This window comes from Roseburia sp. TF10-5, from assembly GCF_003462365.1.
Taxonomy (GTDB): domain Bacteria; phylum Bacillota; class Clostridia; order Lachnospirales; family Lachnospiraceae; genus Roseburia; species Roseburia faecis.
Map to the genome: position 1 here is coordinate 1 of NZ_QTYW01000015.1, position 57,671 is coordinate 57,671.

Sequence of the window (57,671 nt, forward strand, 5' to 3'; positions counted from 1 at the left end):
TCAGTTATCAATGTTCGTTGTTGTTATTTCCAACAGCTTGTATATTTTATCATATCCTCAAGTCGTTGTCAACAACTTTTTTATTTTTCTTTGTTGTCGTTCTTTCGCGGCAGCTCTGATATCTTATCATGTCTGTCGCTTTTTGTCAACAACTTTTTCTCGGCAATTTATTCTGTCGGAGCTCAATATCACTTGGCTTTATCCGATCAGAACTGCTCTGCACGAGTCAGCTTTGTTATAATACCACCCAGCTCGAATTTTGTCAATCAGAAATTACAAATTAAATTATATTCAGACAATTTATGTTGTATTCTAAAATTGTTATATCATGCTTTTTATTTTTCACACAATACAAGAAATTCATATCACATAGCCTACGCCTGAATTGCATCCAGTGCCTCCCTGACATTTGCCACCCCGATCAGCTTCATTGCATACTTCTTCCCTACAGAAGGAAGGGATACTTTTGGCAGAATGCATACTTCAAAACCAAGTTTGGCTGCCTCTGCCACACGTTGTTCTGCCATGCTTACACCACGCACTTCCCCGCTTAATCCCACCTCGCCAAAACAGATGGTCTTCTCATCAATCGTCAGATCCAGTTTGCTTGACATAATGGCAAGCACAATTCCCAGATCAATTGCCGGTTCATTCATACGGATTCCGCCCGCGATATTTACATAAGCATCACAATCCGACAACTGCATTCCAATACGTTTTTCCAAAACTGCCATCAGCAGATTCACGCGGTTAAAGTCCGTTCCGGTCGCAGTTCTCCTCGGATTGTTGAAATAGCTGTGACAGATCAGCGCCTGAATCTCCAAAAGAATCGGACGGGTACCCTCGATGGAACATGCCACGACAGAACCGGAAGCATCCTTTGGTTTTCCGCTGAGCATATACTCGGACGGATTCTCCACCTCAACCAGTCCCTCTGTGCGCATCTCAAAAACACCGATCTCGTTCGTGGAGCCAAAACGGTTCTTCACGCCACGCAGAATCCGGTAGCTTTCATGACGGTCTCCTTCAAAATAAAGAACCGTATCCACCATATGTTCCAGTACACGTGGACCTGCCACGACCCCTTCCTTTGTCACATGCCCGACAATAAAGATCGAGATATCCATTCCTTTTGCGATCTGCATAAGAACACCTGTAGACTCACGCACCTGTGACACGCTGCCAGGCGCCGAGGAAACGTTTTCGTTATACATGGTCTGGATACTGTCGATCACCACAATCTGTGGCTTATTCCGTTCAATTACCGTGCGTATGGTGTCCAGACTGGTCTCACACAACAGTTCCAGATGATCACTGAACGTGCCAATCCGCTCTGCACGCAGTTTGATCTGCTGCAGGGACTCTTCCCCGGACACATACAGTACCGAAAGATTCTGCCCGGACAGATTCCGGCAGACTTGTAATAAAAGCGTTGATTTACCGATTCCCGGATCTCCTCCAACCAGAACGAGGGAGCCTTTTACAACTCCCCCGCCCAATACACGATCCAGCTCCGGCATGGATGTGGAAATCCGCTCCTCATCCGATGTCTTTATTGCAGAAAGCGGAACAGGTTTCGCTTCTGTCGCTGGTTTTATTTTTCCGGAAGTACTGAGTGCTTTCCGGTCCACCAGTTCCTCTACGAACGTGTTCCACTCTCTGCATGCCGGACACTGGCCCATCCATTTGGATGATTCATATCCGCAATTCTGGCAAAAAAACGCACTGGTTTTTGCTTTTGCCATATGTTATCTCTTTTCTACGCGGATTGCTACCGCATCTGCTCCTTCTAATTCTACGCTCAGGCTTAATTTGCCTCCAAGATTGGTCTTCATTGTTCCTGCAGACTTGCCATCGATATCAATCTCGTACTCTGTCTCTTCTGCCAGCTCCAATGTGATCTGTGCATCTTCCGGTCCCTCTACCGTAAAGCTGACAGTATTCTCATCCTCTGTAAAATTGGTGACAGCTGTACCCGGTACAGATTCATATACAAACAGTCCGTTACGCTCCAGCTTTGTAATCTCCTTGAACGTTTTTACTTTGTATTTATCTCCATGAAATTCGTAGTTATCAAGCTTTGCTTTCGCTCCCAGAGTGTAATCGCCGAAACTAAGGGTTCCGTTTCCTTCCGTACGAATTAATTCACTGATTGCAGCCATGATTTTTCCTCCTGTGTGGTTGATTATTTGGTTCTTAAATTATATCACTTTTTATCTTTTGATACAATGATTTCCTTGTTCTTCGTCGTCACGATCACACGGTCCCCGGTATGGATTTCTCCACGGATCAGTGCGTCTGCCAAACGGTCTTCCACCTCATCCTGCAGTTTTCTGCGCAGAGGTCTGGCACCGTATTTGCGGTCATAAGCTTTTTCAACAATAGATTCCTTTGCAGCTTCCCGTACCACCAGATCGATCTGCAACTGTTCCTTACAGCGTTTCTGTAAATCACGCACCATAATACCGATGATTTTTTTCATATCGTCTTTGTTCAACGCACGGAATACAATTGTCTCATCAATACGGTTTAAAAACTCCGGTTTAAAAATACGTTTGACTTCTTCCATCACGCTGGCTTTCATCCGCTCGTGATCCTGCTTTTCATCTTCTTTTGCACCAAAGCCAAGCTTCTTCGGCTCGATGATCGACTGTGCGCCCGCATTACTGGTCATGATGATAATGGTATTCTTGAAATCTACTTTGCGTCCCTGGGAATCTGTAATATGCCCGTCATCCAGCACCTGAAGTAAGATGTTAAACACATCCGGATGGGCTTTTTCAATTTCATCAAACAAAATCACAGAAAACGGATTTCTGCGGACTTTTTCAGAAAGCTGTCCTCCATCTTCATGGCCCACATATCCTGGCGGGGAACCAATCATTTTGGATACACTGTGTTTTTCCATATATTCCGACATATCTACCCGGATCATGGAGTCTTCATTTCCAAATACAGCTTCTGCCAGTGCTTTGGAAACTTCCGTCTTTCCGACACCGGTAGGTCCCAAAAACAGGAACGAACCGATCGGACGCTTCGGGTCTTTGAGTCCCACGCGTCCGCGACGGACAGCCTTGGAAACTGCGGATACCGCTTCTTCCTGTCCAATCACACGCTTGTGCAGCGTTTCTTCCAGTTTCTGCAGACGGGATGCCTCGCTTTCTGTCAAACGGCTGACCGGAATCTTTGTCCATCCAGCCACCACATCGGCAATCTCATTTTCGCCCACCACCGGAACTTTGTTTTTGGATACGCGGCGGTTCTTTTTTTCGAGTTTTTCCCTAGATGCCTGCAGGTTCTCCCGTGTCTCTTTCCATGTGCGGGCTTTCTCGATATCTCCCTCCTGCAGCGCATGTTCCATATCCAGTTCCGTCTGATGGATCTCGCGGTTTAACTGCATCATATCGTCAGAACCGTGCATCATTCCCAGCCGCGCCTTAGCAGCTGCCTCATCCATCAGATCAATCGCCTTATCCGGCAGAAAACGGTCATTGACATAACGGGCAGATAAACGCACGGATGCTTCCACTCCCTCATCCGTAATCTGCACATGATGATGCTTTTCATACAGCTTTCGCAGCCCTTTTAAAATCTCAATGGATTCTTCCTCTGTCGGTTCCTCCACCTGTACCGGCTGGAACCGCCGCTCGAGTGCTGCGTCTTTTTCAATATACTTGCGATACTCTTCGATCGTGGTTGCACCGATCACCTGCACATCTCCGCGTGCAAGTGCCGGTTTTAAAATATTGGACGCATCCAGTGCACCTTCTGCTCCACCTGCGCCAATAATCGTGTGCAGTTCATCAATAAACAGCAGCACGTTCCCAGCCGTTTCCACTTCATTTATCACTTTTTTAATACGGTCTTCAAATTCCCCGCGGTATTTGGATTTTGCAACGAGTCCGGACATGTCCAGAGATACCAGACGTTTATCTGCCACAATATCCGGTACGTTTCCGTTTACCAGACTCTGTGCAATTCCTTCAACGATCGCTGTCTTACCGACACCCGGCTCTCCGATCAGACACGGATTATTTTTGCCTCTGCGGCACAGGATCTGGATCACCCGTTCGGTTTCCTTTTCCCTACCAATTACCGGGTCTAACCGTCCGGCCCGCGCCATAGCTGTCAGATCGCGGGAATACTGATCGAGCGTAGGGGTAAGTGTTGCCTCCTCATTTCTTCCACGCTGGATTTCTTCCCGGTACTGTGCCGGGTCCTCTCCCATCGCAGCAAGAATATCCACAAAAAGTTTCTGTGGGTTGGCTCCCATTGTATTTAAAAGCCGGGAAGCTGCACAATCCCCCTCTTTTATGATGGCAAGCAGCAGGTGTTCGGTTCCGATCCGTTCACTGTCAAAACGGTCTGCCATCTCCCTGGCACGATCCAGCACCATCTGGGTACGCGGAGAATATCCGTCACGGTCTGCCACCGTCACCTCCTCACCTGCCGCAACCAGTTCATCAATCAGCTTAAGCAGCGCTTCCAGTTCCACATTATTGGCTGTCAGTACTTCTGCTGCTACACCGGTTCCTTCCTTGAGCAGCCCCGCCAGAATATGTTCGGTTCCGACATAGTTGCAGCCGGACGAACGGGAAAGGCGGTTCGCATAATTCAGAGCTTTTTTCGCCTTATCTGTATATGGAATCAAAATTTATACCTCCTGTTACAATTCTACAAATCAATAAATTCAATATCGTCATCGGTATCTTTTTTGGTTGTTTTCTTCTTTCTTCCGAGCATGGAGCTTCGAACTTCTTCTGCCAGTTCTTTCTGCAGCATGATATCTTCATCATCTGCATCCCGGTAATGGTCCTCCCGCTCTTTTTCCCTGTCATCGGTATCTTCTTCCGGATCATCCAGGTCATCCTCCAGATTATCGTCCAGATCATCCTCCATACCCTCTAACAGTTTATGCATAAATCCGCCTTTTTTGCGGAATGTTTCCTTTCCGTAACGCTTGGATATCCCGGTGTCATCCGGATCATCCGTTTCATACAGTTTTTCATCGTCCGGATCATCGTAATCCTCATCGTCATCATCATCGTCATAAAAATCATCATAAGGATCGTCATCATCTTTTTTTCTTTTGACGATCAGAACCACTATGATAATCAGAAGAATCAGTACAACCACAACGAACGCACAGAGAATCAGCCGCATCTGGCTTTCCGTACTCTGGAACAGGCCCGTTTCCCCTTCCTGGGTAGAAGCTTCTGCAGATGCTGTCTCTTCCCCTATGGTATGCTTATACTGGTTATAGTTCATACATACAAACGGATAAATTTCTTCCGGATCATCCAGATCCAGCATATACAAAGCACCGTTTTGTCCGTTTTCATCCACCAGATACAAAAGTCTCAGCGGTGTGTCTATTCCGTCTTTGCGCATGCACGGATACTGATTTTCCCACAAAGTCACTGTATCTTTGACAAAGCCATCCAAAACATAGCGATCCGGAATACTGTCTGTCAGATAGAGATTTGTTCCGTCAATCGTAAAATACTGCTGCCCGTCTGCCGGAGCCTGTGTCTCTCCTTTTTGCTGTGTATCCTGTGATTCCTGCTGCGCAGCTCCTCTGGTCACCTGAATGGTATAGGTCTTTTTCACACCATTTTCCGCCTGCACGACGATCTGTACTTTATTTACACCGGTTTTCAGTTTGTCTGCCCCACTGACCGAGATCACAGATGCCTTAGCATCATTTGGCTGTGCGCTGACTGCCAGAGATGTCACCTGATCTCCCACTTTTGCCTGATATTCGGTAACTTTCGACTGAAATTCCGGAGAAAGGGTTCCTTCGGAAATCGTCAGGGATGCCAGCGTATTGTCTTTTGATTTGTCATCTGCTGCCGCTGCCGAATTTTCAACAGCTACAGATACACTTGCACCTCCCACATCCACGCGGTCCCCTTCCTGATTGCCCGCAGATGGTGCGGATGCGGCAAAACTTGCAGTTCCCGCCGCATCTGCTTTAAATTTAACAGTTCCGCTTGCACGTTTGTTTCCGGAACCGTAACTTCCCAGAGTCATAGAAACCGTGCCTGCATTTACACTGGTTTCCGCTGTTGCTGACTGATAAGTAAAAAGATCTTTGGAATATGTCAGATTTACCGTTCCCGTCACCCCTGCCGGAAGTGTCACTGTCACTGCCAGAGTATCTCCTATTTTCACGGATCTGGCGCTTAAAGCAATGATCATGCTCTCCGCCTGTGCATGCACATCCGGTGTCATGATACAACTGATCAGAAATACCAGTGCCAGTACCACTCCCAGTATCCGTTTTCCTTTTGCTTTGCTTTTTTGTCTCATATGTTCTGCCTTTCTTTTACTGCCCAATGGTGATCTTCCCCTGAAGATGTTTGTTCAGATATACCAGATCAAGCACATTGACCCCATCTTTTTTGCGGTTTGTATCTGCGGCCTTAAGATAACATCCGGTAAGCTTTTGGGTACCATTCAGATGCCTGTTCAAACGGTTCAGATCTGTTTTGTTGATCTTTCCATCTCCGTTTACATCTCCATAAATCACAAGCGTATAGGAAGAAATTTTCTTGTTTTTGCTGTCATACACCTGCAGAACATTGCCGGTTGAAACGATTCCGGTAACACTCTTTTTGGATGCACTGAACAGTTTGACCGTTCCCGCGGTCACTTTAAGTTTTTTCAAAAATGTTGCCGCCTTTGTTCCCGGCGCAATCCCCGTAACCATTTTGTTTTTCAACTGATATGTTTTCGAAGTCACGGAAGTCTTCTCGGTCTCTGCCGCTGCACCAGCTTTCTTTACAATGGTAAGCGTATAGGTTTTGGATGCTCCGCTCTCCGATTTGCAGGTAACTTTACACGTATTGGTTCCCGTCTGAAGTTTTTTGGTGCCGGTTCCCGTCACAGAAGATTTCGCAGCTACCGGTGATGCACTTATGGTAACGGAGGAAACTTTGCTGTCCACGACGAGGGAATACGAAGTCGTGTCCCCGCGAAATACCGGTGTCAGTATCTGTCCGGTTACGCTGAGCGATTTCAGATAATTATTCGGATTTCCACTGGCTGTAAATGTCACTGCAGATGCCGGCATACCGGAATAAACCGGAATACGGAATACAAATGCCTGCTGCTTGTCCGCATACCCCTGTCCAAGTTTTCTGCCCTCATTGTAAGCAGCCGCAAGGTTTGCCATATACTGGTGGCTGTACAGATTCTTCTTGTTTACTACATTAAACTTCTGGAAATACAACGTATCCTGGCCCACACCAATGTAGTTTTTCGCCAGAATTTTCGCTCCTCCTTCGAGCGCTGCATAACGGGTATTCCATCCCGCTTTTTTTGCATATGCCAGTCCGTTTTTGATAACCAGTGTGGAGGTAATGCCTGCTGCTCCCACATTAAAATAGTTATAGTATCCCTCATATCCGCTGTAAGTTCCCGAAATCAGTGAACTGGTTCCTTTCAGTCCCTGCTCCTGACGCACTCTGGATGCAAGATGATACGGGCTGACCCCGGTTTCCTCACCGATATCCATAAATGCCTGCGCATAATCCAGCGCAGATCCGTCGCTGTCCTCAACCATATTCTCCATAAAGGTTCCTTTCAGGATAGAAGAAACTCCCTGCCTGGTCTGCACCTTGCTGAAACTTAAACTTTCAAATTGAAAAATATCGGTTTCATTGAGAAAATTCCGTGGATCTAAATAATAAGCGATATAGTCTGCATCAGCACCGACCCACGAAGATCCGTCATAGACCGTCCACACATTGGTGGTCCAGTCATATGCACCGTCTGCGGTGGATTTGGTTGCGTCATTTCCGGTCTTCGGAACAAGATTGACTCCATTTACACTCTCTTTGCTGACCACGGTATTCCAGTCAAGCCCGGTCTTAACCGCCTGAAACTGCCACTGCGGATATGCTGTGTGAAGTGCGGAAAGTGCACTGATGTAACTCTCCGGAAATCCTGCCGCACGCAGCTGCACGGCATAACTGCTGGCTGCTGCATCTGTACGCACACTGACTCCGGCAAGTGTTCCTGTTATAAGAATTGCCCCACAAAGCAGGGCACTCAAAAAGCGTTTTATCTTTCGCATATTCTTCCTCACCTGTTATGATCTGACTGCGCGGCATCCCAAATGCAGTGCAGTCTTTCTGTATCATTATATAGAAAAAGCATATCTGCGTCAATTCTGTGCGTTGTTCTTTTTGTTCCGGGTACAGTTACTCTCCTTTATGATGTAATGCGGACGTCTTTTGACTTCCATATAGGTTTTTGCAATATACTGTCCCATAATTCCCATACAAAACAGCTGGATTCCGCCAATGCATGTCACGATACATACCAGCGACGGCCAGCCGGCAACCGGATCCCCGAATACCAATGCGCGTACGATTTCCGCGATGATTGCAATAAAAGAAACCACGGTGAGCACCAGCCCCAGATACGAGGAAATCTTCAGCGGAACATCCGAAAAATTGATAATCCCATCAAACGAATAGCGCACAAGTTTCCAGAAATTCCACTTGGTTTCTCCCGCAGAACGTTTTACATTTTGAAATTCCAGCCACTTGGTATCATATCCGACCCAGGCAAAGATTCCTTTGGAAAACCGGTTATATTCACTGACAGAAAGAATGGAATCTACCATTGCACGGTTCATCAGACGGTAATCCCTTGCCCCGTCTGCAATCTCAATGTGGGAAAGTTTCCGCATAACTTTATAAAACATGCGTGCAAAAAACGAACGGATCTTTGGCTCTCCCTGCCGGTTCACCCGGCGGGTTGCCACATTGTCACAGTCTCCGGCTTCTAACATCGCAGCCATCTGTGGCAAGAGCGATGGCGGATCCTGCAGATCCGCATCCATCGTCGTCACATAATCCCCCTTTGCATAGGACAATCCTGCCAGCAGCGCCGCTTCTTTTCCAAAATTGCGGGAAAAAGAAAGATAGTGCACGCGCTCATCTTCTGCTGCAAGTTCCCGGATCTTTTGCAGTGTTGCATCCTTCGATCCGTCATTGACAAATAAATATTCAAAATCATAATCGCCCATTTCCCGTGTCACGCGGTTTAATTCCCGGTACAAAATCTGCAGAGATTCCTGCTCATTGTACATCGGTACGACGATACTGATGCATTTTTTCCCCATGTTTCCCCCTTGTCTTATATCTTATCCACATACTAAACAGGAATAACAGAAGCGCAGCTATGCTGATGGCAGCTCCGATCTGTACGCCCGGTGTGGTATAACGCAGCTCGATTTTGTGCGTTCCTTCTTTTAAGTGTACACCAATGAGTGCATCTGCGAAAGGCTTTATTTTCGTCTTTTTCCCATCTACATACAACGTCCATCCCTCATCTGCCGGTACCGACAGAATCAGTCTTCCCGCCTGTCTGACATCGATACTTCCAACGATCCTGCGATCTGTCATTTTTTCGAGTGACATGGTCTGTTCGCTGAGCGTCTCATACGCAGTGCACATGGCCTTGAAATTCAGGCGATACACATGGTATTCGATCGTTTCTGCATTGAGATTGGTAATATGGATCTTTGTTCCGGCTTTGCATTCTCCTAGATCCAGCAGATACCGGTGTGTGGTCTTTCCATACTGCTGCGTCCATCCGTCATCTCTTGATACCGTCAGGGAATCTGCATTGCAGGTCACATAATCCGCATAATAATATCCATCCTCGGATATATCAATTGTCGTATCCCCGGCTGCCTGCGACTGTGTACAGGCTGCCGGATAAAGCATGTCTCCTTTTGCGCCCAGCTGCTGTGCCAGGGAATTCAGGGAACCGATCCTATCAAGCATGGAAGATTCCCAGCCACGGATTGCCTTCTCGCTCATCATATAGCCAAGTGGCAGGCAGTAGTTATTCCGATAAAGATAATTTCCATTGCTGCTTCCCACAAATGTCCGCAATGGACTTTCATCCTCTGGATTGGAAGAAAGCATATATTTCACAGAAAACATAGCTGACGGAAGCGGAGAAGCACCATTATAACAGTAGAAATTCTTTCCTCCCTCCATATACAGGCTCTGGAAGAGATGGCTGACATCCAGATTCATCAGGGAAGAAAAGACCGTCGCAGAACGGTATCCGTACAGGCTGTCATCGTTTTTGGTTTTTCGCCCGCTGTCCTCCACCCGGTAAAATCCGTCATTTCCGTTATCCTCTTTTGCCTGTTGCAGCAGATCTTCGTAGTACCCCTGTTTATCCGTATATGCCACGCGGCTGGTAACGCCAAGCCCGGTTACCGCCATATTGACTGCCAGTTCTGCAATGGCAACACAAAAGGCAGCTTCCCGCAGGGCTATCCGCATTTTCTTCGGGGCAATCTTAAGCAAAAGAAGCAGGATTCCATAAACTAGGATAAACAGCATGGTAATCACAACTGCCATGTACTCCGTCACCAGTTCATCCCCGTAATATCCGGAGAGAACCATCAGTGTCAGTGCGGCAAGCACTGCTATAATGATATGCCAGCGCCTGGTTCCTTTCCATTTGCGGATCGTTGCAAATCCCATGACCAGAAGCATAAAAATATAAAGGAACGACTGTCTGCCCGGCAACGCCTGCGGAAAATGCATACCATGCCAGATATAATCCAGCTGATTATCCGCAAAGCTCACAAGGAAAAAGACAAGCATCAGCATACGCGGAACTTTTTCCTTCCAGGAGATTCTGCGGTTCAGCACATACAGCCATACCAGTACCAGGGTAAATGCCCCGGCATACAGATTCGGCCAGTGATCATTTCCCGTATAACTTGTAGTGACGGCTGCCGCACGCCCCAGCTCCGCAATAACAGAAAAATACCACTCCAGCGTTTTCGGAAAGCTGTCTTCAGCAGACCCGGAAGCAGAAAGCACGGCGATCTCCGGCAATAGCAGTACCATCGAGACAGACCCTGCCAGCAGGGAATACCATGCAAACCGTAAAAATGCTTTCAGTTTTCCTCCTTTCTGCGTAAAAAAGAGAAGAATAAAATAAAACACCAGAAAGATACAGATCATGATGGAAATGTAATAATTTGCAAACACTGACAATGCAAGTGTCACAAAATACAGTCCCGGTTTCTGCTCCCGTACCAGTTTTTCCAGTCCCACCATGATCAGAGGAAAAAGAAGGATGCAGTCCATCCACATGATATCCCAGCTGTAGGCTGCCACAAATCCGGACAATGCATATGCCGTAGAACATACAAGTGCCGGAATCACCTGATTTTTATGGAGTTTTGAGTCTTTTCCAATCAGATGAAAATGATATTTTAAGAATAAGAAAAAAGTCAGTCCGCACAGGGCAATCTTTGCCAGCACCAGTATCGTCATAAACTCGATCACATAATGTTTCGGGCAGAGCACGATCAGAAAATTAAGCGGACTCGCCAGATAATAGGCATACAGGGAAACAAAATCCGATCCCAGTCCCAGGTTCCAGGAATACTGCAGACTTCCGCCGGTTCTTAATTTATGAAGAAACTCTGTAAAAAACGGACAGTACTGATGATACATATCAATATGCAGAATACAGTTATCCCCGAAAGGATATACCCCGTTTCCGATACAGATGACCACACAGATTATAAATGGCATAAGAAATGCCATCACATAAGGAAATGACCGGTGCGACACCATCCGCGAAATCATTTTTTTCATGTTCTTACTCATCCTTTTCCTTGTTTTTTTCAAACAACTGATAATACTGAAGCTTCTTGTAAGTCTGAAGCTGTTTTTCATCGGCTCCGATCCCTTTTGTCTGCCCCGCTTCTGAGATCACCGGGTAAGTTTTGCTCAGACTTAAGAGGTAATTCTGGTATGCATTCGTCGGCACTCCTGCTGCGGTAAGTACCTGCGCCGCAAGATAATTCAGACTCGTATTTTTATCTTTCGCTCCCTCGATCCCATAATTACTCCACACCAGATAAGGTACGAGATAACGTTTTTGTGTCTCTACCTGTGCCCCGTTTTCCACGACAGAAGCCACTGTATCATTCGGCTGATGATCCCCGAAAAATACGATGATCGTCCTGTCATCCACTTTGGAAAAATAATCAATCAGATTTTCGAGTGCCTGATCGGTCTTGTGGATCAGTGTCAGGTACTGATTGAGCGGTTCGCTGGCATATTGTGACTGGATATCATTCGTCAGATTCATATAGGTATCGGTATATCCGCCATGATTCTGCATCGTCACATTGAAAATAAAGGCCGGTTTGCCAGAGGCTTTGTTTTTCTCATAAGTTTCTATAATGTGCTCCATATCCGATGCATCGCTGATATAATTGCGCACATAGGAGACATCCCTGTAATCTTCCATAAAATCCAGATTGTCAAATCCAAGCAGAGGATACACTTTATCCCGGTTCCATCCGCTGGCCTGATACGGATGCTGTGCATAGGTCGCATATCCTAAGGATTTCAGATAACCTGCTAAAGACGGTGTCCTGCTCTTGATGTACTGCTGATACGGAATACTTCCGTTCGGAAGGAATGCCATCGTATTGCCTGTCAGAAATTCAAATTCCGAATCCGCAGTGTTTCCCCCACACACAGATGTCTGGACATATCCCGTGACCGTGTTTTTCTCCCCCTGCTGCATCCGGTGCATAAACGGCATGTAATCCTCATTGGTTTCTAACGGTCCCAGCACTTTTAAATCCGAAAATGCCTCATCCATGATGACAATGATGTTGGGCAGATCCTGTGTGTCGGTTTCTGTTGTTTTCGTTTCGTATTTCGCCAGCGTCTCTTTTGCTTCATCCGCATCGTATCCTGCCGGACGCTCCACTGCCACATAGGCAAGATCCATGGCAAAGGTCACCGCCATGCCATTTACTTTTGTCATATATGCCGGTGTGAACAGAAACGGATACAGATAATGTTTTGTCTGAAACGATTCCTGCTGCAGGGCATTGACAAATGTACACAATACCAGTCCCACCAGTACGATACTCCCCAGCCTTATTTTCCAGGAAAAACGCGGGCCTTTTTTAAAAAGGCGGGTCAGCACAAATAATGCAATAAAAACAAGTGTAACAATCACCATGCGCCGGTCCGGTGTAAAATCATAGTTTCCAGCCACACTGGCTGCTGTTCCAGCCGAAAACAGATCCCACGGAACAAACGGTGTGGAACGGAATTTCATCACATAATGATTGGTAATTCCAAACGCCACAGCAAGTCCGTACAGCACTCTGGACGCAAAACACATTCTTCCGGTCAGAAAATATAACATCCATCCGATCAGCTCAAACAAAAAAATATTAAAAAGCTGTGCTCCCACACGCACTTCCGCAAACGGATTGTGTTCATAACACTCCATCAGGTAAAAAGCAAACACCGGAACCACGGCATACCATAACAGCCATATGCCCTTCTGTTTCCACCCTTCTGTCCGTTTCTGTGCGTTGTTTTTCTCCCTTTTTGTCTGCTTGCGTGCGACTGTCTGCTCCATGTTCCCTAACATAAAAATGAGTATGGCTCCTTCCATTCCTTCCATTTCCATCGCTTTCATACGATTTTATCTGAATAGAATTTTACCACACTCATTCTGCTTTTAAAACGCATTTCACATTTTTATCATAATTTCATTCTAGTAATTGGATAACACCAGACGCTCCCGGTATGCACGATCCATACCATCGATCACGCGGCGTGCCTGCCCGTATCTGCGTGGATTGATGGTGATCACCCAGAGGGTATCTGCCCCCTGGTAGGTTTCCCTCTTGAAAAAAGGAATCTTTTTACTGTTCTTTGTAAATGGAATGTGCTGTTCAAGCAGTGCCTCCGCCGTATGTGTACTCACTCTGGAATTGGTGGTACGGCACAGTTCCACGTCGTTATCCTTATAATTTCCAAGTTTCATCGTCATGCTTTTTGCATCTTCCTCCTCACGTGACTTTTACCTCAATCTCCCTGCCAAGTCCTCCTGCAACTTTTTCCAGAAAGTCCAGACTCGGATTATATCTCCCGCTCTCCAGACGGGAAATATTTGACTTTCTGGTACCGACTTTTTCTGCGAGCCGTTCCTGTGTCATCCCCTGCTCCTTTCGCACCTGCCGAAGCTGGGCTGCAATTTCCTGTCTGGCGTGATTATGTTCCTGCATATCCGCCCCCTTACACCTTTATAAATCGTGCTCATGTATTCTAAAGTTATCATATATGATAACTTCTGTCAATGAACCAAAAGTCCTATTCCCGAAATCATAAAAAGGCTTGCAAATGCGTCTTTCATATGTTAATATAATATTTGTTCGCGCCGGCATGTCGGAATTGGCAGACGAGGCAGACTCAAAATCTGTTGATGGCAACATCGTGTGGGTTCAAGTCCCACTGCCGGCATATAAAAGACCTCAGGTTTCCAATCGGAAATCTGAGGTCTTTCTTTTTGCGGCACATCGTTTTCTTAAACCAACAGAGGACGCATCCCGTTTTCCCCGGGATTTGCGTCCTCTGTTATTTTATCTGTACATCCTAACTCTTTTATTTTGTGATCCTGATATCATCAAAACAGTCAAATGTTGCAAAGTAATCTTCCGGTGTCTCTGCACGGCGGATCATCTTCACACTTCCGTCTTCTTTGAGCAGTAATTCTGCAGAACGAAGACGTCCATTGTAATTATATCCCATGGAAAATCCATGTGCTCCGGTATCGTGGATCACAAGATAATCTCCCATGTCGATCTCTGGCAGTTTCCGGTCAACCGCGAACTTATCGCAGTTCTCGCAAAGACTTCCTGTCACATCATACACGTGATCGCATGGTGCATTTTCTTTTCCAAGAACCGTAATGTGATGATATGCCCCATAAATTGCCGGACGCATCAGGTTTGCTGCACATGCATCCACACCAATATACTCTTTGTAGATATGTTTCTCATGGATGGCCTTCGTCACAAGGCATCCGTAAGGTCCGAGCATGAAACGTCCCATCTCGGTATAAATGGATACATCCCCAAGTCCTGCCGGAACTAAGATCTCATCGAACTTTTTGTGCACACCTTCTCCGATGACAGCGATATCATTCGGCTCCTTGTCCGGTGTATAAGGGATTCCCACACCACCGGAAAGATTTACGAATCTGATATCACATCCGGTCTTTTCCTTTAATTCCACGATCAGTTCAAACAGTTCTCCTGCAAGCTTCGGATAGTATTCGTTTGTGACGGTATTGCTGGCAAGAAATGCATGGACACCGAAATGCTTTGCTCCCTTATCCTTTAAAATCTTAAACGCTTCGATGAGCTGATCCTTTGTCATGCCGTATTTGGAATCTCCAGGGTTGTCCATGATTCCGTTGCTCAGTTCAAATACTCCGCCTGGATTGTAACGGCAGCTGATGGTCTCCGGAATATGACCGATCGTTTCTTCTAAGAAATCAATATGGGTGAAATCATCCAGATTGATGATTGCCCCAAGTTCATCCGCATAGGCAAATTCCTCTGCCGGCGTATCATTTGAAGAAAACATAATATGCTTTCCGTCAAATCCACAGGACTTTGCAAGCATCAGTTCTGTGTAAGAGGAACAGTCACATCCCATATCATATTCCTGTAAAATTTTTAAGATATATGGGTTTGGGGTTGCTTTCACTGCAAAATACTCGCGGAATCCCGGATTCCATGCAAAAGCTTCCTTTACTTTTTTTGCATTCTCACGAATGCCTTTTTCATCATATAAATGAAACGGTGTCGGGTATGTTTTGACGATCTCCTCCACCTGACTCTTTGTTACAAACGGCTTTTTCTCCATAATCTGGCTCCTTTATCTACACTTTTTCGTCTGATGTTATGCTACAACAACTCTATTACAAATTCAAGCAATTTTCGCCTTTTCCTTTTATTTTTCCACAGATTATGATATGATATGCATGATCGAATGTTAGATTAAGCGAACGAAAGATGAGGAAAATCATGGGTGTAACAGTTTTACCTTATATTGATCAGACACAGACAGCCAGGCTGCAGGAAGCAGCTTCTGCCAATATACAGACACCGAAAAATACGGATGAAGCCGTCACCACATTTAAGGAATGTCTGGCTTCCGCTGAGCGCAGCGTACAGGCCATGGCAGTGGACGCACTGCTTGCCGCCAGCAACAGTGGTGCCGTTTCCCTGGATACGGTACAGCAGATCCTTGGATTTACCCCGCAGACCGATGCACCGGTTGATACGTCTCCGGTCACGGATACCCCGGCAATTTCCAGTTCTTCTGCAACAAATAGTACCACCTCCTCCGGCAGTGTTTCTTCTCCGGAGAACCTCGAAGAATATTTCAAAGAAGCTTCTGAAACATACGGTGTGGATATCAACCTGCTCAAAGCCATTGCCAGGCAGGAATCCAATTTCAATCCATCCGCAACCAGCTCTGCCGGTGCCATGGGTGTCATGCAGCTGATGCCGTCCACCGCAAAAGGACTTGGTGTTACAAATGCATACGATGCACAGGAAAATATTATGGGTGGTGCCAAACTGATGGCGCAGAACTTAAAGAAATACAACGGAGATGTTTCCCTTGCGCTTGCCGCATACAATGCCGGTGGTGGAAATGTCGACAAGTACGGTGGGATTCCACCGTTTAAGGAAACACAAAATTATGTCAAAAAGGTGCTTGGTTATTATCAGAATTCCAACGCTTAATTTCTAAAAAGAACCCGTAAAGACGAACGCTCTGCTGTTCATCTTCACGGGTTTTTTACTGCCTAAAGAAAATCTGATTATAATTTGAATTTGGAAAGAAGATCTCCAAGACTTGTTCCGGCCGTTTCATTTGAGCTGTACTCGATTGCCTCTGCCTCTTCTTCCTCCTGCGGCTTTTCCATAATATCTTCCAGCGCTTTCATGCTCAGGCTGACTTTTCCATCGTTGGTATTTAAAATCTTCGCCTTTACTTTCTGTCCCTCTTTTAAAACTTCATGAACGGAAGAGATCCGCTTCTGGCTGATCTGTGAAATATGAACCAGACCGCTGATGCCATTCCCGATATTGATGAATGCTCCGTATGGCATAATGGATTCTACGGTTCCCTCTACCACAGATCCAGGCACAAGCATGGCAATCCGATGATTTCTTTCTTCCTCGCGCTCCTGTCTTGCCACAACTTTTCCGGACAATACCAGTTTATTCTTCTCAGGATCTACGGTAATCACAACGACACGCACATCTTTTCCGATCCATGCATCCGTGTCTTCCACATAATCTGCGGACAACTGGGATGCCGGAATGAATGCACGGATTCCTTCTAAGAATGCAACCACACCACTCGGCACACTCTCTTTGATCCGGACAGTCACAACCGTCTGCTGCTCCATCATCTCCCTGAGTTTATCCCAGGCAAGCACTTCGTTTGCTTCCTTTTTCGACAATTCGATGTTTCCGTGTCCGTCATCTGTACGCACAACCGTTGCCTCGATGATGTCTCCCGGCTGTAATTCTTCCTTCGCATGAAAATCCGGATCATTGCTCAGATTTTCAATTTTGATAATTCCCGGTGCATAATAATTCAGGTCAAGTGTCACTTCTTCATCGGTTACTGCTACCACAGCTCCACTGACAATATCTCCTTCGTTAATCGTGCGGAAAGAACGTTCCAGCTCCTTTTCATAATCCTTCATTGATTCCATCTGCAAAACCTCCTTTAAAATATCTGAAAAATTGCAAAACGGCAGAACCCCAAAGGATTCCACCGTTTTATGAAGCGAGCTGATGACGGGAATTGAACCCGTGACCCCTTCCTTACCAAGGAAGTGCTCTACCTCTGAGCCACATCAGCATCTCGTTGACCGCGTCAACTCCTACATCATACATGGTATTTTCTAAATTGTCAAGAATTTTTTAATTATTTTATCAGATTACAGTTCCCAGCGTGTTGCCGTTTTCCCCTGATGTGATCCGCAATGATTACAGCCCGGAAAACATGCCCCTATGGGTCAGGGCTGTAATCATGCAATCATTTGCACCGCAGTGCAAAGCCTGACAGTATAACGCGTGGTTATCAGACAATTTTTAAATTTCAATTACATATCTCTCATATGCATTGATCACTTTGGTATCTCCGATGAAATCCTCCCGCGGAATATCCCTTCCATAATTCATATGCATATGTCCATGTACAAAATATTTCGGATGGTATTTGTTAATCACACGATAAAATGCATCAAACCCTTTATGGCAAAGATCTTCCCCATCATGCATACCGCCTGCCGGGGCATGTGTCACCAAAATATCAATGCCCCCTTTTCGGCGTATTTTCCAGAAAAGTCTCCGGATGCGGCGTTCCATCTGCACTTCCGTATACTGGTTCACCCCTGGTTTATAACGGTAAGATCCTCCCAGTCCGAGAATCCTTATCCCATGAAACATATACACGGTATCTTCAATACAGATACATCCCTCCGGGGGCTTTCTTTTGTACTTATCATCATGGTTTCCATGCACATACAATACCGGAACTGCAATCATCGTTGCGATAAATGACAGATAATCTGCTTTCAGGTCACCACAAGAAATTACCAGGTCAATATCCGCATAGTCTTCTTTTCGAAAGAAATCCCAGATTTTCTGAGATTCTTCATCTGCTATTACTAGTATCTTCATTTTTTCATTTTTTCCTCTACACCTTTTATCTGGACAACCGGACGTGCCTCTGCACGTAATTCTCCCATTGTCGGTATCTCCCCAATGACATTATCTGTCAGCCAGTCCATCTCCATGATGGCTTCCGGTTTCATGGCTTTATCCTTCTTGTTTTTGAGTGTCCCGTCCTGTGCACGGATTTCTCCGTAAAACGGCACAATATCTCCCTTTTTAATATCACTCTTTAAGTGATCCACCAGACGCTTGACCCCGGTCGGTACATTCTTCGAACAGATCAGGTCAATCACACCCGCAGACATTCCCCACCAGTAGTTGAGTGCCCTGCCCTCAGAATTTTCTTCCGACTGGTAAGATCCCGCAAGAATACTCTGGATCATTTTTTCATAGAATACACCCCAGTTCCAGAGTGGCATCACCAGATTCAGTTTCCTTCCATCCTCCGAACACTCATACAGCCCAAACTGCCTGCCCGGATCGCGCGGTGTAATCATATCCTGATCCGATACCACCTGAATATTGTTGTCCTTTAAGAACCGTTCCCTGTCATAATTTTCACTGGTGGACCATGCAAGATAAATCCTTGCCCGTGGATTGGTAAAACTTGCTCCCAGCGCAAAGGCATTAATATTTGCGATCATTCCGTATATCGGGTAATCTGCAATATATGCAATCCTGTCATTTTCTGCCAGTGCCCCCGCAATCATTCCCGAAAGGAATTTTGCTTCATACATCCGGGCATAATACGTGCGGATATACTTATGCGAAGTATTCAGACTGCAGTTTAAAATCTTTACATCCGGATGATCCACAGCCACTTTCAGACTGTCTTTCATCATCTGCGGTGCCACCTCAAATATAATATCTGCCCCCTGACGGATCACGTCATTCAGCACCTGCTCCGTGCGTTCCTCCGTCACATCATTGACACAGATGGTCTTCATCTGATCCGGGAACGTCTCTTCCAGATAATTGCGCCCAAGGTCATGCGCATAAATCCAGTCGGATGTATCCGGTGATTTTGGATACAGGAATGCCACGGTAAATTTCTTTGCTGACGATGGCATAAAGTAACTGAAGATGCTTCTTCCCTTACGCTCTTCTGCCGCCAGCGGATCCATGACCAGACCAACGCTCTGTTTCTCTGTGAGCATGACAAACTCATTCCAGCATTTCACAATATTTAAACTCAGCTCATCATCCGACATGCCAAGAACCGTATGGTAACCGTATACATTGATAAATGCAGTCAGCGCATCCCCCACCCGGATCGGCAGTTTGCGCCCTCCGCGGAACTCATATGCCTTTGTGAAATGATTAACCAGACTGTTAAATTCCATTCGGGTATCCGCATCCCATATGGCAGTGGATCCCATCAGTGCAAGCAGTTTATCCGCCATACCGGTTTTGGAAAATTCGATATTGTTCAATCCCGAAATCTGATTAAACTTCATATATTCATAATATAATTTTACGTCCTCATCCTCGGAATACTTTGGAATCTTACGTGTCACGTTGGCGACAATGGAATCTGCCTTAAAATACTTCAGTACACTGACACGCTTGTTTCCCTCCACCACATAATAACGGTTCATATATTCATAAGCAATAATCGGATCCCGGATGCCTTCGTTTACCTGTGCATCGGACAGCGCGGTCCATTTGAATGCAAACTCTGTATCCACATCGAGGATCGGCATAAAATTGGCTGCAAAAGAATACGTTCTTCCTTTCGTCGCCGTACCAACCACAAAATCCAATGGTATCTGCATCAGCCCCATATTCTGTTCCGTCTGGATATTTTCTCTGGATAAAATATCATCCAGAACCGGCAGATAGGGAAAGCGCCCCTGCGAAACACATGCCTTATATTCTTTTTTTCCAAGTTTGAGTGCTTCCTGATATTCGATATCTCCCATTTTTTCTCCTTTCTACGATTATTCCATGTTTTTGTTATTCCAATTTTACCACATCTGTGTTATGATACCAATGAAAAGTGAAAAAAAGCAAAGATTTTCTTTCTTTATGTGCTAAAATTTGCTATAATCAAATGTAGTAATAGGTACTATGGAGGAAATTCTATGGAGAATATCACGAAAGAACAGGCTGATATCATCGGTGAAGTTGCAAATATCTGTACAGGTACTGCGGCTACCGCCCTCAGTATGATCATCAACCGTTCAACAAACATTACCACTCCGCTTGTAGAAGTACTGGACAAAGAAAACACGCTGGAAAGTGACAACCATATTCTGGTCAAAGTTCCATACACAAGCGGCTTAGACGGGACAAATCTTATGGTACTGGATGTTCAGGATGCGCTGGTCATTGCAAGTCTTATGATGGGCGGTGACGGTCGTAATCTTTCCAATCTGCAGCTCGATGATCTCACGTTATCAGCAATTGCAGAAGCCATGAACCAGATGTGTGGATCCATTGCCACATCTATGGCGTCACTGTTATCCAGGCCGACAGATATTGGATTTCCGCTTATCAATTCAAAGGATCGCAAGACTTTCGAGATTCCGGATGAACTATGTAATGGAACGGATATCGTCAAGGTCACTTTTCGACTGACCGTGGAAGACCTGATCGATAGCGAGCTGATACAGTTATACCCTATCAGCATAGTAAAACAGATTTTAAAACAGGAGGATATATAAATGGCAAAGATATTAATCGTTGATGATGCAGCATTCATGCGAATGATGCTCAAGGACATTCTGACAAAGGGCGGATTTGAGATCGCTGGTGAAGCAGCAGACGGTGTAGAGGCCGTTGCAAAGTATAACGAGCTGAAACCAGATCTGGTTACTCTTGACATCACGATGCCAAACAAAGACGGTATTCAGGCACTCAAGGAGATCAAAGCAGCTGATCCAAACGCTACATGCGTTATGTGTTCTGCAATGGGACAGCAGTCCATGGTTATTGAGGCAATCCAGTCCGGCGCAAAGGATTTCATTGTTAAGCCATTTCAGGCAGACCGTGTATTAGAGTCCATCCGAAAAGTATTAGGATAAATCTTATCATATTAAAAAAGGAGCACCATATATGGATGCTCCTTTTCTATTTCTTGTTTTTGTAATCGTCTATTCTTATTTTCTGACAAAATACAGTTCTTTTACAATTGCCGGAGTTGCTGCAGGGCATCATTTTTCAAAATACAGATGCCGTGTTCCTGTATGAACGCTTTCCGCTCCGCTCCAACAAGAATATCCTGTGCATATTCATCCGTCAGATTCGAGAGTCTCCTTAAACTGCCCTCTTCCATACCGGAAAATGTAAGGATCAGCATATAGCGATCCTCGTATTTATAAAGCTGACCCGTAGGCAGATCCGGTGGCATAATGTTTTTTGCATAACGGAGCAGCCTATCAAAATCCGCAAACACAATCGTGGCATAAACAGGAACCTGATCCGGATTTCCCTCGTTTTGCCGTGCTTCATTAATCTGTGCCCACTTCTGCTGTGGAATTGCATTCATTAGTCCATTGACAATATCTTTCAGATGCTCCATCATTTCATCCGACCCCGGATGCTCCGAAAACGTAAGTGCCAGCGTATGGTCTGACATAAAATCAGCACGCACTGTCTTGATGCCCAGTTCAAATTTTGTCTCAAAACTCTGTTCTGCCATATCAAAAATCTGGTTCATAAATTCCTGCGTCCGCTCCCCATTGCTCATAATTTCCTCAATGGTGTATCCCAGATCCTGAATTTCCTGTTCTGATATTACACAACGAATGGTATGTTTTCCAATTTTTGAAAACTTCATACGCTCACCCTCTTTCCTCCAGATGATTCATCTGCCTGATCTTTTGACGTATTCTCTGTAATGCATTGTCGACAGATTTCGGGCTTTTCTTCATCAGCCCTGCGATCTGCATATAGTTATTTCCGTCCAGATAAAATTGCAACACCTGTTTTTCCATCGAACTTAACCGGCTGTTCACCCGGTTCCACAACTCCCTGGACACTTCCTGTTCGATCACCAGCTGCTCCGGGCTGCTGGTAAACCCAATACTGCCTTCTGCCCCCTGCTCAAAAAAAGATAAATAGGAATTCAAAGGCTGATGCTTTTTTCTGTTGGATGCCTCTATTGCAGAATACAGCTGACGGTGAATACACAACCCTGCAAAATGGAAAAAACTGCTGTCTTTGTCCAGACAAAAATCCCGGATGGCCTTAAACAATCCAATCATGCCTTCCTGAATCAGATCATCGGTTTCTCCTCCGATCAGATACATGGCATTGGCATATTTGCGGACAAGCGGCTTATATTTTTCGAGAATATAGTCCGTGATCTCTGTTTCTCCCTGCCGGAGTCTTTCAATCAATTCCTCATCCGTACAAGCATCATACTTCATTCTTTTCTTATCCCTTCTTCATCCTCTGACGCACAATCTCATACGAGAGAACTCCTGCAGCCACCGATGCATTTAAGGAATCAATATCTCCCTTCATTGGAATGGAAGCCACCATATCACAGTTTTTCTTTACGAGTGGACTGACTCCATCTCCCTCATTTCCGATCACCAGACCGATCGGTCCGGTCAGATCCATATCGTACATTAAGGTTCCATCCATATCCGCACACACAAACCACATACCGCGGTCTTTGAGTTCTTTCATGGTATTGGAGATATTTGTCACTTTTGCTACCGGTACATAATTAACCGCACCTGCCGATGTACGTGCGACGGTCGGTGTCAGTCCTACGGCACGGCGTTTTGGAATGATTACACCATGTGCCCCTGCCTGATTGGCGGTACGGATAATTGCCCCCAGATTATGTGGATCTTCGATTCCGTCTAAAATCAGGATAAACGGTGGTTCTCCTTTTTTTTCTGCAAGTGCCAGAATATCTTCCACCCTGGCATAATCATATGCTGCACTGACAGCAATCACACCCTGGTGCTTTCCTGTCTCGGAAATCTGATCGAGGCGTTCTTTTGTCACATAATTGACGATTGTATCGTGCTTTCTTGCCTCTCTGGTAATGGATCTGACCGGTCCATCCTGACAGCCGTCCAGAACATATAATTTATCGATTGTCCTGCCAGAACGAAATGCCTCAAGGACAGCGTTGCGTCCTTCAATATGATTTTCTTTCATTCCGGTAAATGTTTTCTTTTCGTCTTCCATAATTTTTTACCTTATAAACGCAGATGCAAACCATCTGCTGCTTCTTTAATCAATGAAACCAGCCGGTCGAACCGGTCCGTCAGATACAGATATCCCACCAGTGCCTCCAGCCCCGTTGCCTTACGGTAATCCGCCATCGTTGCATTTTTTGCCATGGTTGCCGACTTGGCATTGCGTCCTCTGCGATAGATGTCCGCTTCTTCCTCTGTAAGCATCGGTTCAAGATATTGTATGATAACTGCCTGCGTATGTGCTTTTACAATCTGACTCGTCCGGTGATGCAGCTGGTTGGGACGGGTATTTCCCTTGCCAACAACAACCGACCGGATCACCAGATCAAAAACACCATCCCCGATATAAGCCAGTGTCAGTGGGGAATAGGTCCGGATATCGACATCCGGAACCTCAAATTTTTTCTTGATGTATGCGTCAATTCCTTCACTCATGCATTGCGCTCCCATACGACACCTTCGCGGGTATCTTTGATGGTGATGCCCCGTGCAAGAAGCTCGTCGCGGATTGCATCTGCACGGGCAAAATCTTTCGCTTTCTTTGCCCCGGCACGCTCCGCAATCTTTTCATTGATGAACTGTTCCAGTTCTGCATCCACGCTCGTTCCCGCGTCCAGTCTCTCCTGACCTGCGGTTGTCAGATTCAGTGCCAGCACCTGGTCAAAATCATTCAGCAGTGCCAGCTTTGTCTTTTCACTGATATCTGCCTTTACCACGTCGTAGACGATGGTCAGTGCCATGGAAGTATTCAGATCATCACGGATTGCATCTGCAAACTTTTTACGGAATGCTTCAAATGCTTCCTGATCCATCTCTCCCTCATCTTTGAAGGTGGCAATCTTTTTTACTAATTTTTCGTATGCACTCTCTACGTTGTCCAGATTGTCATAAGAAAATACGAGTGGCTTACGATAATGAGACTGCAGACAGAACATACGGTATGCCAGAGGATCGTACCCTTTGCTCTCCAATAGAGATACCGTCAGGAAATCGCCCTTGGACTTACTCATTTTTCCGGTCTGGTCATTCAGGTGGTTTACATGAAACCAGTACGGGCACCATTTGTGTCCCAGATAGCTTTCGGACTGTGCAATCTCGTTTGTATGGTGTGGAAAAATATTATCTACTCCGCCACAGTGAATATCCATATACTCACCCAGATGTTTGATTCCGATGCAGGAGCACTCAATATGCCATCCCGGATATCCAACACCCCACGGGCTGTCCCACTTCAATGCCTGATCCTCGAATTTGGATTTTGTAAACCAGAGAACAAAATCGTTTTTATTCCGTTTATTTTCATCTTCCTCCACATCGTCACGCACGCCGACCTGCAACTGTTCCTTTTCGACTGCGGAAGAAAATACAAAATAATCCTCCAGTCTGCTGGTATCAAAATAAACATTTCCACCGGCCTGATAAGCATATCCCTTTTTAAGAAGTACCTCGATCATGTGAATAAATTCTGGAATGCAATGGGTTGCAGGTTCTACCACATCCGCTTTTTTGATATTTAATTTCCGGCAGTCCTCAAAAAATGCATCTGCATAAAATTTTGCCACTTCCATAACGGTCTTGTGCTCACGCTTAGCACCTTTTAACATTTTGTCTTCCCCCGTATCCGCATCGGAAGAAAGGTGTCCCACGTCCGTGATATTCATGACGCGCTTTACATCATACCCCACATAGGAAAGTCCACGCACAAGAATATCCTCCATGATATAGGTACGCAGATTCCCGATATGCGCAAAATGATAAACGGTCGGTCCACAGGTATACATTTTGATTTTGCCATCTTCGTGCGGTATCACGGTCTCAATCTTTCTTGTCAGTGTATTGTAAAAGCGAAATTGATTCTCCATTGTGTCTGTCCTTCCATCTGTTTCTTCTTATATATTTTAAGTGTACAATATTTTCCGGCAAAAGTCACGTCTTATCTATGATCTGCTGCACCCGGGACATCCTGCACATTTACTCCCGCCCCCGACAACCATACTGCTCTCATAAAATCCGTTCAGCATACAGATTGCCTGTGACGAAATTCCTTCTTCTGTTCCGGTAAACCCAAGTCCTTCCTCGGTCGTTGCCTTGATATTGATCTGCTCTTTTGCAATGCCAAGGGTCTTTGCAATATTCTCCTCCATCTGCGCAATATACGGACGCAGCTTTGGCTTCTGTGCAATCACTGTCGCATCAATATTTTCTACCACATAACCATTCTTTTCCAGTAAAAGACGCACATGTTCGAGCAGTTTCATGCTGGAAATTCCCTTATACTGCGGATCGGTATCCGGAAAATGTTTTCCGATATCCCCGAGTGCTGCAGCACCAAGCAGTGCATCCATGATTGCATGCACAAGCACATCCGCATCCGAATGTCCGAGCAGTCCCAGTGTATGCGGAATCTCCACACCTCCGAGAATCAGTGGCCGTCCCTCCACCAGTTTGTGTACATCATAACCCATTCCTACACGCATTTTTCTTCTCCTGTCTTTTTATGATGTTGCTGATTCCAGTTCCCCCTGCAAACAGCTTCCTTATAAATTCTAATGATAATATGCCACCAGGCAAAGCCTGATGACCTTCACAGGCTTCAAGCCTGTTTTATTATAACACAAATTCGGGGGCTGTATCAAACAGTCCCCGAACGAAGTATCACATCAGTTTTCAACTATGCAAGTGCTGCTGTAATGATTGCCATGGAATATACTTCTGATGCATTACATCCACGGGACAGATCATTGATTGGCGCATTCAGACCTAACAAAATCGGACCGTAAGCTTCGAAATTACCAAGTCTCTGTGCAATCTTGTATCCGATATTTCCGGCATTGATATCCGGGAAAATAAAGGTATTTGCATGTCCGGCAACTGAAGAATCCGGGCACTTTGTTCTTGCAACTCTTGGTGATACCGCTGCATCAAACTGTAATTCTCCCTCGATTGGAAGATCTGGGTATTTCTCGCGTGCCTTATGTGCTGCATTGCGCATCTTATCTACATCCTCGCCCTTTCCGGAACCAAGTGTAGAGTAGCTTAAAAATGCAACCTTCGGATCTACACCGAAAATTCTTGCACAGGCAGCTGACTCACCGGCGATCTCTACGAGTTCATCCTCGGTCGGATGGATGTTGATCGCACAGTCAGACATTGCAAGAACCTCGTTCTCACCTGTCGCAGACGGACGAACCAGAATAAAGCAGGAAGACACGATGCTGTTGCCAGGTTTTGTCTTAATCAGCTGAAGTGCCGGACGAACGGTATCTGCCGTAGAGTATGTAGCTCCGCCAAGCAGTGCATCCGCAATGCCCATCTTTACAAGCATGGTGCCAAAATAGTTTGCCTGGGAAAGAATGCCTCTTGCCTGCTCCGGTGTTACTCCCTTGCTCTTTCTTAATTCACAGAACAGATCTACCATCTCATCCATACGGTCAAATTTCTTTGGATCAATGATCTCTGCCCCACGGATATTAAATCCGCTCTCCTCTGCTGCCTTTTCAATTTCATCCGGATCGCCTACAAGGATTGGATGTAAAAAGCTGCTTGCAAGCAGACGGGAAGATGCCTCAAGAATACGAGGATCGCTTCCTTCTGTGAATACAATTTTCTTTGGGCTTTTCTTTAATACTTCAATCAGTTGTCCAAAACCAAACATAATAAATCTCCTTTATCTATACTTAATTTTATTATTAGCTACCACTAATTGTATACTCGTTATTCACGAAATTCAATGCATTTACGTGTTCTAAAATGAGAACATTTTGCATAAAAAGAAACCCCATGCTGATTCTCCATGGGGTCTCCTGTAAAATGAAGGATTTATCACAAATGACGTTTTTACTGAATTTTCTACTGAATTGCCTTAAATGCCTCATCCAGATCCTCTATGATATCATCGATATTTTCTGTACCGATAGAAAGACGGATCGTGTTTGGCTTGATTCCCTGATCTAAAAGTTCTGCCTCATTGCACTCGGAATGTGTGGTGCTTGCCGGATGAATGGCAAGGGACTTCACATCTGCTACGTTTGCAAGCAGTGAGAACAGCTCAAGGTTATCGATGAATTCCTGTGCTTTTTCTGCACCACCCTTGATCTCAAATGTAAAGATAGAACCGCCACCATTCGGGAAATACTTCTTGTAGAGTGCCTGCTGCTCCGGGTCTTTGGAAATGGATGGATGGTTTACTTTTTCTACCTGTGGCTGGTTCTCTAAGTATTTAACAACCTTTAATGCATTCTCCACATGACGCTCTACGCGAAGGGAAAGCGTCTCTAATCCCTGCAGGAAGATAAATGCGTGTACCGGAGAAATGGTAGCACCTGTGTCACGCAGTAAAATTGCACGGATATAAGTAGCAAATGCTGCCGGTGCGCAGTCCTTTGCAAAGCTTACCCCATGGTAAGATACGTTTGGCTCTACCAGCCATGGCCACTTGCTGCTCTGTGTCCAGTCAAATTTTCCGCTGTCGATGATCACACCACCAATGGTAGTTCCGTGTCCACCGATGAACTTTGTAGCAGAATGTACCACAATATCTGCGCCGTGCTCAATCGGGCGGACCAGATACGGAGTCGCGAATGTATTGTCAACAATCAGCGGAATTCCATGCTTGTGTGCAATTCCTGCGATCTTTTCAATATCAACTACTTCAGAGTTTGGATTTCCAAGTGTCTCTATCTCGATGGCTTTGGTGTTATCCTTAATTGCAGCTTCAATCTCTTTATAGTTGAACGGATCTACAAATGTTGCCTCAATGCCATAATCCGGAAGCGTATGTGCCAGAAGGTTGTAGGTACCACCGTAGATATTCTTTGCAGCTACAATGTGATCCCCTGCATGCGCAACTGCCTGAAATGCATAAGTTAATGCGGCTGCTCCCGAACCTACCGCAAGTGCCGCAACACCGCCTTCAAGTGCTGCAATTCTCTGCTCGAAGATATCCTCTGTCGGATTGGTCAGACGTCCGTAAATATTTCCGGCATCCTTTAATCCGAAACGGTCAGCAGCATGCTGGCAGTTGTGGAATACATAAGAAGAAGTCAGATAAATCGGAACGGCTCTTGCATCGGTAACCGGGTCTGCCTGCTCCTGTCCTACGTGTAACTGTAATGTTTCAAATTTTAAATTTCTGTCTGCGTAATGTTTTTTGCTCATTTTAATACTCTCCTTTTTCTGCTATTTTTGAAATCACATTTACCTGATCCGGTAAAGTGTGGGGTTTTCGTTTGAACTGGTTATATCATACCACAGAGGTAGGAAAAGTGTTAGTCTTTTATTTTTATAGCTGGTTATAAGTTTTGCTTATAGCCGATACTTCTACAGTACTTTTTGTCATTTTATCAAAAATTCAGAAGCTGGAGAATGCGCTCACTCCCCTGTTCATCCCGGTTATCAATGACAAAATCGCAGATCTCCCGATTCCGTTTCTCCGCATCCAGCGACAACAGACGAAGGGTTTTCTCCCCGACAGGGAAATCCGACTGCACAATATCTGCAATCATGTCTTCTTTATCTTTTGCCACATAGATAATTGCGGTCGGAAAATGCCGCTTCATGGCAATTGCGCCACACATATCCAGGGACATGACGGCATACTTGCCATCGTCAAGCACCGCCTGGATATCTTCCTTTTTTGTTCCGTAATGCACCCCGGCGTACATGGTGCGTTCAAAGAAATCCTGCTGTGCAAACTGTTCTTTTGTCAGATAATGATGCTTGCTGCTTTTCTTGGTGCAGTAGGTTTTCGGATTGACAAAGCGATCCTCCTGACATAATTTTTTGGTCAATGCGTCTTTTCCGGAACCGGACGGTCCTACCAGTGCCAGAACCGATGGATTTTTTATTTCCATCGTGCGCGTCTGCGAGGCATGGATGATCTGCCTGACCAGAGAAACAAATTCACTCATCTGATTCACGGACAGGAGTCCTGTCATCTTCCAGTTCCACGGCTTGCGCATCAGTACCGGATACGTGGCCGGTGTTTCAAGCACATTATGAATGGCATCATCCAGGATGATATCAAACTGCACTAAATTCTTGGCATTGCCCAGAATAATATTCTCCGGCGGGAATTCCGGAAATGCTGTAAGAATCTGTTTTGCACGGATTCCCATAAATGCCGGTGCTACCGCAGTGATAAAATAAACATCCGCAATTTCCATCAGACGGTACACAGCTTTTTTGTTTTTCTCCGGAACCTGCTGGCGTGCATAGAGTTCTTCGTCCTCGTAAAATTCCCTGATAATACCTGTACGTCCACGGTTTTCCCAGGTATCAATCTCCTCAAGCCGAAGTGGCGGATCGATATGATATTTTTCATTTGCCATGGCAATTGCGATACTGTTAAACGGTGCTGTTACATCATCCCAGTCTAGTCCGATCTTCGGTCTTAACATCCACCCATACCCCCTTCTTTTCTTCTAAATCAAACGATTTACTCCTCGACAGAAAACAGTTCAATTGTAAAATTCAATTCTTTTCCTGCCATCTCATGATTTGCATCAAATGTAATGGTTGTTTCATCCTTTTCTACTACTTTTACCGGAAATGGCTGTCCGGCAGCATTCTGCAAATACACCTGCTGCCCTGCTTCCAGTTCTTCTGCCCCCGGAAGCTGTGCCAGTTCCACCGTAAAAATGGCATCCGGATCTGCCAGTCCGTAGGCTTCCTCCGGCATCAGATGAACATCCAGCGTCTGTCCGACTTCCATGTTGGCAACTGCTGCATCAAATCCTTTAATCATCATTCCTGCACCACATACAAATTCCAATGGCTCTCCTCTGTCATAAGAGGAATCAAACTGTGTTCCATCATTAAATGTGCCGCGATAATGTGTTCTGCATTTCTTTCCAACGTTCTTTCCTTCGATGGTACTGCTTTTTGTATTTTCCATATGTTTTCTCCTGTTCTTCTTTTTATAAAATAAAAAAACTTGTGATCTGTGACCACAAGCCTGTATAGTAGCGAGGGAGAGACTCGAACTCTCAACCTCCCGGGTATGAACCGGACGCTCTAGCCAGTTGAGCCACCTCGCCATATTTAGTTCCATCAGTTTTTCTGATGAATGGGACCTACAGGGCTCGAACCTGTGACCCTCTGCTTGTAAGGCAGATGCTCTCCCAGCTGAGCTAAGATCCCATTTCGTGTTGGCTGCTCTCGCAACCGACTTCGTTAGTATATCGTACGAGAACAGATATGTCAACACTTTTTTTGAATTTTTGTATTTTTTGTATTTGTTGTAACTATTCCAAACAAATTTCCATGCAGGATTGTCCCACACATGCTATGCAAGCAGCCGCTCTACCAGGCGCACACACTCCGCGGCATCCTTTGAATACCCATCGGCTCCGATCTCATCTGCAAAACTCTGTGTGATGCAGGCTCCTCCAATGATCACCTTGCTCTTGCAGCCTTTCTCCTTACAAAGCTCCACAACATCCTGCATACGCATCATCGTGGTAGTCATCAGCGCGGACAGCCCGATAATCGCAGCATTTTCACGAATCGCGGTATCCACGATATCTTCACACGGCACATCTTTTCCCATATCAATCACGTTGTAGCCATAATTTTTCAGCATCAGTACGACAAGATTTTTTCCGATATCATGGATATCCCCCTCTACCGTTGCAATGACAAGCGTTGGCATCTCCTGTCCGTCGTTCTTCTTCTCCAGCATCGGCTCGAGATAATCAATGGCAAGTTTCATGGTATTTGCACTGGCAATCAGCTGCGGCAGGAAATATTTTTTCTGTTCAAAAAATTCCCCGACTTTATTGATGGCTGCAATCAGCTGGTCATTGATGATCTCCTCCGGCTTTGCGCCGTCTGCAATTGCCTTTTTCACTTCATCTATAATGGTTCCTTTATTTCCTTTTAAAACCGCTGTCGTAACAGGATCTGCTTTTTCTTCCACAGATGCCGTGCCACCCGCAGCACCTTCTTTTTTCACAACAACCGTCTCATATTTTGCCTTTTCCTCTGCCAGTTTATTCATACGCTCGATGTAGCGGATGTCACTGTCCGGGCGATGCAGCAGCATGTCCGAAGCAAATGCGGCATTCATCAAAAGTTCCTGCGACGGATTGGCAATCGCCATGGTAAGCCCCCGGCAGATGGCCATGGTAAGAAATGCCGTATTGACAAAACTCCGCTCCGGCAGGCCAAACGAAATATTCGACAGACCACAGATCGTTGGAAGCTTCCTGATATCCTTACAATAAGAGATGGTATCATAACATTCTTTCGCGGCCTCTGGATTGGCTCCGATTGTGGCAACCAGCCCATCCACGACAATATCCTCGTGTGCCATTCCCAGCTCCATAGCACGGTCATATACGGTATCGATAATCTCATGCTTTTCTTTGGCATCCTTTGGCAGTCCCTCATCGGAAAGCGGAAGCAGGACAAACATAGCCCCGTACTTTTTTGCCAGCGGAAGCATATGCTCGATTTTTTCTGTCTCAAGAGAAACGGAGTTGATCAGTGCTCTTCCCGGATAGACACGCAGTGCCTCTTCCATAACATCAATATGGCTGGTATCGAGGCAAAGCGGACAATCTACCGTCGCCGCAACTTCATAGATCACCTGCTTCATCATTTCTTTTTCGTCAATGCCGTTCATTCCCATATTGATGTCAAGGATGGCTGCCCCGTTTTCCTCCTGCGCCATTGCCATCTCACGCACAAGATCCAGTTTTCCTTCGCGCAGCTGAGCCTGCAGTTTTTTCTTTCCGGTCGGATTGATCCGTTCCCCGACCACCAGGAAATTGCCATCCAGACCAACTTCTACATTTTTGCGCTCAGACGCAAGAATCCTGCGATGCGATGCAAGCGGCTTATGAAGTTCCATCCCCCGCGTTGCATCCGAAAGTGCCTTGATATGCTTTTCCGTTGTACCGCAGCATCCACCTACAATGGCTGCTCCCGCTTTTACCAGTGCCACACCTGCCCCGGCAAATTCTTCCGGTGTCATGCGGTACACCGTTTTCTTTCCCTCGAGTTCCGGGAGTCCGGCGTTTGGCTTTGCGATGAGCGGAATCGTCGCATATTCTGCCATCCTTTCCACCAGAGGTACCATCTCCATCGGACCGGTGGAACAGTTTACACCGATCGCATCCACGCCCAGAGACTGCAGTACGACCACAGCCGTCTCCGGAGGTGTTCCAAATAATGTCCGTCCGTCTTCGTTGTAGGTAAGTGTCACCATGATTGGAAGATCGCAGACTTCCCGGATCGCAATCACTGCCGCACGACATTCCTGCAGACTCATCATGGTTTCTACCACAAACAGATCCACCCCTGCTTTTGCCAGCACCGATGCCTGTTCCTTGTATACGTCCACCAGTTCTTCAAACAACAGCTCTCCCATCGGAAACAGCTGCTGGCCGGTCATCGTCATGTCACCTGCAACCAGTGCCTGATCTCCCACCGCCTGCCGGGAAAGTGCTACCAGCTGCGTGTTGATTTCTTCCAGCCTCTCCTGCAGACCATATTCTTCCAGTTTGATCCGGTTTCCGGTAAACGTGGAGGCATATACGATATGGCTGCCGGCTTCTACATACCGCCTCTGCAGATCGAGCAGTACCTGCGGATTTTCCAGCACCCAGCTTTCCGGACACACTCCAATCGGCATACCTGCCTCCATCAGATTCGTTCCCGTTGCACCATCTAAAATAACCGGACCATGTTCCCTGATAAATCCGGCAAATTCTGTCTTTGTCATTTTGCATTCCTCACTTGCAGTTTCGTTTCGTTCTATTTATAATAATACCGCAGATTATTTCTACGTCATGCGTAACAATATCATACCTTATCACAGAAAAAAAAGAAAGTGAGAATCTATCATGAAAGACATAAAATTAGTTGCACTGGATCTCGATGGTACGCTGTTTGACAACAGCAGCCACATCAGTGAGCGCAATCTTACGGCAATCCGCAGCATTACAGACAAAGGCATCCATGTCGTAATCTCCACCGGCCGCCCGTTTGAGGGAATCCCGTTTAACCAGATCAAAGGCACCGGGATCAACTATGCCATCACCGCAAACGGCAGCGGAATCTATGAGATTTCCACTGGAAAATGCCTGTATGAAAATGCCATGGATGAAGAGCTGGTCACCCCGATTTTAAACTTCCTTCTCACACGTGATATCCATATGGATGCATTTATCGGTGGAAAAGGCTACACCCCGGTCCAGTGCGTAGAAACGGCACAAAAACTGACCGTGCCTTCTTCGATCAAAAACTATATTATCACCACACGCACACGGCTGGACAATATCCTGCAGTTTATCCATGAAAATCAGTTAAAGGTCCAGAAAATGACTCTGAATTTCTATCCAGCAGCCGATGGAACACTCATTGACCGCGAAACCGTCCGCAAATTTCTCGTGTCCAATCCGTCAATTACTACCGTCTGCGGCGGATACAACAACCTGGAATTCACGCGTGCAGATGCAAACAAGGGCGTTGGCTTACGAAAACTTGCCGAAATTCTCGGTGTCAATCCGGATGCCACCATGGCAATCGGTGACACCGAAAATGATCTTGCCATCATTGAGGCTGCCGGTATCGGTGTGGCAATGGGAAATGCCACTGATGCCGTCAAAACCCGGGCAGATTACGTCACCACAACGAATACCAAGGACGGGGTGGCAGCGGCCATCGAACATTTTATCCTATAATTTCACTCACCGCGCAACAACCCGATATTTTTCTTTAAAGATGCAATGACTGCATCAACCTGCCGGCGGTCGGTCTCCCTTCCCATGGTAAAACGTACACTGCCCGGTGCATAATTTTTTGGTACGTGTATGGCTTCTATCACATGGGAGATCCGTGTCTGTCCGGTATTGCACGCAGATCCTGCGGAAGCACAGATTCCGTCTTCTTCGAGAAGCACCAGAAGGGATGTCGCATCAATCCCCTCAAAACTGAAATTCACATTTCCCGGCAGGCGCTTATGCGGATGCCCATTTAACCTTCCCTGCGGAATCTCCCGTAATACCCGCTCCACAAAATAATTACGCAGCCGCACAAGCCGCGGACGCACGACCTGCATCTCTTCCACTGCAATTTCAAGTGCCTTTGCCATCCCCACAATTCCTGCCACATTCTCGGTTCCTGCCCGTCTGCCGTTTTCCTGACTGCCTCCGTGAATATACGACGGCAGATCCCGGTCTTTTCTCACAAACAAAAAGCCAACCCCTTTCGGACCGTGGAATTTATGTGCACTTGCACTCAGATAATCCACCGGAAGCTGGTTCATGGAAAGCGGAATCTGCCCGATGGCCTGCACCGCATCGGTGTGAAATAATGTTCCCGTCCCCCGCAGCATGGATGCAACCGCATCCAGCGGTTCGATCGTTCCAATCTCGTTATTTCCCGTCATAACGGAAACCAACGTGGTATCTTCCCGCAATACCTCCCGCAACTGTGCCAGATCAATCACTCCGTATGCATCGACATCCAGATAAGTCAGTTCATATCCCAGTTTCTCCAGATATTCACATGAGCGCAGCACCGCATGATGTTCGATTTTGCTTGTGATCACATGTTTCCCTTTTTCCTTTTTCTCCGCCGCCACATTTTTGATTACCCAGTTATCCGATTCGCTCCCCCCGGATGTAAAAAAAATCTCCTCCGGCTTTGCCTTAATCAGCATGGCAATCTGTTCTCTTGCCCCTTCTAATGCCTCCCGTGTGCGGCGCCCCATTTCGTAAGATGTGGAGGCGTTTCCATATTCTTCCATGAGATACGGCTCCATAGCCTTGCGCACCTGCGGAAGCATTTCGGTTGTGGCCGCATGATCCATATAGATTTTACAGCTCATATTCTGCACCATCCCCTCATACAATAGTTATCAAGTTTACCATTTGGAGTTCCCATTGAACATTTCCCGATTGCTAAAAAATCCTCTAATTACCGGCACCCTTCTGATGACGGCTTCCGGTATTGCCAGCCGTATCATCGGCTTCTTCTATAGGATATTCCTGGCACAGACAATTGGTGCAGAAGCGCTCGGAATCTATCAGCTGATTGCACCCGTTTTTGCAATGTGTTTCGCCCTGACTGCCTCCTCCATCCAGACATCCATTTCCAAATTTGTCGGCGATGCCTGCGGCAAAAACGCAGGAACATCGCAGGGAGAAATAACTGCACGCGGATATCTGCTGCTCGGTCTGGTCATCTCCTGCACAGCCTCTGTAATCGTCGGTATTTTTCTTTACACACAGGCAGACTGGATCGCCCTGCATTTTCTCGGAGAGCTCCGCTGCGCTCCCCTCCTTTCGCTCCTTAGCTTTTCCATGCTTCCCTGCTGCATCCACGCCTGTATCAACGGTTATTACTATGGAAAAAAGCGGGCAGGAATTCCTTCGTTCTGTCAGCTGGTGGAACAGCTTGCACGCGTGGGAAGTGTATGGCTGATCTATCAGTACACGCTGGAAAAAGGCATGGAGCTGACGGCGTTCCACGCGGTTGCCGGTCTTGTGGCCGGGGAATGTTCCGGTCTTATCACCAGTCTGATTGCCATGTCTTTGGAAAAACGGCTTCCCGGACACTCCTACCACACCCTTTCCGGTCAGTGGAAAACGATGGGCAAACTGTTTGCTTCCATGGCGGTTCCACTTACCATCAACCGGGTGACGACAGCTCTTTTCAACAGCCTGGAGAATCTTCTGATCCCGCAAAAACTTCAGGCATTTGGTTACAGTGCTTCGGATGCCCTGAGTATTTTTGGTATCCTGACCGGTATGACCATGTCCATCATTCTGTTTCCCAGTGTACTGACCAATTCCTTTTCCGTCCTTTTACTTCCAGCTGTCTCGGAAGCCCACAGTGCACACAACCACGCACAGATTGCGCGAACGATAAAAAAAGCAATCCTGTACGGACTGCTTCTTGGCTTTGTTTTTACGATTCTGTTTCTGGTTTTCGGTGACCGGATGGGCGAAGTTCTGTTTCACAATACGCTGGCCGGCAATTTTATCTGCCAGCTCTCCTGGCTTTGTCCCCTGCTGTATGTCACCAGTCTGCTGAACAGTATTCTGCACGGACTCGGCAATGCCCGGCAGGTTTTATTTGTCACACTGCTGGCATGCATGATCAGGATCTGCATGATCCTGTTTCTCGTCCCACAGTACGGCATTGATGCATATCTGTGGGGGATGCTGCTGTCCTATGTATTTGCTGCGATTGCAGACATTCTTTTGCTTATTCCTTATTCCCGTGCCGGATGATTCCACACTTTTTGATCCCCCTCGGACAGAAAAACGCCAGAATCGGCGTTTCTATTCTGTCCACGTTCATCTCTTCCATGTAATGTAATATAATAAAATTTAGGTCTGTTTTCCTATTGAATCTGTGTTTTTTCCATGCTATATTCTTGTTACACATTTCGAATATGCAGTCTTGTTACTTTACACTGCATTCAGCCGGATGATTCATCCGTTTTCCCATGTGTATGAAACAATAAAATATTGGAGAGGTTTATTATTGTTTTTATGATCAGATATTGAAAGCCGGGGGCTTCCATGTTACAATCCTGATAGAAGAACATTCGCTATATGACGCGTTTTCCTCTCCACCACTACGAAGGAGAAGAAAATGTATAGGAGCAAAAAGTTCGAAGACCTTACCATCAGTGATGATTTTATGTTTGGCATTGTTATGCGCGATCCAAAAAACTGCAAGCCGTTTCTGGAAACTATACTGAATGTTAAGATTTCACGCATTGATTATCCGGAAGACCAGAAAACGATCAATCTGTCCCTTGATGCGAAGAGCATCCGGCTGGATGTGTATGTTGAGGACGATTCTAATACAGTTTACAACATTGAAATGCAGAACGGTCATCATGAAAATCTTCCGAAACGCACCCGCTATTATCAGGGGATAATCGATTTAAACCTGCTCGACAAGGGTATGGATTACACACAGTTGAAACAGAGTTTTGTAATTTTTGTCTGCACGTTTGATCCATTCCATATTGGCAGACATGTGTATACTTTCGAAAACCGCTGTGTGGAAGATCCGGATCTTTCGCTTAACGATGGTACACAGAAGATCATTTTAAATACGAAGGGAATTTTTGATGATGTACGACCGGAACTGAAACGGCTGCTTAATTTTATTGATGGCAGACAACCGGAAGATTCTTTCACGCAGGATCTCTCCGAGGCAGTGGAGGCTGCCAAGCGCAATAAGAAATGGAGGCATGACTACATGACTTTGCAGATGGCTTATGATGAAAAATACCACGAGGGGTTGGTCAATGGTATTCAGCAAGGACGCGAAAATGGTATTGTTGAAGAAAAAGAAGACACAGCGCGCCGAATGCTTTCCTCAGGTAAATATTCAAATACCGAAATTTCTGAAATCACCGGACTTCCCATGGAACAGATTCAGACTTTGAAAAAATCACTGTAACACAAAACTCCCCAATCTATCAGATTTACTGATAGATTGGGGAGTTTTCTTTATCAGGACTTTTCTATTATAAGGTGCGATTATACACGGGACAGATACTCACCTGTTCTGGTATCAATCTTGATCTTGTCTCCCTGCTCTACGAACAGAGGAACGTTTACGTTTGCACCTGTCTCAACAGTAGCAGGCTTGGTAGCACCTGTAGCGGTATCTCCCTTGAATCCCGGCTCTGTCTCTGTAATCTCAAGCTCTACGAAAAGAGGTGGCTCTACTGCAAATACATTGCCCTTGTGAGAACAGATCTTAACCATCTCGTTCTCCTTAACAAACTTCAGTGCATCACCGACACTGTCCTTTGTCAGATCAATCTGGTCATAAGTCTCTACATCCATGAAATGATAGAAATCATCATCAGAATACAGATACTGCATGTCCTTACGATCAATATGAGCAGTCGGACACTTCTCTGTCGGACGGAATGTCTTTTCTACTACACCACCACTGACGATATTTTTTAATTTTGTTCTAACGAATGCTGCACCCTTACCTGGCTTTACATGCTGAAATTCGATAATCTGATAAATGTTACCTTCAAGTTCGATGGTAACACCATTTCTGAAATCTCCTGCTGAAATCATTCGATCTTCCTCCTTAAATTACGAGTATAAAGTCTCTCGACTTACAATTTTACTATAAAATGGAATACTTTTCAAGTATTTTATTTGTTCCGTTTTTCGATGTCTGCAAACATAGCCACGCGTGTCGCATGACGTCCACCAAGAAATTCCGCATTCAGATAAGCCTTCACAATATCCTTTGCCAGCTCCACTCCGACAATTCTTGCACCAAACGCGATGATATTTGCATCGTTGTGCTCTTTTACCAGATGTGCCGTCGTCACATCTGAACATACGGCTGCACGCACACCGTTTACTTTATTGGCTGCAATAGAGATTCCGACACCTGTTCCGCAAATTAACACGGCACAGTCTACTTCTTTGTCAGCCACCGCACGTCCTACTTTTTCTCCAATCTCCGGATAATTACAGCTTTCTGCTGTATCAACTCCGTAGTTTACCACTTCATGTCCCATGCTCTCAATAAATTCTTTGATCTGCATCTTCAGTTCTACTGCTGCATGGTCATTTCCTATTCCGACTTTCATCACAATTCTCCTTTTTATTTTTCGCAATCGCCTGTTTTGCACTTCTATTATCTTACTGCTTCAACGTACTTTCGTCAAATAAAAAACCGCTAATTGTGTACGGTCACGCAAAGAAAATTTTTCTAATATTGTGCTGATATAGTTCCGTACAGTTCCTTCGCTCAAAAATAATTCCTCTGCGATCTCGCGGTTACTCTTTCCCATTCCTACCAGAGCAATGATTTCCTGTTCCTTTTCTCCGATATCATACTGACTATAATCGAATTCATTTTTCGGCTGCATAAGCACCGGAAGTTTACTTACAATCTCGCCGCCAAAGACGCTCTGCCCCTGCTGCACCGCAAACAGCGCCGGAAGGATTCCTTCAAAATCCTGCTTTAAAATATAACCTTTTGCTCCCAGATCCAATGCCTTTATAATATAGGCATCATCCGAAAAGGTGGTCAGAAACAGAATTTTTGCCTGTGGATCACTCTGTAAAATCTCCTCTGCGGCGTCAAGCCCACTCACCGGCTTCATCTGGATATCCATCAGAAGAACATCCGGGTGCTCCTTTCGATAGAGTGCTGCTGCATCGGTTCCATCGGTTCCGGTTGCCACCACGGTAACGCGTGCATCCGCTTCGAGGATTGTCTTTAACGACAATGCAACAAGCTGGTCATCATCTACAATTACAACTTTCATATCTTCTCCTTTTTTCGCAATCTCCTAATGTTTCGGCACAGAAAGTAAAATCCGAAAACCACTCTCCGCAAAAAAGTGAATTGTGCCGCCAAGTGCCTGCACACGGTCTTTCATATTGGCAAGCCCAATCCCGCCCTCTCCCTGTCCGGTTTCGTCCGGAAGACTGGCACTGCTTCCATTATCTTCAACCGACATCTGGTAAAAGCCCGGATGTTCACACACAAAGACGGTAACCTTGTCGGCATCGCTATGGCGCACGACATTGACAAAAGCTTCCTTTGCGATTGCAAGAAAGCAGTATTTGACACTCCGCGGCACCTCCTGTGTCATATCATAATGCAAATCAATGGCACAATTTTTTTCAAACTCCCTGCAGATGTCGAGCAGCGCCTGTCTTAGATCCAGCGATTCATTGTGCAGATCATGTACACTCTCGCGGATGCTGTTCATCGCCTCCCCCAGCGTATCATTGATCTGCAGCAGCTGCCCATGCAACGGTTCTTCCTGGTGAATCGTCTGCAGGGCTCCCATCTGCAAAATTGCACGGGAAAGCATATGTCCCACATTGTCGTGGATTTCCCGCGCAATGCGGTTTCGCTCCTGCAGTGTAGCAAGATGAATCTCATAATCCTGTTTTTCCATCAGTTCCTGCTGTCGTTTCTGCATCACAAGACGCAGTTCGGTGGAACTATCCTTTAAATGAATATAGGCCTCTTTCTGGTGCAGGTGCCGCCGCATACGGTATGCTCCGCCTCCGGCAAGTACAAGCAAAAATACAAGCCATTCCAGTTGCGGCTCCACACTGTTTTTTCCATGAACCAGTGCAAATACCGCAAGCAGCACGATGCCCGCCGTACCGATATAAAAAAAACGCATATGCTCCAAAAAAAGCCACACACAGTCATAACAGACCAGCGGCAGAAAACACAAAAGCCCCGGCAAAAAACAGCAGCCTACCGTCAGTATGGCAGAAAGCACCAGCCGGACTCTGCCACTTTCCACATAATTGGAAACCGCGACATATATCAGCACAAGCAAAGCTGCAAGCACCGGGCGTACCCATCCTTTTGTTTCCGCCAGAAGGAGTAGTCCTGCCACATATAAGATCCCCTGATCGATCAAACGTTCCATTTTTCTTTTCCTCTTTTTCTTCCATCGTATCTAGTATAAAGAACTTTGTGACAAATGTCATCTCCTTTTCCTGACATCCTGCACTTTCGTTTTCCTGGCGTATCCGCTATGCTAAAATCACAAAAACACAAGGGAGGAAACCTATGGAAACGGTTGTAAAAATCGAAAATCTGGTCAAGCGCTACAAAGAACTGCTCGCACTTGACCACTTAAACTTAACCATACAAAAAGGAGAAATCTTCGGACTTTTAGGACCAAACGGCTCCGGTAAAACCACTACCATCAACTGCCTGCTCTCTCTTTTGTCCTACGACAAGGGTACCATCGAAATTTTTGGTCAGCCCATGCGCCCGGACAACTATGATGTAAAACGACAGATCGGTGTTGTGATGCAAAATGTAGCAGTGTTTGATGAACTGACCGTCAGGGAAAATATTGATTGCTTCTGCAGCCTGTATATCACCGATGCCAAAACCCGCAAACGCTGCGTAGATGACGCCATTGCATTTGTCGGGCTCGAAGACTTCACCGGATTTTATCCCAAAAAACTCTCTGGTGGACTGCTGCGTCGTCTAAACATCGCCTGCGGTATCGCCCACAAACCCAGACTCATCATCCTCGATGAGCCTACTGTAGCGGTCGACCCGCAGAGCCGCAATAAAATTCTGGAGGGAATCGTGGAACTAAACCGCGCCGGTGCAACGGTCATCTACACCTCCCACTACATGGAAGAAGTCGAACAGATCTGTACCCGGATTGCAATCATGGATAAAGGCAAAAATATCGCACTCGGTACAAAGGAAGAACTGATCAAACTCATCAAAAAAAGTGAAATTATCACGGTGGAACTGCTTGATCTGCCCCAAGAAGACCTCTCCCACATCCGCACCCTGCCACATGTATATCAGGCCGACTATAAGGATCACATCCTTACGGTACTGTGTGACGGTGGCAAACATAATCTCGTGCGGCTTCTCGGTTACTTACAGGAAAAAGACCGCTCGATCGATCATGTCTACTCGCAGCTTCCGACACTAAACGATGTCTTTTTAGAGATTACCGGTAAAGCGCTACGGGATTAGGAGGTAAATCATGCGATCAGTTTTTAAATATTCTCTTTTGCGGCTGATGCGAAACAAAGCCAATCTGTTCTGGATTTTAATTTTTCCGATTGTGCTCGGCTGCCTGTTTAAAGTTGCTTTTTCCAATATCACGGAAAGCGAGAGCTTCCACACGATTCCTGTGGCACTCGTATCCGACGAAAGCATAAACGCGAAAGCCTTTTGTACCATGGCAGATGCCCTCTCCTCGGAGGACGACAACGCAATGCTTGCAGTCACTTACTGTAAGGATAAAAAGGCTCAAAAGCTTCTCAAAGAAAAAAAGGTGGATGGCATTTTTTATGCAAAAGATACGGTAACACTCCGTGTCAACGCAGATGCTTCGGATTCTTCCATCAATCAGAGTATTTTACAGGTTTTACTGACACAGTTTTATGTCAACCGGGATCTATTGTTAAAAACCATGCAGGAACATCCCCAAAATTTAGAGGCTCTGACCGCTTCTTTATATGAAACCATAAGTCCACGCAAAGAAGTCTCCCTTACACGCGCAGACACAGATACCTACGATCAGTATTTTTACAACCTGATCGCCATGGCATGCCTGTATACCGCACTCGGCGGAATCCGGCTTGCCATTGAAAATGCTGCAAACCTCACCGCCCTTGCAGCAAGAAAAACGGTTTCTTCCACGAAAAAATTTACGGCAATTGCCGGGGAACTTGCCGCCTGTATTCTGTTTGAATCGGTTTTAAACATTCTGGCTTTTTTATTTATTGTAAAAATACTGGGTATCCATATGGCGCAGCGACCGCTTCTTAGTCTGCTCACAATTATCATCAGCACTGCCTGCAGCATCTCCTTTGGCATGCTTTTAGGATGCATCGGGCCGAAATCCGAGGGTGGAAAAACCACACTCATGTTTGGCATTGTGATGCCCTGCTGTTTTTTAAGTGGACTGATGATGGGAACCATGCGCATGGTTGTGGAAAAGCACCTTCCGTTTATCAACCGGATCAATCCTGCCGCACTGATTTCCGATTGTTTTTACACACTGAATAACTATGACAACCTGCAGCGTTTTGCCACTAATCTTCTCACTCTGTCTGTTATGGCGGTACTCTTTTTTGGCATTTCCTGTCTGGTCACAAGGAGGAAAACTTATGCAAGTCTGTAAGGCCTTTGCCCGTGTAGCAAAAAAACATCTACCCAATACCTTTATTTACTTTATCGTTTTTGTGGTCCTGCTTATCGTGATGAGTGCAAACGCCTCCTCAACAAGTGGAAAACAGTTTCAGGTATCTGCGGTCAACCTGTGTATCTTTGACAACGATAACTCCGAAGCAAGCCAGGCATTAACAGCCTATCTGTCTTCGCTTCACCATATCGTATCCCTTCCATCCGCAGACCGGGATACTCTGCAGGATAACATGTACTATTACCAGATCGACTATGTACTTACGATCCCTGCAGGTTTTGAAGAAAAAATAACCTCACAAACCACCCGTGGTCTTTTAAAAACAAGCAAACGCAAAGACAGTTGCAGCGGCTACTTTGTAGACCAGCAGATTGACAATTATGTGCATGCGCTTTTACTGTATGTAAAAAGCGGTGTTCCGGTTTCGGATGCTATCACCTATACACAAAATTCGCTTGATGATGTGCCGGAAGTAACATCCGTATCCTTTAGCAATACAACAAAAAGCAAAAATTCCCGTATGTACTACTTCTTCCAATATTTTCCGTATATCATTCTGATGATGCTTTTAGAGGGGCTTTCCCCGGTTCTGATGGCATTTTGCAAACCACTTATGAAGACACGGATCTCCTGCGGTGCGCTGCCACAGTCGCGCGTCAGTCTACAGCTTGGGCTTGGCTGTCTAATCTATGTATTTTTATGGTGGATTGGATTTCTTGGAATTGCAGCAGTCATATATGGACCCTCACAGCTTTTCTCGCAAAGTGGCTGTCTGTGTATCCTAAACAGTGCCGTCTTTCTTTTGATTGCAACGGCAATCGCCCTGCTCCTGGGTGCGTTTCCAATGGATTATAATAGGATCAATATGATTGCCAATATTCTCGGACTTGGTATGAGTTTCCTGTGTGGAATTTTTGTACCACAGGCATTTTTAGGAAATACCGTGCTGGCAATCGGACGTTTTCTGCCTGCCTACTGGTATGTGCGGATCACGAACATGTTCGGATGGTATGCAAATGATGTATTTTCAGCCTCAACCTACTGGATGTGTATCGGAATCCAGCTTCTATTCTTTGTGGCACTTTTTGCAGTCTACCTATGTGTGAACCGGCAGAAAAGCCGTCAAAAAGCCTAATAAAAATGCCCGGACCATATATTTACGGTCCGGGCAGATTTTATTTTCTTGCCGATGGATACTTTGGTTTTACGATTTTACAGTGCAGACGATAGAAAAGCAGTACAATCGCTTCTAACCGACGCTTTAACACAATCTGAATCTCCTCTTTGGGATGGATCGGTTTTACAAGAATTGTCCGGATTCCTGCCAAATTTGCCCCACACACATCCGTAAAAATCTGATCTCCCACAAAAATAGTATTTGATGTGTCCGTGCCCAGTACCTCCATTGCCTTGCGATACCCTGCCGGTTTGGGTTTCCCTGCCTTGTAAATATAATTGACGTGCACTGCATCGTTGAACATTTTCACCCGTGGCTCCTTGTTATTCGACAGGAGCATGCAATGAAACCCAAGTTCCTTTAAATGGGTAAACAAAGAAATCGCCCGCTCATCCGCAGGCGCTCCATGTGGTACGAGGGTGTTATCAATATCAAATATAATTCCCCGGTATCCTTCTTTATATAATTGATCAAAATCTATGCTGTAAGTGGAATCCAGATATTCATCCGGATATAGAAATGCGCACATAGGTCTCTCCTTTGTGTGTTATGTACTAAAGGGAAAAATTCTCTCCGGAACGCAAAGCAGAAATCCCGGTATCCAACGGGATCTTCTTCACTCCGGTATCCTGCGTTCCCACAAAATACTGATACTGCTGCAACACCTGATCCTTTTCCATATCGGAAATTGCTTTCTGCATATCCAGACCTGCCAGATCACTGTCTGCACCCTTCAGTTCATACGTTTCATCCGGCTGGTACTCCTTTGCATAATCAAATGCATTGTACGTCTGCGGACGCTTCGTCTGTGTCTGTCCCTGCGGCTGACTGCCACCGAAAAGTTCCTCATCCCCAGAGGCATTCTGCACTGCCGCAATCTGTTGGCTTCTAAGCGCAACAGCCTTTATGGAATTGTACTCATAAAAGCCCTCATACGGGCGCATTCCTGAAATATTCATAAGCACCTCTGGTTACAAATTCATCCGAGCATTTTTTTCAGCTCATTCATAAATGTGTTTACATCTTTGAATTCACGGTATACCGATGCGAAACGCACGTAGGCAACCGGATCCAAATTCTTTAACTTATCCATGAGAATTTCACCGATCAAAGCACTCGGTATCTCTTTTTCTTCACGGTTAAAAATCTCGATTTCTACATCATCCACAAGCTTTGAGATCTGTTCTGCAGAAATTGGCCGCTTGTGACATGCAAGCAATACGCCTTTTTCGATTTTTGTCCGGTTGTACTGCTCACGATTGTTATCTTTTTTTATAATGATCAGGGGAATGGTTTCCACCTTTTCATAGGTTGTAAAACGCTTTCCGCAATCATCGCAAAGTCTTCTTCTGCGAATCGAATTATTGTCATCCGCAGGACGCGAATCAATCACTCTTGTATTTTCACTGCTGCAATACGGACATTTCATAGGATTTCTCCTCCTGCATCCAATCCCAATCCGGAAATATATGACTATTTCTATAATACACAATTTCCCTGTTTTCTGTCAATCTGCAAATTTTTATCCTTTTATCCGGTGTTTCATTTCTTTTTCATCAAACTCTACGAGTATTATATCGGGTCCTATCCGGATAACTTTAGCCCATGGAATAAAAAATTCGCTGTCCCTGCAAAAACAGCCCAGATATTTTCCCGGTCCGGGAACGATCAGTGCCAGAATTCTCCCACATTCCTTGTCAATGTCCAGATCCCGGACGCTGCCAAGGCAGCGGCAGTCTTTTACATTGACTACTTCTTTTTCACATAAATCAGAAAAACGCACAGAACACTCCTGCTTTTCTTTCTTGGAATATTCTATGCGTCTTAGCTGTATTTTATGTTTATGCACGCTGCTTCATTTCAGAGATTGCCGCCTTTAGCTGTGCACGGTCTGGAAGCCCTTCATTATCTCCTCTGTGCTGCACCTGCAATGCCCCGATGGCATTTATTACAACAAGCCTGACTCCGCGCACTACCACATTATAATATATAAGCTGTGCCACTTCTGCGGCACAGCTTATAAAAAGGGAAGATTTAAGTTTTATTCTTTTACGCCACCAAGCGTAAGTCCTGTTACGAAATACTTCTGTAAGAATGGATAAATACAGATGATCGGCAGAATCGTAATAATCGTTGCAGCTGCACGAACCGATGTCGGTGTAACCGTTCCCGCTGCATTCTTCATTGCCTCGACACTACTGCTCGTATTTGTTACGGATGACAGTAGTTTCATCAACTCATACTGTAATGTTGTCAGTTTGCCGTTCATACGGTTATATAACATTGCATCAAACCATGAATTCCACTGACCAACTGCAACAAACAATGCAACAGTTGCATATACCGGCTTACAGAGCGGTGAATAGATTTTCAGGAAAATCGTCGTATACCCAGCACCGTCGAGCTGTGCCGACTCCTCTAAGCTGTCCGGGATACCGTTCATATAAGTACGGATAACCAGCATGTTAAACGCACTGACCATTCCAGGGATAACATATACCCAGAAGCTGTTGGTAAGTCCCAGTCCCTTGTACAACAGGAATGTCGGGATCAGACCTCCGTTTACATACATGGTGATAACCCAGAATAAAGAGAGCTGCTTTTTAAACATAAATCTTTTTCTGCTGACGATAAATGCTAGGATTGCATTGGAGATCAGCGCAAGAACTGTTCCGATCACAGTTCTTGCAACCGTAACATAAGCACCTGTGATCAGGTTGTCTTTCTGAAGTACCGTAATGTAGTTCTTCCATGTAAATTTTCTCGGTAACAGATAGATACCTCCACGAAGGGAATCCGTACCGTCATTTAATGATATTGCTAATGTATTTAACACAGGATACAGTGTAATGATTACAAACAGGATCATAATGATCGTATTGACAATCGGAAAAATCTGCACCTTTTTTTTCGCTTTTTTTGCTGCCATTGTATAACCTCCTTAGAACAATTGTTCTTCACCATTACGCTTTGCAATCTGGTTTGCAATCACGATCAGAATAATACTTACGAAACTCTTGAAGATACCGGCTGCAGTTCCGATTGCGAAATCGCCCTGACTGATTCCCCATTTTAATACGTAAATATCAATTGTCTGTGATACTTTCTGAACCAGACCGTTTCCTAACAAATACTGAACTTCAAAACCGGCGTTCAGTACATTACCTACATTCATCAGAAGAAGAATGATAATGGTTGGTTTAATACCCGGAAGTGTAACATGCTTGATTTTTGCCCATCTGCCTGCACCGTCGATAGCTGCAGCTTCGTAAAGTGACGGGTCGATCGAAGTAATTGCTGCCAAATAAATAATTGCATTCCATCCTGTTTCTTTCCAGACATTGGCAAATGCAACGATTGGCCAGAAATAACCCGGATGAGCAAAGAAATTGATCGGCTGTGAAATAATATGGAAGTTAAGTAATAATTCGTTCACAATTCCGCCACCGGATAACATATCGTGTAAGATACCGGTTACAATGATCCATGAAAGGAAATGCGGAAGATAGGAAATTGTCTGAACGACTTTTTTACCGCCTTTGGATTTAATTTCATTTAATAAAATTGCAAAAACAATTGCTGTAATAAATGTTACCACCAGATTGATAACACCCATTGCCAACGTATTTCTGATTACCCGGATAAAAGTCATATCCGAGAATAATGTCCGGAATTTATCCAATCCTACAAATTTCGAATGAAAGATACCAAGTCTCGGTTTATAGTTTTGAAACGCCATAGTCCAGCCTGCAAGTGGGAGGTAATAGAAAACCACGCCATACACTACCATGATTGCCGCCCAGAACAATAATACTTTCTGTCTTTTAATCTCTTTCCAGGTAATTTTCGTCTTCGGTTCTTTCACTTTCTGTTTTGATTTTGTTCTCTCTATAGACATGACCTCACTCCTTTTTTAAACGGGCAGATGGAGTTTTCACAACATCTGCCCATCTAAAACCTCATTCTCTATGTATTATTCGTATTTTGCTGCGTCTTTCATCCGCTTATCAAGCTCTGCCTGCAACTCGCTAAGGAAAGCGTCCGGATTGCATGCATTGTATGCATCCATATAAGTTTTCCATGCACTGTCAAAGTCTTTTGCCATTACAACCTGCGGAAGCTGCTCATGCTTAACTTCGCCAATCTTGGTCCATGCCATTCCACCCTCTGTGTCTGTTGTAAAGTTGTTTGAGAATGACCACATCGGATACCATGGACCAGGTGCCTCGTTTGTTCCAAGCATCTCAACGTATGTTTCAACACCATATGCCTTGAATGCTTTCTTGACATCATCATTTAATCCGTCAAAGAATTCTTTTGCCTGTCCACTCGGCTTTGTTGCATTCAGACCGTCATCACAGGTTCCGTCATACTGTGGAAAATAGGAATAAGAACATGCGTGAGATGCCTTATAATCCGTCTCTGCAGCCTTTGCTCTCTGCTCCTTGGTTCTATAGAAAAGTCCATCGTCGCCAACCTGATAATCTTCACCTTCAACGCCCCAGAAACGAAGGTTGTGAATTTCCTCTGAAAGAAGATCATCTACAAACTGTAAAGCTGCTTCCACATCATCACAATCCTTTGTGATTGCAAGTCCATCACCGGAATTTAAAACTCCGCCGGAGTTGTGCCACTGGTTCTTACGTCCATCAATCGTTACAGGTACCGGAATGTAATCGCATCCCTGTGCATCCAGTCCTGCAGACTTAATTGCATCACCTGCTGAGTAGGCGAAATCCCACCACTGGTCGATCATACCAAGTACACGTCCGGAAGAAAGCTTTGCAATGTACTCATCATAAGTCTGTGTGAATGACTCAGGATCAACAATACCCTTCTGATATTCCTCGTTCAACTTCTTGAAGTACTTTACAGCAGTATCAGATGTATTATAATCCATTACCTTTAATGTATCCGGATCAACCATACATGAACCATCATTTGGATAACCATCTAAGAACTGTGGAGCATTCTCAAGACAGAAATATCTCCAATCCTCGCAAAGGATGGTATATGGAATATTCTCCGTTCCATCTTCCATGGTAGGATTTGCTGCATTATAATCTTCAATCAGCTTGAAATAATCATCCATCGTCTTGATTTCCGGATAATTAGCCCACTCAAGAACTCTTGCCTGAATCCAGAATGCCTCATCGTTATGCGTACAGGTTTTCTCTTCTCCCTTAATATTGGAGAACTGTGGAATCCAGTAAATATGTCCGTCGTCCTGACGAAGCTGATCCCATTCCTGTTCGGTGAAGTAGTTCTTGATATTCGGATATTTGTCAATGTAATCATCTAATGCTACCAATGCACCTGCATCATATAACTGCGGCATACCATTTCCACCACAGATGAAATCCGGATATTCATCACCGGCTACCAGCGTTCCGATTGCTTCTTCTGCCGTCTGGCCTGTCAGCCATGTCTCTTTTACCTTTACGCCGGTCTTCTCAGCGATGATCTGCTGAACTTCGTTATCATCGTTGATCTCGGATCCCGGAACAGCAAAGAAAGCTGTAAACTCTTTAATATCTCCATCATTTGCTGCTTTTCCACCCTGTGTGGAAGAATTGCTGCCGCCTTTATTTCCGCAACCGGCGAACATGGTTGCTGCCATCGCTACTACAAGCAAGGCACTTAGCATTCTTTTTCTTTTCATAGAATGTACCTCCTTCTTTATATTAACTATTTTACTTTTTTTACCATTTCAAACAATCCGACGAATTATAGTCAAAAACAGGGTAAACTATAGTTCATTCTGCCGGACTATAATTTACCCTGTTTTCCATCTCTTTCTATTCCATTTTACTGCTGCATCTGCTTCCGGAATTTTGCCGGTGTGCATCCTTTTACCTGAATAAAGCGGTTGACAAAATAATCCAGATCATGGTATCCAACCTCTTCCGCCACCTGAATAATCTTCTTATCGGAATGCAGAAGAAGATCAACAGCCTGATCCATCCGGTAATTATTCAGATAATCCTTAAACGACTGACCGTATTTCTTTCGGAACAGTTGTCCGAGATAGGCGCTGTTGACATAATATTTCTCGCTAAGCCCCTTGAGTGTGAGGTTATCCGCATAATGTTCCTTAATTTCTTTCTCTACATTTCCGAGAACACCTCTGGATACATTCTTGCGAAGCTGGGACAGATAGTCTCCGTACTCACAGGCGAAACGCATCAGATGTGTCTTACTGCCGCGCATCGTTCCTGTTTCAAAGCTGCTCTCCGAAATCAGACGCAGGATTTCTTCCTGATTGACCTCATCATCCTGCTCGCTTGCAAGATGGATCAACTGAAAAAGCAGATAGTTAATATTAAGCGTCATGGATTCCCCACGCAGGCCTCTCTGACTCATTTCTCCATAGAAACGGTCCACCGCCGCCCGGATTTCCATATGATTGTTCTGCTCCACTACCTTCAGCAAATCATCAAGACTCTTCTTGCACAAAACCATACCGTCATTGGACACCTGCACTTCTTCCTCGTAGAAATAGATGTCCTTTTTGCTTCGAAATCCCTGAAAGGAACGAAGCATACAGGCATTCCCGTATGATCTTGCAATAAGGCTGATATCCTGCACCTTTTTCCCGACCAGCATCGTAACCGGGCGCGACAGATTCTCACCCAGATATTCCACCAACCCGTTCAGATAAGCGTTTTCATCGAGTCCTGCCTCTTCCGCCATATATTGAAAAAAGATCAATCCCACATCATATATTTTTTCATCTGCCGATGCGTCAAACACACAATTCTCCACATAATCTTTCAGGAATGCAGTACAGCATTCATACATCTGTCTTTGGAATTCGCGCATCTCCTGATCCGTCACATCTTCGTCCGCATCACATCCCGCCATCTGAATTTCAACGTAGCGGACACCTTCTTTGCATTTCATCTGTGATGTGACATATTGCAGATTGGAATCATCGTATTTTCCCTTGATCAAAGCAATCTGATTTCTTGCAAGATATGCCTTTTCCATTTTATTGTTCTTCTGCCTCATCCGGTCATCTTCATCACGCATCGCAGATACCCTGTTAAGCAGTTTCAGCAGCATATCACGGTCAACCGGCTTTAAAATATAATCCGTACATTCATTTTGAAGCGCCCTTCTTGCATACTCGAAATCCGCATATCCGCTTAATATGACAAAATATGCATTCGATAGATTTTCTTTTCGTATCGCTTCCTGCAGATCCAGCCCTGTCATGACTGGCATCTGAATATCTGCAATGATCAGGTCTACACTCTCTTTTTTCAGAAAATCATATGCCTCTTTTCCATTTGATGCAGTCCCTGCAATCATATAGCCTTCCTGTTCCCAGTCGATCAGCACTTTTAATCCCTGAATAATAAAAGGCTCATCATCTACAAGCAAAACCTTTAACATATTTCTTTCCCCCTTTTGCACACCGGTCCACTAACACAGCCTTCGGCAAATCATAAATACTCCATCGGAATGCAGATCGTAATCCATGTTCCCACACCCTCTTCGCCTTCAATTTCAAAGCACACATGATCTTCTGTGTACATTTTAAGCCGCAGGCATGCATTGAGCATTCCCACGCTTTTCTTGTTTTTCAGCATCTCAATATCCGCATTCTGCATATCATGCTGCATCTGATACAACTTCTGCTCCTCAATTCCGCTTCCCGTATCTTCAATCTCGATGCATAATTGTTCTTCCCTTTTATAAACTCTTACGAAAATCCATCCTGGTGATGCCTTACTTTCGATTCCATGTACACAGGCGTTCTCCACAAAAGTTACAATTGTAAGTTTCGGTATCCGGATCTGCGCACATTCCGGATCAATTTCGAGATTGTAATTCAGCCGGTCACCAAAACGATACTTCTGCAAGGACAGATACGCTTTTACAAATTCAAGTTCCTGTTCAATCTCTACCGAATCATTTCCCCAGTCCACATATTGTCTTTGCATGATCGCCAGTTTTTCGACCATATCTGCCGTCTCGTTTTCTTTCTTCAAAAGGCTTCTCATGCGGATACTTTCCAGGGCATTAAACAGAAAATGCGGATTGATCTGGCTTTGCAATGCCAATAGTTCTGCATTTTTCCTGCCGACAAGGATTTCCTGTTCTTTGATCTTGTTCTTGTATACGGTCTGGATTAGTTCATTGGTCCGTTTGACCATCCGATTGTAATTCCGGATCATGCTTCCAATCTCATCCCTACCGTCTTCGTGTGCCATCTGAACAAGATGCTCACCGTTGACAGACTGGAACACTTTGCTCAGCCCACGGATTCTCTTTGTAAACGAATGATTGAGAAGCAGCACAAATCCCATCGGGAGAACCACATTGATGATCACCAGAAAACCAAGAATCGGAAGAAAACGCACAATCTTACTCCGCACTCCATTATCCGCTTTTAAAACATAAATATCAAGTTTAGCTCCGTGAAGTGTAATGGTCTGTTTGTATCCCATCTTCTGCTGTACACTGATCGTGTCAAATTTTTTACCGACACCACTGAAAGGTCCGTTACTCAGTACGATCGCATCCCCTTGACAAATAAGAACTTCATTGTCAAACTTCATTCGTCTCAGCATCCGCATCATACTGTTATAATCAAATTCGATTTGCAGCATCTTTTCCTGATCCTTGGAAAAAAAATCAAGATTCTGCAATAGCATGATCTTACGACGATAGGAATTGGCATATCTCTTACGCTCATATACAAAAAAAAGTCCTTCATTTTCGCCTCGTTCCTTCCACGCTTCATACGCTGCCGTTTCCTTCAGATTGGACATATTATCAATCTTTCCACCCTTTACCACGGTAGGATTATCCGTATACATGGTAAAGACGATCTGATTCATGCCAAGCACGCTTTCCAATGTCGAGTCCTGAAAAAAATTCTGATATTCCGCGTAATAATCTGAGTTACTCTCATATTGTTTTTCCAAAAAAGAATTCATCCTTCTATTTGTATACATACTTTTAGCGATTTCTCCCGCATTCTCCACCAGTGCACTGATATTATAGCTGACTGCATTCGCAACGTTTGCCATCCCATGATACTGCCGCTGCGATTCCATGCTGTCTACAATATATAAGACGACACTGTCCGTAATGATCAGCGGTAATAAAACACAGAAAATGTATAACTGTATAAATTTTTTCTTAATAGAAAGATTATCCATATATCTTTCCAATACCTTGATGAACTTTTCGATGATATTCATACCAACCCCTCTAAATTCACACACAACAAAGCGATAAAGGAGCAGATTTTTCGACCTGCTCCTCATTCGTACAACCAGTTAAATTCATTATAACATATACGAGACTATATTTAAAATTGTTTCTTGATATTTCTGCACGCTAATACTCAACCGGTGTCTGCGCACCCTCTCTGCGAACCACCAGCGCAGCCACGTCACTTCCGGTAAGTTTTGCACTTCTTGCATCCGGCTGCTGACCTCCGATTGCGATGCGGTAAGATCCCGGTCTTACAACGCATTCTCCCTCCTGCGTGATAATCGCAAAGTCACGTGCCTTAAGAGATATGGTCACACGCTTCGTCTCTTTCGGCTGTAATGTAACCGTCTGTATTCCTTTCAACTGATATCCCGGTTCATACGCATCCGCTTCCTCATGCTGAATGTACGCCTGAACACTCTCATGGATCGTGTAGGAACTCTCATTTATGACATCCACACTCACATCGACGGCATCTCTCACACTGCACTGCGCACAGGAAATCTGTGCATTCTCGTAACGGATCGTTCCATAATGCAGTCCGTAACCGAACGGATAGAGCACATTCTTGTCCGTATAACGATATGTGCGATCGGACATATCATAATCCGTAAACTCCGGAAGATTTTCCGTTCCCTGATAAAAGGTGACAGGCAGCTTTCCGGATGGTGAAAAATCACCGAAGATTGCTTCTGCGACTGCCTTTCCGCCACGGGCTCCCGGATAAAAACTGTCAATAATCGCAGCAACATGCGCATCCGCCCATGAGAGATCGAGTGCACTTCCCGCCGAAATCACGAGCACAACCGGCTTTCCGACAGCCGTAACCGTCTCGAGCAGTTCTTCCTGAAGTCCCGGAAGATTGAGTCCCAGTTTATCCCCGCTGGCATATTCATTACCGGCATCGCCTTCCTCGCCTTCGATCGTCGCGTCAAGACCAAGGCACATAACTACAACATCTGCCTGCTCCGCCGCAATGACCGCTTCCTTGAATCGATCCTTCGTCTCTGCCAGAAATTCCACTTTGTCTTTGTACAGATGACAGCCTTCTGCATATAATACACGCACATCATCCCCCACATACTGCTGAATTCCCTCCAGTGGAGTAATGTAACGGGAAGAGGTTCCGACATAGTTTCCGACCAGCGCATCTCTTGAATTCGCATTCGGACCGATGACTGCGACGGTCTGTATCTTATTTTTATCCAACGGCAGGAACGCATTCTCGTTTTTCAACAGAACAAGACTTCTTCTTGCCGCTTCAACAGACAACTTCACATGTTCCGGACATTCTACTTTATCATAGGTAATGTCTTCATACGGGGACGGATAATCCTTCATCATACCCAGACGAATACGAACTTCCATCAGACGCTCCACCGCTTTTGTGATCGCCTCCTCGGAAACAAGTCCCTTCTCGTAAGCTTCCTGCAAATGTAAAAAGGCGCTTCCGCAGTTCAGGTCGCAGCCGTTGTTTACTGCCATAGCCGCAGATTCCTCGACGCTCTCTGTCACATGATGGTGCTCGTGGAAATCAAGAATCGCCCAGCAGTCCGATACCACATGACCTTCAAAACCAAATTCATCTCTTAAAATATCCTGCAGGAGAGTTTTGCTTCCACACGCCGGCTCTCCGTTCACGCGATTGTAAGCGCCCATGACGGCCTCAACCTTGGCATCCTTGACACATCGCTTAAACGCATACAGATAAGTGTCATACATATCATGCTTAGACGCTTTTGCATTGAATTCATGACGGATCGCTTCCGGACCGCTGTGTACCGCAAAATGCTTTGCGCACGCTGCAGATTTCAGATGATCCGGATCCGGTCCCTGCAATCCCTTGATGTACGCGCATCCGAGTTCCGCCGTAAGATACGGATCCTCGCCATATGTCTCATGGCCTCTTCCCCATCTCGGATCGCGGAAAATATTGACATTCGGTGCCCAGAACGTCAACCCTTTGTAGATTCCGTGATCTCCTCTCCGTGAAAACTCGTTAAATTTTGCGCGGCCTTCCGTCGATACCACATCCCCGATCTGTCCGACAAGCTCCGGATCAAATGTCGCCGCAAGTCCGATCGACTGTGGAAATACCGTAGCAACTCCAGCTCTTGCAACACCATGCAAAGCCTCATTCCACCAGTTATATGCCGGAATATTAAGTCGCTCGATCGCCGGTGACTCATAGAGCATCTGGCTCATTTTTTCCTCAACCGTCATCTGTGCAACCAGTTTCTTTGCATATTCTTTTGTCTGTTTACTCATTATTTCATCTCCTCATCTTAAACACTTTCTATCAATCCATCGACTGGCATGTCAGCCATTCGAAATCAGCATAATTTGTACTGTCACTGCCGTTGGAAGACGCATATACACCGACTGTGCATCCTACAAAGCCTCCGGCTTCCTCTGTCGTGTAAGCAAGAAGATCCAGATTTTCCGCAACGGATACATATCCTTTGCCTTCCGAAATCCAGACACGGGCACACTGATTGCGGCACTGCAGGCGGATCTTTAATTTTCCTTTCTTCTCCAGACGTGTTGTTGCCAGCGTCTGCTCATCTCCGTGAATACAGCTGGTAACCACAAAACAAACTTCTCCATCCACGCGCACCACTTCAAACCGGAGATGATTTTCATTATTCTGGTAAAGCACAAGTCCCGCCGTCTCCGACTTATTTTCCGGATAGAATTCCATTCCAGTCTCTGCGACAAAGCGGTAACTTTTCTGTCTTACACCAAGATATGCACAGTTTGCTCTCTCGGAAATCTTTTCTTTGCGAAGGTACATCCGAAGTGCACCCTCACGTTCGGTCAGCGAATAAATTCCGGATGTCCAGTCCTCGATCGCCACCAGCCGCTGATCCAGCTGTTCTCCCCAGAAATGAATGACATCGGAATTCGTAATTTCTTCCGCAAAGCGATGCTCAGGCATATCGATCGTAAATTCGTCCTCCAGATGTCCGACTCCCGGAGCGATCACCGGCCAGCCGTTCTCCCAGATTACCCTGGCAAGGAAAGTCTCACGCCCCATGCTGCTATGCTTTTTGCAAGGTCTTGATGCAAGCATTACAACATACCAGTTTCCCTTGCCGTCATCAACCAGATCTCCATGTCCCGCATAGATGACCGGATAATCCATACCGAGATTGCGGTGTGTGAAAATCGGATTGCGCGGACAGCCTTCAAACCACTGGAACAGCTTCTTACTGCGTGCCACCGTAATACTATGTTCCGGACCGGTTCCGCCTTCTGCGTGGAGTAGATAATAATAACCATCGATCTTGTAAATATGCGGACCTTCCGGCCAGATACATCCCTTTACCGCACCTTTCCAGATTGCCATGCTCTCACCGACCAGCTTCATGGTCTTAAGATCCAGTTCCTGAATCCAAATCTCCCAGTCCCCGTTATAGCGAACACCCTCCGGATTCGGACGGGTTCCGCAATAATAACATTTGCCGTCATCGTCGAAAAAAAGGCTCGGATCGATGCCCGGGGCATCGTCGCCGAGATAATACGGCTCGGACCACGGTCCTTCCGGATTCTCCGCTGTGACGATAAAATTGTTGCCGTGCGTCACATTGGTCGTGATCATATAAAACAAACCATCATGATAGCGGATCGTCGGCGCATAAATACCATCTGAGATATCCGCTCCCGCCACAGGAAGCTGCGACGGACGGTCTAAAATATTACCGATCTGCTCCCAATGTGCGAGATCTCTGCTGTGAAAGATCGGCACTCCCGGTGCATACACAAAACTTGAATTGACGATATAATAATCCTCTCCCTTTCTGCAAATGGAAGGGTCCGGATAAAATCCCATTAAAATCGGATTCT

51 protein-coding genes and 4 tRNA genes (1 of these 55 running past the window's edge) are annotated in these 57,671 nt (G+C 45.4%); 10 read left to right on the top strand and 45 right to left on the bottom strand.

Translation table 11 applies throughout. The annotated features are described in order from the left end of the window. Window positions 1–374: 374 nt before the first annotated feature. The 10 genes from radA to DXD06_RS12535 form a co-directional block, all read right to left on the bottom strand. Window positions 375–1,745, bottom strand: a complete 1,371-nt coding sequence (radA, locus tag DXD06_RS12490) for a DNA repair protein RadA (RefSeq protein WP_022046079.1) — start codon at window positions 1,743–1,745, stop codon at window positions 375–377. A 3-nt stretch (window positions 1,746–1,748) separates the two neighbouring features. Next, window positions 1,749–2,162, bottom strand: coding sequence for a hypothetical protein (locus tag DXD06_RS12495; RefSeq protein WP_022046078.1), 414 nt, complete (start codon window positions 2,160–2,162; stop codon window positions 1,749–1,751). Between the two features lie 44 nt (window positions 2,163–2,206). Then, entirely contained in the window at window positions 2,207–4,654 is a 2,448-nt protein-coding gene (locus DXD06_RS12500; protein WP_117832191.1) for an ATP-dependent Clp protease ATP-binding subunit, read from the bottom strand. A 20-nt stretch (window positions 4,655–4,674) separates the two neighbouring features. Further along, complete coding sequence (locus tag DXD06_RS12505) at window positions 4,675–6,339, bottom strand: cadherin-like beta sandwich domain-containing protein (protein ID WP_117832192.1); 1,665 nt, start codon at window positions 6,337–6,339, stop codon at window positions 4,675–4,677. Next, the gene (locus DXD06_RS12510; protein WP_117832194.1) at window positions 6,329–8,080 is read right to left on the bottom strand and encodes a dockerin type I domain-containing protein; all 1,752 of its coding nucleotides are present in this window, start codon (window positions 8,078–8,080) and stop codon (window positions 6,329–6,331) included. Before DXD06_RS12510 ends, DXD06_RS12505 begins: the two co-directional genes overlap by 11 nt. 90 nt (window positions 8,081–8,170) lie before the next feature. Next, entirely contained in the window at window positions 8,171–9,136 is a 966-nt protein-coding gene (locus DXD06_RS12515; RefSeq protein ID WP_117832196.1) for a glycosyltransferase family 2 protein, read from the bottom strand. Further along, window positions 9,093–11,651 (bottom strand): YfhO family protein, encoded by a 2,559-nt coding sequence (locus DXD06_RS12520; protein WP_243001069.1) that lies wholly within the window; start codon window positions 11,649–11,651, stop codon window positions 9,093–9,095. Before DXD06_RS12520 ends, DXD06_RS12515 begins: the two co-directional genes overlap by 44 nt. 4 nt (window positions 11,652–11,655) lie before the next feature. Further along, window positions 11,656–13,461 carry an LTA synthase family protein gene (locus tag DXD06_RS12525; RefSeq protein WP_243001071.1) on the bottom strand — a complete coding sequence of 602 codons (1,806 nt, stop codon included), beginning with the start codon at window positions 13,459–13,461 and terminating at the stop codon, window positions 11,656–11,658. A 126-nt stretch (window positions 13,462–13,587) separates the two neighbouring features. Then, window positions 13,588–13,866, bottom strand: coding sequence for a hypothetical protein (locus DXD06_RS12530; protein ID WP_117832198.1), 279 nt, complete (start codon window positions 13,864–13,866; stop codon window positions 13,588–13,590). 19 nt (window positions 13,867–13,885) lie between these two features. After that, window positions 13,886–14,101, bottom strand: a complete 216-nt coding sequence (locus DXD06_RS12535) for a helix-turn-helix domain-containing protein (RefSeq protein ID WP_022046070.1) — start codon at window positions 14,099–14,101, stop codon at window positions 13,886–13,888. A gap of 151 nt (window positions 14,102–14,252) precedes the next feature. Between DXD06_RS12535 and DXD06_RS12540 the strand changes: the two genes are divergently transcribed. Continuing rightward, window positions 14,253–14,336, top strand: a tRNA-Leu gene (locus DXD06_RS12540). A gap of 141 nt (window positions 14,337–14,477) precedes the next feature. On the opposite strand, the gene DXD06_RS12545 is transcribed toward DXD06_RS12540, so the two are convergent. After that, entirely contained in the window at window positions 14,478–15,746 is a 1,269-nt protein-coding gene (locus DXD06_RS12545) for a diaminopimelate decarboxylase (RefSeq protein ID WP_022046069.1), read from the bottom strand. 161 nt (window positions 15,747–15,907) lie between these two features. Between DXD06_RS12545 and DXD06_RS18190 the strand changes: the two genes are divergently transcribed. Next, the gene (locus DXD06_RS18190) at window positions 15,908–16,633 is read left to right on the top strand and encodes a lytic transglycosylase domain-containing protein (RefSeq protein WP_117832200.1); all 726 of its coding nucleotides are present in this window, start codon (window positions 15,908–15,910) and stop codon (window positions 16,631–16,633) included. A 77-nt stretch (window positions 16,634–16,710) separates the two neighbouring features. On the opposite strand, the gene DXD06_RS12555 is transcribed toward DXD06_RS18190, so the two are convergent. The 4 genes from DXD06_RS12555 to DXD06_RS12570 all read right to left on the bottom strand — a co-directional run bounded on the left by DXD06_RS12555 (window position 16,711) and on the right by DXD06_RS12570 (window position 20,505). Continuing rightward, window positions 16,711–17,616: a 30S ribosomal protein S1 gene (locus tag DXD06_RS12555; protein ID WP_117832201.1), complete on the bottom strand. Its 906-nt coding sequence runs from the start codon at window positions 17,614–17,616 to the stop codon at window positions 16,711–16,713. A gap of 77 nt (window positions 17,617–17,693) precedes the next feature. Further along, a tRNA-Thr gene (locus DXD06_RS12560) sits at window positions 17,694–17,765 on the bottom strand. Window positions 17,766–17,998: 233 nt separating this feature from the next. Continuing rightward, entirely contained in the window at window positions 17,999–18,589 is a 591-nt protein-coding gene (locus tag DXD06_RS12565; RefSeq protein ID WP_117832203.1) for a metallophosphoesterase family protein, read from the bottom strand. Next, the gene (locus DXD06_RS12570; protein ID WP_117832205.1) at window positions 18,586–20,505 is read right to left on the bottom strand and encodes a BMP family ABC transporter substrate-binding protein; all 1,920 of its coding nucleotides are present in this window, start codon (window positions 20,503–20,505) and stop codon (window positions 18,586–18,588) included. The genes DXD06_RS12565 and DXD06_RS12570 overlap by 4 nt, the downstream gene beginning before the upstream one ends. A gap of 162 nt (window positions 20,506–20,667) precedes the next feature. Here DXD06_RS12570 and DXD06_RS12575 point away from each other — a divergent pair, with 162 nt between their 5' ends. Both DXD06_RS12575 and DXD06_RS12580 read left to right on the top strand, forming a co-directional pair. Further along, on the top strand, window positions 20,668–21,249 hold the full coding sequence (locus tag DXD06_RS12575) for a chemotaxis protein CheC (RefSeq protein WP_022046064.1): 582 nt from the start codon (window positions 20,668–20,670) through the stop codon (window positions 21,247–21,249). Beyond that, a complete protein-coding gene (locus DXD06_RS12580) occupies window positions 21,250–21,609 on the top strand; it encodes a response regulator (protein ID WP_022046063.1) in 360 nt (119 codons plus the stop codon). Window positions 21,610–21,710: 101 nt separating this feature from the next. Here DXD06_RS12580 and DXD06_RS12585 read toward each other — a convergent pair whose 3' ends face one another. The 13 genes from DXD06_RS12585 to DXD06_RS12645 all read right to left on the bottom strand — a co-directional run bounded on the left by DXD06_RS12585 (window position 21,711) and on the right by DXD06_RS12645 (window position 33,472). Then, on the bottom strand, window positions 21,711–22,364 hold the full coding sequence (locus DXD06_RS12585; RefSeq protein ID WP_055066874.1) for an adaptor protein MecA: 654 nt from the start codon (window positions 22,362–22,364) through the stop codon (window positions 21,711–21,713). A gap of 4 nt (window positions 22,365–22,368) precedes the next feature. Then, a complete protein-coding gene (locus DXD06_RS12590) occupies window positions 22,369–22,956 on the bottom strand; it encodes a sigma-70 family RNA polymerase sigma factor (RefSeq protein ID WP_117832207.1) in 588 nt (195 codons plus the stop codon). Between the two features lie 7 nt (window positions 22,957–22,963). Continuing rightward, window positions 22,964–23,734 (bottom strand): 23S rRNA (guanosine(2251)-2'-O)-methyltransferase RlmB, encoded by a 771-nt coding sequence (gene rlmB, locus DXD06_RS12595; RefSeq protein WP_055263321.1) that lies wholly within the window; start codon window positions 23,732–23,734, stop codon window positions 22,964–22,966. An 11-nt stretch (window positions 23,735–23,745) separates the two neighbouring features. Continuing rightward, on the bottom strand, window positions 23,746–24,180 hold the full coding sequence (locus tag DXD06_RS12600) for a Mini-ribonuclease 3 (RefSeq protein ID WP_022046058.1): 435 nt from the start codon (window positions 24,178–24,180) through the stop codon (window positions 23,746–23,748). Then, entirely contained in the window at window positions 24,177–25,607 is a 1,431-nt protein-coding gene (gene cysS, locus DXD06_RS12605) for a cysteine--tRNA ligase (protein ID WP_117832209.1), read from the bottom strand. The genes DXD06_RS12600 and cysS overlap by 4 nt, the downstream gene beginning before the upstream one ends. Window positions 25,608–25,682: 75 nt before the next feature. Further along, window positions 25,683–26,222, bottom strand: coding sequence for a 2-C-methyl-D-erythritol 2,4-cyclodiphosphate synthase (ispF, locus tag DXD06_RS12610; RefSeq protein WP_022046056.1), 540 nt, complete (start codon window positions 26,220–26,222; stop codon window positions 25,683–25,685). Window positions 26,223–26,416: 194 nt separating this feature from the next. Next, complete coding sequence (gene pta, locus DXD06_RS12615) at window positions 26,417–27,400, bottom strand: phosphate acetyltransferase (protein WP_117832211.1); 984 nt, start codon at window positions 27,398–27,400, stop codon at window positions 26,417–26,419. Window positions 27,401–27,594: 194 nt separating this feature from the next. Then, complete coding sequence (locus DXD06_RS12620) at window positions 27,595–28,902, bottom strand: O-acetylhomoserine aminocarboxypropyltransferase/cysteine synthase family protein (protein WP_117832214.1); 1,308 nt, start codon at window positions 28,900–28,902, stop codon at window positions 27,595–27,597. Between the two features lie 185 nt (window positions 28,903–29,087). Continuing rightward, on the bottom strand, window positions 29,088–30,143 hold the full coding sequence (locus tag DXD06_RS12625) for a 5' nucleotidase, NT5C type (RefSeq protein ID WP_117832216.1): 1,056 nt from the start codon (window positions 30,141–30,143) through the stop codon (window positions 29,088–29,090). A 38-nt stretch (window positions 30,144–30,181) separates the two neighbouring features. Beyond that, window positions 30,182–30,640 (bottom strand): FKBP-type peptidyl-prolyl cis-trans isomerase, encoded by a 459-nt coding sequence (locus DXD06_RS12630; protein WP_117832218.1) that lies wholly within the window; start codon window positions 30,638–30,640, stop codon window positions 30,182–30,184. Window positions 30,641–30,708: 68 nt separating this feature from the next. After that, window positions 30,709–30,782 (bottom strand) — tRNA-Met (locus tag DXD06_RS12635). 30 nt (window positions 30,783–30,812) lie between these two features. Beyond that, a tRNA-Val gene (locus DXD06_RS12640) sits at window positions 30,813–30,885 on the bottom strand. A 145-nt stretch (window positions 30,886–31,030) separates the two neighbouring features. Continuing rightward, on the bottom strand, window positions 31,031–33,472 hold the full coding sequence (locus DXD06_RS12645; RefSeq protein ID WP_117832220.1) for a homocysteine S-methyltransferase family protein: 2,442 nt from the start codon (window positions 33,470–33,472) through the stop codon (window positions 31,031–31,033). A 121-nt stretch (window positions 33,473–33,593) separates the two neighbouring features. On the opposite strand from DXD06_RS12645, the gene DXD06_RS12650 reads away from it, so the two are divergent. Then, the gene (locus tag DXD06_RS12650; RefSeq protein ID WP_243001073.1) at window positions 33,594–34,433 is read left to right on the top strand and encodes a Cof-type HAD-IIB family hydrolase; all 840 of its coding nucleotides are present in this window, start codon (window positions 33,594–33,596) and stop codon (window positions 34,431–34,433) included. A 2-nt stretch (window positions 34,434–34,435) separates the two neighbouring features. On the opposite strand, the gene DXD06_RS12655 is transcribed toward DXD06_RS12650, so the two are convergent. Further along, window positions 34,436–35,581 (bottom strand): cysteine desulfurase family protein, encoded by a 1,146-nt coding sequence (locus DXD06_RS12655; RefSeq protein WP_117832283.1) that lies wholly within the window; start codon window positions 35,579–35,581, stop codon window positions 34,436–34,438. 55 nt (window positions 35,582–35,636) lie between these two features. Here DXD06_RS12655 and DXD06_RS12660 point away from each other — a divergent pair, with 55 nt between their 5' ends. Continuing rightward, a complete protein-coding gene (locus tag DXD06_RS12660; RefSeq protein WP_243001074.1) occupies window positions 35,637–36,989 on the top strand; it encodes a polysaccharide biosynthesis protein in 1,353 nt (450 codons plus the stop codon). 367 nt (window positions 36,990–37,356) lie between these two features. After that, complete coding sequence (locus tag DXD06_RS12665) at window positions 37,357–38,178, top strand: Rpn family recombination-promoting nuclease/putative transposase (protein ID WP_117832222.1); 822 nt, start codon at window positions 37,357–37,359, stop codon at window positions 38,176–38,178. A gap of 80 nt (window positions 38,179–38,258) precedes the next feature. On the opposite strand, the gene efp is transcribed toward DXD06_RS12665, so the two are convergent. The 4 genes from efp to DXD06_RS12685 all read right to left on the bottom strand — a co-directional run bounded on the left by efp (window position 38,259) and on the right by DXD06_RS12685 (window position 41,158). Continuing rightward, complete coding sequence (efp, locus tag DXD06_RS12670) at window positions 38,259–38,816, bottom strand: elongation factor P (protein ID WP_022046047.1); 558 nt, start codon at window positions 38,814–38,816, stop codon at window positions 38,259–38,261. 80 nt (window positions 38,817–38,896) lie between these two features. Beyond that, window positions 38,897–39,343 carry a ribose 5-phosphate isomerase B gene (rpiB, locus tag DXD06_RS12675; protein ID WP_117832224.1) on the bottom strand — a complete coding sequence of 149 codons (447 nt, stop codon included), beginning with the start codon at window positions 39,341–39,343 and terminating at the stop codon, window positions 38,897–38,899. Between the two features lie 60 nt (window positions 39,344–39,403). Further along, entirely contained in the window at window positions 39,404–40,027 is a 624-nt protein-coding gene (locus tag DXD06_RS12680) for a response regulator transcription factor (protein WP_117832226.1), read from the bottom strand. Window positions 40,028–40,051: 24 nt separating this feature from the next. Then, a complete protein-coding gene (locus tag DXD06_RS12685) occupies window positions 40,052–41,158 on the bottom strand; it encodes a sensor histidine kinase (protein WP_117832228.1) in 1,107 nt (368 codons plus the stop codon). A 143-nt stretch (window positions 41,159–41,301) separates the two neighbouring features. Here DXD06_RS12685 and DXD06_RS12690 point away from each other — a divergent pair, with 143 nt between their 5' ends. The 3 genes from DXD06_RS12690 to DXD06_RS12700 are packed head-to-tail and all read left to right on the top strand — an operon-like array spanning window position 41,302 to window position 44,552. Further along, window positions 41,302–42,240, top strand: a complete 939-nt coding sequence (locus DXD06_RS12690; protein WP_117832230.1) for an ABC transporter ATP-binding protein — start codon at window positions 41,302–41,304, stop codon at window positions 42,238–42,240. Window positions 42,241–42,250: 10 nt separating this feature from the next. Beyond that, window positions 42,251–43,396 carry an ABC transporter permease gene (locus tag DXD06_RS12695; protein ID WP_117832232.1) on the top strand — a complete coding sequence of 382 codons (1,146 nt, stop codon included), beginning with the start codon at window positions 42,251–42,253 and terminating at the stop codon, window positions 43,394–43,396. Further along, window positions 43,383–44,552, top strand: a complete 1,170-nt coding sequence (locus DXD06_RS12700) for an ABC transporter permease (protein WP_158569537.1) — start codon at window positions 43,383–43,385, stop codon at window positions 44,550–44,552. The genes DXD06_RS12695 and DXD06_RS12700 overlap by 14 nt, the downstream gene beginning before the upstream one ends. A 40-nt stretch (window positions 44,553–44,592) precedes the next feature. Here the strand turns inward: DXD06_RS12700 and DXD06_RS12705 are convergent, their stop codons facing one another. The 12 genes from DXD06_RS12705 to DXD06_RS12760 all read right to left on the bottom strand — a co-directional run. Then, entirely contained in the window at window positions 44,593–45,123 is a 531-nt protein-coding gene (locus tag DXD06_RS12705) for a YqeG family HAD IIIA-type phosphatase (RefSeq protein ID WP_117832236.1), read from the bottom strand. Window positions 45,124–45,148: 25 nt separating this feature from the next. Continuing rightward, complete coding sequence (locus DXD06_RS12710; protein ID WP_117832238.1) at window positions 45,149–45,553, bottom strand: hypothetical protein; 405 nt, start codon at window positions 45,551–45,553, stop codon at window positions 45,149–45,151. 20 nt (window positions 45,554–45,573) lie between these two features. Then, window positions 45,574–46,023 carry a transcriptional regulator NrdR gene (nrdR, locus tag DXD06_RS12715; protein WP_117832240.1) on the bottom strand — a complete coding sequence of 150 codons (450 nt, stop codon included), beginning with the start codon at window positions 46,021–46,023 and terminating at the stop codon, window positions 45,574–45,576. A 93-nt stretch (window positions 46,024–46,116) separates the two neighbouring features. Continuing rightward, complete coding sequence (locus tag DXD06_RS12720; protein WP_022046043.1) at window positions 46,117–46,377, bottom strand: YlmC/YmxH family sporulation protein; 261 nt, start codon at window positions 46,375–46,377, stop codon at window positions 46,117–46,119. A gap of 58 nt (window positions 46,378–46,435) precedes the next feature. Then, a complete protein-coding gene (locus tag DXD06_RS17290; RefSeq protein WP_195592988.1) occupies window positions 46,436–46,597 on the bottom strand; it encodes a hypothetical protein in 162 nt (53 codons plus the stop codon). Window positions 46,598–46,635: 38 nt separating this feature from the next. Continuing rightward, window positions 46,636–47,523 carry a carbohydrate ABC transporter permease gene (locus DXD06_RS12730; protein ID WP_022046042.1) on the bottom strand — a complete coding sequence of 296 codons (888 nt, stop codon included), beginning with the start codon at window positions 47,521–47,523 and terminating at the stop codon, window positions 46,636–46,638. 12 nt (window positions 47,524–47,535) lie between these two features. Beyond that, window positions 47,536–48,492, bottom strand: a complete 957-nt coding sequence (locus DXD06_RS12735; RefSeq protein ID WP_117832242.1) for an ABC transporter permease — start codon at window positions 48,490–48,492, stop codon at window positions 47,536–47,538. A 75-nt stretch (window positions 48,493–48,567) separates the two neighbouring features. Further along, on the bottom strand, window positions 48,568–50,256 hold the full coding sequence (locus tag DXD06_RS12740) for an extracellular solute-binding protein (RefSeq protein ID WP_117832244.1): 1,689 nt from the start codon (window positions 50,254–50,256) through the stop codon (window positions 48,568–48,570). Between the two features lie 146 nt (window positions 50,257–50,402). Beyond that, a complete protein-coding gene (locus DXD06_RS12745; protein WP_117832247.1) occupies window positions 50,403–51,992 on the bottom strand; it encodes a response regulator transcription factor in 1,590 nt (529 codons plus the stop codon). Window positions 51,993–52,042: 50 nt separating this feature from the next. Next, window positions 52,043–53,809, bottom strand: a complete 1,767-nt coding sequence (locus tag DXD06_RS12750) for a sensor histidine kinase (RefSeq protein ID WP_117832249.1) — start codon at window positions 53,807–53,809, stop codon at window positions 52,043–52,045. Window positions 53,810–53,948: 139 nt separating this feature from the next. Continuing rightward, window positions 53,949–56,093, bottom strand: coding sequence for a glycoside hydrolase family 3 protein (locus tag DXD06_RS12755; protein WP_117832251.1), 2,145 nt, complete (start codon window positions 56,091–56,093; stop codon window positions 53,949–53,951). 31 nt (window positions 56,094–56,124) lie between these two features. After that, window positions 56,125–57,671 carry the 3' portion of a glycoside hydrolase family 43 protein gene (locus DXD06_RS12760; protein ID WP_117832253.1) on the bottom strand. It continues 13 nt past the right edge of the window, so only the last 1,547 of its 1,560 coding nucleotides appear in the window; its start codon lies off the right edge, out of view; its stop codon occupies window positions 56,125–56,127.

Excerpts from the sequence above, each read along its gene's own strand:
- pta (WP_117832211.1), bottom strand. The coding sequence starts at position 27,400 with ATGTTTGGTTTTGGACAACTGATTGAAGTATTAAAGAAAAGCCCAAAG.
- DXD06_RS12530 (WP_117832198.1), bottom strand. The coding sequence starts at position 13,866 with ATGACGATGAAACTTGGAAATTATAAGGATAACGACGTGGAACTGTGC.
- DXD06_RS12695 (WP_117832232.1), top strand. The coding sequence starts at position 42,251 with ATGCGATCAGTTTTTAAATATTCTCTTTTGCGGCTGATGCGAAACAAA.
- DXD06_RS12590 (WP_117832207.1), bottom strand. The coding sequence starts at position 22,956 with ATGAAGTATGATGCTTGTACGGATGAGGAATTGATTGAAAGACTCCGG.
- DXD06_RS12630 (WP_117832218.1), bottom strand. The coding sequence starts at position 30,640 with ATGGAAAATACAAAAAGCAGTACCATCGAAGGAAAGAACGTTGGAAAG.
- DXD06_RS12665 (WP_117832222.1), top strand. The coding sequence starts at position 37,357 with ATGTATAGGAGCAAAAAGTTCGAAGACCTTACCATCAGTGATGATTTT.
- DXD06_RS12495 (WP_022046078.1), bottom strand. The coding sequence starts at position 2,162 with ATGGCTGCAATCAGTGAATTAATTCGTACGGAAGGAAACGGAACCCTT.
- DXD06_RS12650 (WP_243001073.1), top strand. The coding sequence starts at position 33,594 with ATGAAAGACATAAAATTAGTTGCACTGGATCTCGATGGTACGCTGTTT.
- radA (WP_022046079.1), bottom strand. The coding sequence starts at position 1,745 with ATGGCAAAAGCAAAAACCAGTGCGTTTTTTTGCCAGAATTGCGGATAT.
- DXD06_RS12710 (WP_117832238.1), bottom strand. The coding sequence starts at position 45,553 with ATGAATATTTCAGGAATGCGCCCGTATGAGGGCTTTTATGAGTACAAT.
- DXD06_RS12705 (WP_117832236.1), bottom strand. The coding sequence starts at position 45,123 with ATGTGCGCATTTCTATATCCGGATGAATATCTGGATTCCACTTACAGC.
- DXD06_RS12520 (WP_243001069.1), bottom strand. The coding sequence starts at position 11,651 with ATGAAAAAAATGATTTCGCGGATGGTGTCGCACCGGTCATTTCCTTAT.
- DXD06_RS12600 (WP_022046058.1), bottom strand. The coding sequence starts at position 24,180 with ATGAGTGAAGGAATTGACGCATACATCAAGAAAAAATTTGAGGTTCCG.
- DXD06_RS12685 (WP_117832228.1), bottom strand. The coding sequence starts at position 41,158 with ATGGAACGTTTGATCGATCAGGGGATCTTATATGTGGCAGGACTACTC.
- efp (WP_022046047.1), bottom strand. The coding sequence starts at position 38,816 with ATGATTTCAGCAGGAGATTTCAGAAATGGTGTTACCATCGAACTTGAA.
- DXD06_RS12680 (WP_117832226.1), bottom strand. The coding sequence starts at position 40,027 with ATGAAAGTTGTAATTGTAGATGATGACCAGCTTGTTGCATTGTCGTTA.
- DXD06_RS12535 (WP_022046070.1), bottom strand. The coding sequence starts at position 14,101 with ATGCAGGAACATAATCACGCCAGACAGGAAATTGCAGCCCAGCTTCGG.
- DXD06_RS18190 (WP_117832200.1), top strand. The coding sequence starts at position 15,908 with ATGGGTGTAACAGTTTTACCTTATATTGATCAGACACAGACAGCCAGG.
- DXD06_RS12750 (WP_117832249.1), bottom strand. The coding sequence starts at position 53,809 with ATGAATATCATCGAAAAGTTCATCAAGGTATTGGAAAGATATATGGAT.
- DXD06_RS12620 (WP_117832214.1), bottom strand. The coding sequence starts at position 28,902 with ATGAGCAAAAAACATTACGCAGACAGAAATTTAAAATTTGAAACATTA.
- rpiB (WP_117832224.1), bottom strand. The coding sequence starts at position 39,343 with ATGAAAGTCGGAATAGGAAATGACCATGCAGCAGTAGAACTGAAGATG.
- DXD06_RS12690 (WP_117832230.1), top strand. The coding sequence starts at position 41,302 with ATGGAAACGGTTGTAAAAATCGAAAATCTGGTCAAGCGCTACAAAGAA.
- DXD06_RS12545 (WP_022046069.1), bottom strand. The coding sequence starts at position 15,746 with ATGGAGAAAAAGCCGTTTGTAACAAAGAGTCAGGTGGAGGAGATCGTC.
- DXD06_RS12510 (WP_117832194.1), bottom strand. The coding sequence starts at position 8,080 with ATGCGAAAGATAAAACGCTTTTTGAGTGCCCTGCTTTGTGGGGCAATT.
- DXD06_RS12700 (WP_158569537.1), top strand. The coding sequence starts at position 43,383 with ATGCAAGTCTGTAAGGCCTTTGCCCGTGTAGCAAAAAAACATCTACCC.
- ispF (WP_022046056.1), bottom strand. The coding sequence starts at position 26,222 with ATGCGTGTAGGAATGGGTTATGATGTACACAAACTGGTGGAGGGACGG.
- DXD06_RS12740 (WP_117832244.1), bottom strand. The coding sequence starts at position 50,256 with ATGAAAAGAAAAAGAATGCTAAGTGCCTTGCTTGTAGTAGCGATGGCA.
- DXD06_RS12735 (WP_117832242.1), bottom strand. The coding sequence starts at position 48,492 with ATGTCTATAGAGAGAACAAAATCAAAACAGAAAGTGAAAGAACCGAAG.
- DXD06_RS12570 (WP_117832205.1), bottom strand. The coding sequence starts at position 20,505 with ATGGGAGATATCGAATATCAGGAAGCACTCAAACTTGGAAAAAAAGAA.
- nrdR (WP_117832240.1), bottom strand. The coding sequence starts at position 46,023 with ATGAAATGTCCGTATTGCAGCAGTGAAAATACAAGAGTGATTGATTCG.
- DXD06_RS12555 (WP_117832201.1), bottom strand. The coding sequence starts at position 17,616 with ATGGAATCAATGAAGGATTATGAAAAGGAGCTGGAACGTTCTTTCCGC.
- DXD06_RS12515 (WP_117832196.1), bottom strand. The coding sequence starts at position 9,136 with ATGGGGAAAAAATGCATCAGTATCGTCGTACCGATGTACAATGAGCAG.
- DXD06_RS12625 (WP_117832216.1), bottom strand. The coding sequence starts at position 30,143 with ATGTTAAGACCGAAGATCGGACTAGACTGGGATGATGTAACAGCACCG.
- rlmB (WP_055263321.1), bottom strand. The coding sequence starts at position 23,734 with ATGGAAGACGAAAAGAAAACATTTACCGGAATGAAAGAAAATCATATT.
- DXD06_RS12645 (WP_117832220.1), bottom strand. The coding sequence starts at position 33,472 with ATGACAAAGACAGAATTTGCCGGATTTATCAGGGAACATGGTCCGGTT.
- DXD06_RS12525 (WP_243001071.1), bottom strand. The coding sequence starts at position 13,461 with ATGTTAGGGAACATGGAGCAGACAGTCGCACGCAAGCAGACAAAAAGG.
- DXD06_RS12580 (WP_022046063.1), top strand. The coding sequence starts at position 21,250 with ATGGCAAAGATATTAATCGTTGATGATGCAGCATTCATGCGAATGATG.
- DXD06_RS12655 (WP_117832283.1), bottom strand. The coding sequence starts at position 35,581 with ATGAGCTGTAAAATCTATATGGATCATGCGGCCACAACCGAAATGCTT.
- DXD06_RS12565 (WP_117832203.1), bottom strand. The coding sequence starts at position 18,589 with ATGAAGATACTAGTAATAGCAGATGAAGAATCTCAGAAAATCTGGGAT.
- DXD06_RS12575 (WP_022046064.1), top strand. The coding sequence starts at position 20,668 with ATGGAGAATATCACGAAAGAACAGGCTGATATCATCGGTGAAGTTGCA.
- DXD06_RS12755 (WP_117832251.1), bottom strand. The coding sequence starts at position 56,093 with ATGAGTAAACAGACAAAAGAATATGCAAAGAAACTGGTTGCACAGATG.
- DXD06_RS12730 (WP_022046042.1), bottom strand. The coding sequence starts at position 47,523 with ATGGCAGCAAAAAAAGCGAAAAAAAAGGTGCAGATTTTTCCGATTGTC.
- cysS (WP_117832209.1), bottom strand. The coding sequence starts at position 25,607 with ATGGAGAATCAATTTCGCTTTTACAATACACTGACAAGAAAGATTGAG.
- DXD06_RS12585 (WP_055066874.1), bottom strand. The coding sequence starts at position 22,364 with ATGAAGTTTTCAAAAATTGGAAAACATACCATTCGTTGTGTAATATCA.
- DXD06_RS12745 (WP_117832247.1), bottom strand. The coding sequence starts at position 51,992 with ATGTTAAAGGTTTTGCTTGTAGATGATGAGCCTTTTATTATTCAGGGA.